This window comes from Thiomicrorhabdus hydrogeniphila (assembly GCF_054656895.1).
This window is the reverse complement of the sequence record NZ_BAAHXL010000001.1, coordinates 1,211,102-1,268,772: the sequence shown is the minus strand read 5'-3', so window position 1 is coordinate 1,268,772 and position 57,671 is coordinate 1,211,102. Positions and strand designations below refer to the sequence as shown.

53 protein-coding genes (1 of these 53 cut by a window edge) are annotated in these 57,671 nt (G+C 36.9%); 33 read left to right on the top strand and 20 right to left on the bottom strand.

The features are described from left to right. From ribBA to glyA, 5 genes are all read right to left on the bottom strand, one after another. A protein-coding gene (gene ribBA / locus ACYQ0E_RS05675) for a bifunctional 3,4-dihydroxy-2-butanone-4-phosphate synthase/GTP cyclohydrolase II (protein ID WP_460187276.1) crosses the window boundary here: on the bottom strand, positions 1 to 1,056 show its 5' portion. 60 nt of this gene lie to the left of the window's left edge; the window shows 1,056 of its 1,116 coding nt (coding positions 1-1,056); the start codon lies at positions 1,054 to 1,056; its stop codon lies off the left edge, out of view. Between the two features lies 1 nt (position 1,057). Beyond that, complete coding sequence (locus ACYQ0E_RS05670; RefSeq protein WP_460187275.1) at positions 1,058 to 1,708, bottom strand: riboflavin synthase; 651 nt, start codon at positions 1,706 to 1,708, stop codon at positions 1,058 to 1,060. Between the two features lie 2 nt (positions 1,709 to 1,710). Then, positions 1,711 to 2,865: a bifunctional diaminohydroxyphosphoribosylaminopyrimidine deaminase/5-amino-6-(5-phosphoribosylamino)uracil reductase RibD gene (gene ribD, locus ACYQ0E_RS05665; RefSeq protein WP_460187274.1), complete on the bottom strand. Its 1,155-nt coding sequence runs from the start codon at positions 2,863 to 2,865 to the stop codon at positions 1,711 to 1,713. Positions 2,866 to 2,895: 30 nt separating this feature from the next. Then, positions 2,896 to 3,360, bottom strand: coding sequence for a transcriptional regulator NrdR (gene nrdR, locus ACYQ0E_RS05660; RefSeq protein WP_460187273.1), 465 nt, complete (start codon positions 3,358 to 3,360; stop codon positions 2,896 to 2,898). A gap of 184 nt (positions 3,361 to 3,544) precedes the next feature. Beyond that, the gene (gene glyA, locus ACYQ0E_RS05655; RefSeq protein ID WP_460187272.1) at positions 3,545 to 4,816 is read right to left on the bottom strand and encodes a serine hydroxymethyltransferase; all 1,272 of its coding nucleotides are present in this window, start codon (positions 4,814 to 4,816) and stop codon (positions 3,545 to 3,547) included. A gap of 402 nt (positions 4,817 to 5,218) precedes the next feature. On the opposite strand from glyA, the gene ettA reads away from it, so the two are divergent. From ettA to ACYQ0E_RS05600, 11 genes are all read left to right on the top strand, one after another. Further along, positions 5,219 to 6,889 (top strand): energy-dependent translational throttle protein EttA, encoded by a 1,671-nt coding sequence (gene ettA, locus ACYQ0E_RS05650; RefSeq protein WP_460187271.1) that lies wholly within the window; start codon positions 5,219 to 5,221, stop codon positions 6,887 to 6,889. Positions 6,890 to 6,910: 21 nt separating this feature from the next. Next, positions 6,911 to 7,822, top strand: coding sequence for a sensor domain-containing diguanylate cyclase (locus ACYQ0E_RS05645; protein ID WP_460187270.1), 912 nt, complete (start codon positions 6,911 to 6,913; stop codon positions 7,820 to 7,822). A gap of 51 nt (positions 7,823 to 7,873) precedes the next feature. Continuing rightward, a complete protein-coding gene (locus ACYQ0E_RS05640; RefSeq protein WP_460187269.1) occupies positions 7,874 to 8,365 on the top strand; it encodes a DsrE family protein in 492 nt (163 codons plus the stop codon). 192 nt (positions 8,366 to 8,557) lie between these two features. Next, complete coding sequence (locus ACYQ0E_RS05635) at positions 8,558 to 8,962, top strand: hypothetical protein (RefSeq protein WP_460187268.1); 405 nt, start codon at positions 8,558 to 8,560, stop codon at positions 8,960 to 8,962. A 37-nt stretch (positions 8,963 to 8,999) separates the two neighbouring features. Next, positions 9,000 to 9,434 (top strand): hypothetical protein, encoded by a 435-nt coding sequence (locus ACYQ0E_RS05630; RefSeq protein WP_460187267.1) that lies wholly within the window; start codon positions 9,000 to 9,002, stop codon positions 9,432 to 9,434. 258 nt (positions 9,435 to 9,692) lie between these two features. Continuing rightward, positions 9,693 to 10,064, top strand: a complete 372-nt coding sequence (locus ACYQ0E_RS05625; RefSeq protein WP_460187266.1) for a hypothetical protein — start codon at positions 9,693 to 9,695, stop codon at positions 10,062 to 10,064. A 154-nt stretch (positions 10,065 to 10,218) separates the two neighbouring features. Beyond that, entirely contained in the window at positions 10,219 to 10,590 is a 372-nt protein-coding gene (locus ACYQ0E_RS05620; protein ID WP_460187265.1) for a hypothetical protein, read from the top strand. A 23-nt stretch (positions 10,591 to 10,613) separates the two neighbouring features. Next, a complete protein-coding gene (locus ACYQ0E_RS05615) occupies positions 10,614 to 11,015 on the top strand; it encodes a hypothetical protein (RefSeq protein WP_460187264.1) in 402 nt (133 codons plus the stop codon). A gap of 834 nt (positions 11,016 to 11,849) precedes the next feature. Continuing rightward, entirely contained in the window at positions 11,850 to 12,284 is a 435-nt protein-coding gene (locus ACYQ0E_RS05610; protein ID WP_460187263.1) for a hypothetical protein, read from the top strand. Positions 12,285 to 12,296: 12 nt separating this feature from the next. Further along, the gene (locus tag ACYQ0E_RS05605; RefSeq protein WP_460187262.1) at positions 12,297 to 13,694 is read left to right on the top strand and encodes a VapE domain-containing protein; all 1,398 of its coding nucleotides are present in this window, start codon (positions 12,297 to 12,299) and stop codon (positions 13,692 to 13,694) included. A 229-nt stretch (positions 13,695 to 13,923) separates the two neighbouring features. After that, positions 13,924 to 15,090: a site-specific integrase gene (locus ACYQ0E_RS05600; RefSeq protein WP_460187261.1), complete on the top strand. Its 1,167-nt coding sequence runs from the start codon at positions 13,924 to 13,926 to the stop codon at positions 15,088 to 15,090. A 76-nt stretch (positions 15,091 to 15,166) separates the two neighbouring features. Here the strand turns inward: ACYQ0E_RS05600 and ACYQ0E_RS05595 are convergent, their stop codons facing one another. After that, positions 15,167 to 15,484: a hypothetical protein gene (locus tag ACYQ0E_RS05595; RefSeq protein ID WP_460187260.1), complete on the bottom strand. Its 318-nt coding sequence runs from the start codon at positions 15,482 to 15,484 to the stop codon at positions 15,167 to 15,169. A 330-nt stretch (positions 15,485 to 15,814) separates the two neighbouring features. On the opposite strand from ACYQ0E_RS05595, the gene ACYQ0E_RS05590 reads away from it, so the two are divergent. The 4 genes from ACYQ0E_RS05590 (at position 15,815) to ACYQ0E_RS05575 (ending at position 18,425) form a co-directional block, all read left to right on the top strand. Further along, on the top strand, positions 15,815 to 16,693 hold the full coding sequence (locus ACYQ0E_RS05590; protein ID WP_460187259.1) for a GGDEF domain-containing protein: 879 nt from the start codon (positions 15,815 to 15,817) through the stop codon (positions 16,691 to 16,693). Between the two features lie 49 nt (positions 16,694 to 16,742). Then, positions 16,743 to 17,234, top strand: a complete 492-nt coding sequence (locus ACYQ0E_RS05585) for a DsrE family protein (RefSeq protein ID WP_460187258.1) — start codon at positions 16,743 to 16,745, stop codon at positions 17,232 to 17,234. Positions 17,235 to 17,426: 192 nt separating this feature from the next. Further along, entirely contained in the window at positions 17,427 to 17,879 is a 453-nt protein-coding gene (locus ACYQ0E_RS05580; protein ID WP_460187257.1) for a hypothetical protein, read from the top strand. A 141-nt stretch (positions 17,880 to 18,020) separates the two neighbouring features. After that, entirely contained in the window at positions 18,021 to 18,425 is a 405-nt protein-coding gene (locus tag ACYQ0E_RS05575) for a hypothetical protein (protein WP_460187256.1), read from the top strand. A gap of 173 nt (positions 18,426 to 18,598) precedes the next feature. Here ACYQ0E_RS05575 and ACYQ0E_RS05570 read toward each other — a convergent pair whose 3' ends face one another. From ACYQ0E_RS05570 to dapA, 4 genes are all read right to left on the bottom strand, one after another. After that, a complete protein-coding gene (locus tag ACYQ0E_RS05570) occupies positions 18,599 to 20,512 on the bottom strand; it encodes a 5'-nucleotidase C-terminal domain-containing protein (RefSeq protein WP_460187255.1) in 1,914 nt (637 codons plus the stop codon). A 200-nt stretch (positions 20,513 to 20,712) separates the two neighbouring features. Further along, positions 20,713 to 24,582 (bottom strand): phosphoribosylformylglycinamidine synthase, encoded by a 3,870-nt coding sequence (gene purL / locus ACYQ0E_RS05565; protein ID WP_460187254.1) that lies wholly within the window; start codon positions 24,580 to 24,582, stop codon positions 20,713 to 20,715. A 61-nt stretch (positions 24,583 to 24,643) separates the two neighbouring features. Next, a complete protein-coding gene (locus ACYQ0E_RS05560) occupies positions 24,644 to 25,762 on the bottom strand; it encodes an NlpB/DapX family lipoprotein (RefSeq protein ID WP_460187253.1) in 1,119 nt (372 codons plus the stop codon). 37 nt (positions 25,763 to 25,799) lie between these two features. Beyond that, positions 25,800 to 26,681, bottom strand: coding sequence for a 4-hydroxy-tetrahydrodipicolinate synthase (dapA, locus tag ACYQ0E_RS05555; RefSeq protein ID WP_460187252.1), 882 nt, complete (start codon positions 26,679 to 26,681; stop codon positions 25,800 to 25,802). Between the two features lie 228 nt (positions 26,682 to 26,909). Here dapA and ACYQ0E_RS05550 point away from each other — a divergent pair, with 228 nt between their 5' ends. Continuing rightward, positions 26,910 to 27,395: a peroxiredoxin gene (locus tag ACYQ0E_RS05550; RefSeq protein WP_460187251.1), complete on the top strand. Its 486-nt coding sequence runs from the start codon at positions 26,910 to 26,912 to the stop codon at positions 27,393 to 27,395. A gap of 52 nt (positions 27,396 to 27,447) precedes the next feature. Continuing rightward, the gene (locus tag ACYQ0E_RS05545; RefSeq protein WP_460187250.1) at positions 27,448 to 28,854 is read left to right on the top strand and encodes a PhoH family protein; all 1,407 of its coding nucleotides are present in this window, start codon (positions 27,448 to 27,450) and stop codon (positions 28,852 to 28,854) included. A gap of 72 nt (positions 28,855 to 28,926) precedes the next feature. Here ACYQ0E_RS05545 and ACYQ0E_RS05540 read toward each other — a convergent pair whose 3' ends face one another. From ACYQ0E_RS05540 to ACYQ0E_RS05515, 6 genes are all read right to left on the bottom strand, one after another. After that, positions 28,927 to 29,883 (bottom strand): LysR family transcriptional regulator, encoded by a 957-nt coding sequence (locus ACYQ0E_RS05540; RefSeq protein ID WP_460187249.1) that lies wholly within the window; start codon positions 29,881 to 29,883, stop codon positions 28,927 to 28,929. Positions 29,884 to 30,105: 222 nt separating this feature from the next. Then, the gene (locus ACYQ0E_RS05535) at positions 30,106 to 30,948 is read right to left on the bottom strand and encodes a potassium channel family protein (protein ID WP_460187248.1); all 843 of its coding nucleotides are present in this window, start codon (positions 30,946 to 30,948) and stop codon (positions 30,106 to 30,108) included. Between the two features lie 15 nt (positions 30,949 to 30,963). Continuing rightward, positions 30,964 to 32,250: a UbiH/UbiF/VisC/COQ6 family ubiquinone biosynthesis hydroxylase gene (locus ACYQ0E_RS05530; protein ID WP_460187247.1), complete on the bottom strand. Its 1,287-nt coding sequence runs from the start codon at positions 32,248 to 32,250 to the stop codon at positions 30,964 to 30,966. Next, positions 32,247 to 33,524 carry an FAD-dependent monooxygenase gene (locus ACYQ0E_RS05525; RefSeq protein ID WP_460187246.1) on the bottom strand — a complete coding sequence of 426 codons (1,278 nt, stop codon included), beginning with the start codon at positions 33,522 to 33,524 and terminating at the stop codon, positions 32,247 to 32,249. Before ACYQ0E_RS05525 ends, ACYQ0E_RS05530 begins: the two co-directional genes overlap by 4 nt. 80 nt (positions 33,525 to 33,604) lie before the next feature. Continuing rightward, complete coding sequence (gene pepP, locus ACYQ0E_RS05520; protein WP_460187245.1) at positions 33,605 to 34,924, bottom strand: Xaa-Pro aminopeptidase; 1,320 nt, start codon at positions 34,922 to 34,924, stop codon at positions 33,605 to 33,607. A gap of 149 nt (positions 34,925 to 35,073) precedes the next feature. Further along, positions 35,074 to 35,661 (bottom strand): UPF0149 family protein, encoded by a 588-nt coding sequence (locus ACYQ0E_RS05515; RefSeq protein WP_460187244.1) that lies wholly within the window; start codon positions 35,659 to 35,661, stop codon positions 35,074 to 35,076. 176 nt (positions 35,662 to 35,837) lie between these two features. On the opposite strand from ACYQ0E_RS05515, the gene ACYQ0E_RS05510 reads away from it, so the two are divergent. Both ACYQ0E_RS05510 and ACYQ0E_RS05505 read left to right on the top strand, forming a co-directional pair. Then, positions 35,838 to 36,122, top strand: coding sequence for a cell division protein ZapA (locus tag ACYQ0E_RS05510; RefSeq protein ID WP_460187243.1), 285 nt, complete (start codon positions 35,838 to 35,840; stop codon positions 36,120 to 36,122). 325 nt (positions 36,123 to 36,447) lie between these two features. Next, positions 36,448 to 37,053, top strand: a complete 606-nt coding sequence (locus tag ACYQ0E_RS05505) for a 5-formyltetrahydrofolate cyclo-ligase (RefSeq protein WP_460187242.1) — start codon at positions 36,448 to 36,450, stop codon at positions 37,051 to 37,053. A gap of 154 nt (positions 37,054 to 37,207) precedes the next feature. Here the strand turns inward: ACYQ0E_RS05505 and ACYQ0E_RS05500 are convergent, their stop codons facing one another. Together ACYQ0E_RS05500 and tsaE are read right to left on the bottom strand one after the other, a co-directional pair. Then, positions 37,208 to 38,923 (bottom strand): N-acetylmuramoyl-L-alanine amidase, encoded by a 1,716-nt coding sequence (locus ACYQ0E_RS05500; RefSeq protein ID WP_460187241.1) that lies wholly within the window; start codon positions 38,921 to 38,923, stop codon positions 37,208 to 37,210. Positions 38,924 to 39,001: 78 nt separating this feature from the next. Next, complete coding sequence (gene tsaE / locus ACYQ0E_RS05495) at positions 39,002 to 39,481, bottom strand: tRNA (adenosine(37)-N6)-threonylcarbamoyltransferase complex ATPase subunit type 1 TsaE (protein ID WP_460187240.1); 480 nt, start codon at positions 39,479 to 39,481, stop codon at positions 39,002 to 39,004. Positions 39,482 to 39,582: 101 nt separating this feature from the next. On the opposite strand from tsaE, the gene queG reads away from it, so the two are divergent. Beyond that, the gene (queG, locus tag ACYQ0E_RS05490; RefSeq protein WP_460187239.1) at positions 39,583 to 40,857 is read left to right on the top strand and encodes a tRNA epoxyqueuosine(34) reductase QueG; all 1,275 of its coding nucleotides are present in this window, start codon (positions 39,583 to 39,585) and stop codon (positions 40,855 to 40,857) included. Positions 40,858 to 40,936: 79 nt separating this feature from the next. On the opposite strand, the gene ACYQ0E_RS05485 is transcribed toward queG, so the two are convergent. Then, positions 40,937 to 42,364 (bottom strand): anti-phage deoxyguanosine triphosphatase, encoded by a 1,428-nt coding sequence (locus tag ACYQ0E_RS05485; RefSeq protein ID WP_460187238.1) that lies wholly within the window; start codon positions 42,362 to 42,364, stop codon positions 40,937 to 40,939. 140 nt (positions 42,365 to 42,504) lie between these two features. Between ACYQ0E_RS05485 and ACYQ0E_RS05480 the strand changes: the two genes are divergently transcribed. The 11 genes from ACYQ0E_RS05480 (at position 42,505) to ACYQ0E_RS05430 (ending at position 55,057) form a co-directional block, all read left to right on the top strand. Then, a complete protein-coding gene (locus tag ACYQ0E_RS05480) occupies positions 42,505 to 42,717 on the top strand; it encodes a hypothetical protein (RefSeq protein WP_460187237.1) in 213 nt (70 codons plus the stop codon). Positions 42,718 to 42,723: 6 nt separating this feature from the next. Continuing rightward, positions 42,724 to 45,732 (top strand): intermembrane phospholipid transport protein YdbH family protein, encoded by a 3,009-nt coding sequence (locus ACYQ0E_RS05475; protein WP_460187236.1) that lies wholly within the window; start codon positions 42,724 to 42,726, stop codon positions 45,730 to 45,732. A gap of 110 nt (positions 45,733 to 45,842) precedes the next feature. After that, complete coding sequence (locus ACYQ0E_RS05470; protein ID WP_460187235.1) at positions 45,843 to 46,082, top strand: YnbE family lipoprotein; 240 nt, start codon at positions 45,843 to 45,845, stop codon at positions 46,080 to 46,082. 10 nt (positions 46,083 to 46,092) lie between these two features. Beyond that, positions 46,093 to 46,446, top strand: coding sequence for a YdbL family probable chaperone protein (locus ACYQ0E_RS05465; RefSeq protein ID WP_460187234.1), 354 nt, complete (start codon positions 46,093 to 46,095; stop codon positions 46,444 to 46,446). Positions 46,447 to 46,616: 170 nt separating this feature from the next. Continuing rightward, on the top strand, positions 46,617 to 48,953 hold the full coding sequence (locus ACYQ0E_RS05460) for an AsmA family protein (RefSeq protein WP_460187233.1): 2,337 nt from the start codon (positions 46,617 to 46,619) through the stop codon (positions 48,951 to 48,953). 637 nt (positions 48,954 to 49,590) lie between these two features. Then, positions 49,591 to 50,805 (top strand): APC family permease, encoded by a 1,215-nt coding sequence (locus tag ACYQ0E_RS05455; RefSeq protein ID WP_460187232.1) that lies wholly within the window; start codon positions 49,591 to 49,593, stop codon positions 50,803 to 50,805. Between the two features lie 96 nt (positions 50,806 to 50,901). After that, positions 50,902 to 51,666, top strand: a complete 765-nt coding sequence (locus ACYQ0E_RS05450; protein WP_460187231.1) for an SDR family NAD(P)-dependent oxidoreductase — start codon at positions 50,902 to 50,904, stop codon at positions 51,664 to 51,666. Positions 51,667 to 51,756: 90 nt separating this feature from the next. Further along, positions 51,757 to 52,260: a DUF2062 domain-containing protein gene (locus tag ACYQ0E_RS05445; RefSeq protein ID WP_460187230.1), complete on the top strand. Its 504-nt coding sequence runs from the start codon at positions 51,757 to 51,759 to the stop codon at positions 52,258 to 52,260. A gap of 10 nt (positions 52,261 to 52,270) precedes the next feature. Beyond that, positions 52,271 to 52,822, top strand: coding sequence for a DUF924 family protein (locus ACYQ0E_RS05440; protein ID WP_460187229.1), 552 nt, complete (start codon positions 52,271 to 52,273; stop codon positions 52,820 to 52,822). 243 nt (positions 52,823 to 53,065) lie between these two features. After that, a complete protein-coding gene (locus ACYQ0E_RS05435; RefSeq protein ID WP_460187228.1) occupies positions 53,066 to 54,781 on the top strand; it encodes a proline--tRNA ligase in 1,716 nt (571 codons plus the stop codon). Between the two features lie 36 nt (positions 54,782 to 54,817). Further along, positions 54,818 to 55,057, top strand: coding sequence for a hypothetical protein (locus tag ACYQ0E_RS05430; protein WP_460187227.1), 240 nt, complete (start codon positions 54,818 to 54,820; stop codon positions 55,055 to 55,057). Positions 55,058 to 55,146: 89 nt separating this feature from the next. Here the strand turns inward: ACYQ0E_RS05430 and ACYQ0E_RS05425 are convergent, their stop codons facing one another. After that, positions 55,147 to 55,491 (bottom strand): hypothetical protein, encoded by a 345-nt coding sequence (locus ACYQ0E_RS05425; RefSeq protein WP_460187226.1) that lies wholly within the window; start codon positions 55,489 to 55,491, stop codon positions 55,147 to 55,149. 292 nt (positions 55,492 to 55,783) lie between these two features. Here ACYQ0E_RS05425 and ylqF point away from each other — a divergent pair, with 292 nt between their 5' ends. Both ylqF and ACYQ0E_RS05415 read left to right on the top strand, forming a co-directional pair. Continuing rightward, complete coding sequence (gene ylqF / locus ACYQ0E_RS05420; protein ID WP_460187225.1) at positions 55,784 to 56,728, top strand: ribosome biogenesis GTPase YlqF; 945 nt, start codon at positions 55,784 to 55,786, stop codon at positions 56,726 to 56,728. A 39-nt stretch (positions 56,729 to 56,767) separates the two neighbouring features. Next, complete coding sequence (locus ACYQ0E_RS05415; protein WP_460187224.1) at positions 56,768 to 57,619, top strand: 23S rRNA (adenine(2030)-N(6))-methyltransferase RlmJ; 852 nt, start codon at positions 56,768 to 56,770, stop codon at positions 57,617 to 57,619. Positions 57,620 to 57,671 lie beyond the last annotated feature (52 nt).

Genomic DNA, 57,671 nt, shown 5'->3' with positions numbered 1-57,671 from the left:
TGGCCAAGCTGAACCTATAATTTTAAGTTTTTTAATCCCTAAATCTGAAATGATTTGAGCACCTAAACCATAAGTTTTTGCATCATCATCTGAAATACGTTCGGGAGAATTTATTCCTAAATCTTTCATTTGATATTGCTGAATTTTATCCAATAATTCAGTCGCGTCTTCATGCTTACGCAAGACCACAATTGCACCAGCACCTTCTTCTGTAATTTGCTTCATTGCTTTATCTAAAGACCAACCACACTCTTGGCGTTGTGAGCCAAATACATCACATAGTGTATCTAACATATGCACACGTACTGGAACCGGCTCTTTAGTATCAACCTTACCGTAAACTAAGGCAAAGTGCGCCTTTTGTTCAAGAACATCCTGATAACCAATTAATTTAAAATCGCCAAATTGGGTAGGTAATTTACATTCTGAAACGCGTTCAATCGTCTTTTCATTTTGTAGACGATATTCAATTAGGTCTGCAATAGTGCCAACCTTTATGTTGTGTTCTGCCGCATAAGATTCTAGGTCTTCTCTACGCGCCATTGAACCGTCTTCATTCATAACTTCAACAATAACAGAGGCGGGCTCCATACCGGCAAGACGGGCTAAATCACAACCTGCTTCCGTATGCCCTGCACGTGTTAATACACCGCCTGGTTGTGCCATTAATGGAAAAATATGACCTGGAGTCACAATATCACCTGGCCCAGCATCCTTTGCTACGGCGGCTTGCACTGTAATGGCTCTATCTGCAGCAGATATACCTGTGGTAACACCTTCAGATGCCTCAATAGAAACTGTAAAATTGGTTCCATTTTTATCTGTATTATTTGTCACCATTAAAGGTAAATGTAATTGATTACAACGCTCTTTGGTTAGAGTTAAACAGATTAAACCACGACCATACTTGGCCATAAAATTAATATCATCTGCACTGCATGTACTTGCTGGAACTAATAAATCACCCTCGTTTTCACGATCTTCGTCATCCATAAGGATAACCATTTTGCCTTGTCTAAAATCTGCAATCAGTTCTTCTATTGTATTTAATGCCATTTTATTTAAATCCGTTTTGTGCTAAAAATTCTGGGGTTATTTTACTTTCTGTAGGGGCTTGAGGTGCCGTCATCATTCGCTCTAAATATCGAGCGAGAAGATCGACTTCTAAATTGACACTTGAACCGACTTCTAAATGTTTGATCGTGGTTTCTTGACGTGTATGCGGAACAATATTCACACCAAAGACACAATCATTCACCTGATTAACGGTAAGACTTATGCCATTAATACAAATAGATCCTTTTACTGCAATATATTTACAAATTTCAATAGGTACTTCAACTTCGTAACGCCAAGAGCGTGCATCTTGTACAATTGAAATAACACGCCCTACACCATCAACGTGCCCACTTACTAAATGGCCACCTAAACGATCTTGTAAAGTCAACGCTTTTTCTAAATTAACTGGGGTGCCAATAGACCAATCACCCGCATTAGTCACCTGCAATGTTTCACCAGAAACATCGGCAACATATTGACTGTTATCAAATTCAATTGCCGTCAAACAGATACCATTTGCAGCAATACTATCACCAATATTGACGTCGCTCATATCTAACTTACCTACTTGAATAGTGACTTTCCAATCACCATCTTTCGGTTCAATATTTGCAATAGTTCCTTCTGCTTGAATAATGCCAGTAAACATATTTAAACGATTTCCTTAGAGACTAAAATTAAACGAACATCTTCACCAAAACGATCTATTTGTTTAATTTTAAAATTCATTTTTTGATCCATTGATTCAATACCCGGCAACATAAACATAGGTTTAGCTGTGTTTCCCATTAAAGAAGGGGCAATAAAACTATGTAACTCATTTACCAATCCCGATTGAATAAAGGCCCCCGCAACAATAGCGCCAGATTCAACCATAACATCATTAATACTTTCTTCCTGCGCCAGGTAACGCAATATAGACTCTATATCTAAACGATCATTCTGAGCGGATACGGCGACAATTTCAACACCTTGATTGTGAAAAAGTTCAATTAACTCAGGGCTTCTTTCAACGGTTTCTTTGGATGTCATTAAAACAGTACGGCCAGGTAATGAAAGCATTTTTGCATCTATTGGCATACTTAAATTGGGATCAAGCACAACACGTATTGGGTGACAATTTTCTTGAGTTAAATTCAATTTTGCGAGTTCTTCATCGCTTAAACGTACTGTTAAACTTGGATTATCGGCTAAAACTGTACCAATCCCCGTAATTAAAGCACCACTTAAAGCCCGCATTTTGTGAACTTCTTGACGAGATTCTTCACCAGTAATCCAGTAACTTTCTCCATTACTCATGGCAGTACGACCATCTAAACTACTTGCCATTTTTAATCGTACAAATGGCAGTTGCTTTTCCATATTTTGAATAAACCCTAAGTTAATTTCTTTGGCCTCAGCTTCTAAAACACCCACAATAACTTCAATGCCTGCATTTTTAATTCTTAGAATTCCTTGGCCAGAAACTAATGGATTAGGATCTTGCATAGCCACAACAACTCTAGCTACCTTAGCTTCAATTAATGCATCGGCACATGGTGGTGTTTTACCATAATGCGAACAAGGTTCTAAGGTAACGTAAGCCGTTGAACCTTCTGCTTTATCCCCTGCATTAGCCAATGCCACTCGTTCAGCATGTGGCTGCCCTGCTTTTTGGTGCCAGCCATCAGCTATAATCAAACCATCTTTTACTAAGACACAGCCTACAGCAGGATTAGGCTTAGTTGAATATAGACCTTTTTTTGCCAAATCAATGGCTTGTTGCATATAGAAAGCATCAGTTTTCATTGTTTCTAGATTAGACAAGGCGGTGTCCTTAATAATCGGTTTTAGAAATTATTTAGCGGTAGTCACTTGAACCAGACGTTCAATCTCTTCCCTAAAGGCATTTACATCTTGAAAAGAGCGATAAACTGAAGCAAAACGTACATAAGCCACCTGATCTAGATCGCGCAAAGCATCCATGACCCACTCACCTAATTGTGAAGATGGAATTTCTCGTACGCCTTCAGACATTAACCGTTTAGTCATTTGACTTGCTACTTGATCAATTGCATCACTAGATACAGGACGTTTTTCTAAGGCTTTAATTAAACCGCGACGAATCTTAGACTCATCGAATTTTTCACGGTTACCGTCACTTTTAATAACTCTAGGCAAGGATAGCTCTGCAGATTCATAAGTCGTAAATCGTTCAGAACACTGAATACATTCTCTACGACGACGTACCTGCACACCTTCTGTTGCTAAACGTGAGTCAATAACCTTTGTGTCTGACGCATTACAGAATGGACAATGCATAGAAAACTCCTTTGCTTGTTTCTAGGCTTAAAAAAGGCAAATACATTTTAAAAAACGCCCAAACCCGTTGGATTTTTTCTAAATTTCAAAAACCAAAAAACCACCAGGCCTGGTGGTTTTTAAAACGAGCTTACTTTTAAATCATTTTAATTCACTGAAAAACCAATGAATTTAAACAACTTTATTACTTATAAACAGGTTTTGCTGCGCATAATGCTGAAACTTTATTACGAACATCTGCAACAACCGCTTCGTCCCAAGTTTCATTGGCTTGATCACACGCATCAATCACATCACACATCCATGTCGCAAGATTAATACAATCTTCTTTATTAAAGTCACGAGTAGTTGCTGCCGCTGTACCGACACGAATACCACTGGTTACAAACGGCGACATGGGGTCATTTGGTACTGAGTTTTTATTGACCGTAATATGCGCTTCATCCAGTGCTTTATCAACCAATTTACCTGTTAAACCTTTTTCAATTAGGCTCACTAAGAATAAATGATTTTCTGTACCACCAGAAACAACATCACAACCACGAGACATAAATACTTTGGCCATTGCTTGTGCATTGCTAATTACGTTTTCACAGTATGTTTTCCATGAAGGCTCTAAACATTCTTTAAACGCAACCGCTTTGGCAGCCATTACGTGAACCAAAGGACCACCTTGTCCACCTGGGAAAATGGCTGAATTTAATTTTTTCTCTAACTCAGGATGTCCTTTAGATAAAATTAAACCACCACGAGGACCGCGTAACGTTTTGTGCGTTGTCGTAGTAACAACGTGAGCATGAGGTACAGGGTTAGGATAAAGACCAGCGGCAATTAAGCCTGCAACGTGAGCCATATCAACAAATAAATATGCACCTACAGAATCTGCGATTTCACGGAACTTAGCCCAATCAATGACTTGAGAGTAAGCAGAAAAACCTGCAATAATCATCTTAGGTTTATGTTCATTAGCTAAAGCTTGAACTTCATCATAGTCAATTTGACCTGAAACCGGATCAATACCGTACTGAACAGCATTGTAAAGTTTACCTGAAAAACTAACGTGAGAACCGTGAGTTAAATGCCCACCGTGTGCAAGACTCATACCTAAAACAGTATCGCCAGCTTCAAGCAAAGCTAAATAAACCGCTGCGTTAGCTTGAGAACCTGAATGAGGTTGCACGTTTGCATAGTCAGCACCAAATAATTCTTTAGCACGATCAATTGCCGCTTGTTCTACAATATCAGCAAATTCGCAACCGCCATAGTAACGTTTACCAGGGTAACCTTCGGCGTATTTATTAGTGAAATAAGAGCCTTGAGCCTCCATTACACGTGGGCTAGTGTAGTTTTCAGATGCAATTAACTCAATGTGAGATTCTTGACGATTTTCTTCGTTTTTAATCGCATCAGCGATTAAATCATCGTAACCTGCGATAGTCATTGATTTTGTGAACATGTTTACGGCTCTCCGTTTCAAAAAAATGTGATATTTTTAAAGATGGCAATTTTACCTGTTTTGCGCGAAATAACCAAATCTATTCTTATTAAAAACACTATATATTGTGTTTTATTAAAATAGACTTTGATTTATTGCTTTATATCATGACCATTTTTAGGTAAAGTTTCTTAAATAAAATTTATACTTACTATTAACAAAAATAAATTAATTAAACATAAAGTGGCCTTTACACGATTCAAGGCACGATAAAAATAGCCTAAAATTCACCTGTTTTTTGTTGAACCATTTGCTAATAGCCTGCTATCAGCAAAGTTTTTCGCGTAAATCAGACAAGTTTTATGGTATTTTTTTCACCCCCTCATTCGTACAAAGTTCTCTTGAAAACAGTTAGGAAAATACATGGCTCAGTTTGTTTATACCATGAACCGCGTTGGCAAAGTTGTCCCGCCAAATCGTCATATTTTAAAAGACATATCTCTATCTTTTTTTCCAGGCGCCAAAATTGGCGTTTTAGGTTTAAACGGGTCTGGTAAATCAACATTGTTAAAAATAATGGCAGGTATTGATACCGATATTATTGGAGAAGCTCGACCACAACCAGGTATTAAAATTGGCTATTTAGCACAAGAACCCCAATTAGATGAAAACAAAACAGTTCGTGGCAATATAGAAGAAGCTGTATCTGAAGTAAAAGATGCTTTAGCCGAGTTAGATGCTGTTTATGCTGCTTACGCTGAACCCGATGCTGACTTTGATGCCTTAGCAAAAAAACAAGCTGAAATCGAAGACATTATACAAGCTAAAGACGGTCACAATATTGAACGCGTACTTGAGATTGCGGCCGATGCTTTACGCCTACCTGACTGGGATGCAGACGTCTCAAAATTATCCGGTGGAGAAAAACGCCGCGTTGCCCTTTGTAAACTCTTGCTAGAAAAACCTGACATGCTTCTTTTAGATGAGCCTACTAACCATTTAGATGCTGAATCTATTGCTTGGTTAGAGCGCTTTTTACTCGATTTCCCAGGAACAGTTGTGGCGATTACTCATGATAGATACTTCTTGGATAATGCCGCTCAATGGATTTTGGAACTTGATCGTGGTGAAGGAATTCCTTATGAAGGCAACTATTCTTCTTGGCTAGAACAAAAAGAAAAACGCCTTGAGCAAGAGTCTAAATCAGAAGCGGCTCGTATGAAAACCATTAAAAACGAACTTGAGTGGGTTCGTTCTAATGCCAAAGGTCGCCATGCTAAATCAAAAGCGCGTATGTCACGTTTTGAAGAGTTAAGCAGTCAAGAAACCCAAAAACGTAATGAAACCAGTGAAATCTTTATCCCCGTTGCAGAACGCTTAGGTGAAAAAGTCATTGAAGTGAATCATATATCTAAAGGCTTTGGTGATCGGTTATTAATTGATGACCTTAACTTTCGCTTACCGCAAGGTGGAATTGTAGGCATTATTGGCGCCAACGGCGCTGGTAAATCAACCCTCTTTAAAATGCTAACAGGTCAAGAACAACCTGACTCTGGTAGCATTGACTTTGGTGAAACTGTACAGCTATCTTACGTTGACCAAAGCCGTGATGCCTTATCAGATGACAAAACCGTTTGGGAAGAAATCTCAGAGGGTGATGAGGTCTTTATGGTTGGAAATACAGAAGTTAACTCACGAGCTTACTGCGGTCGTTTTAACTTTAGAGGCGGAGATCAACAAAAGAAAATTGGCCAGTTATCCGGCGGTGAGCGTAACCGTGTACACTTAGCTAAGACACTACGCAGTGGCGGCAACCTATTGCTATTAGATGAACCAACTAACGATTTAGATGTAGAAACATTACGTGCACTGGAAGAAGCCTTGCTTGAATTTGCAGGTTGTGCGGTAGTTATATCGCATGACCGCTGGTTCTTAGACAGAATTGCAACACACATGCTCGCCTTTGAAGGTGATTCACACGTAGAATGGTTTGAAGGAAACTTCTCTGATTATGAAGAAGACCTAAAACGTCGTAAAGGTGCTGATGCCACACAACCACATCGAATTAAATACAAGCCAATCACAAAAAGCTAAACTGCATTAAAAGGAAAAACCATGCCAGAAACTCAAACGACAGCATCGCACTTAGAAGCGATAGCCAATGCCATGCCTGACCCTATTTTTGTGATGGGACAAGACGGCACTTATTTAGATATCGTTGGCGGTCAAGCTCGTAATCTTTACGCAGACGGTTCGAGTCTTATTGGTAAAAAATACCAGGATGTATTGCCTGAACAAATGGCTAATCGTTTTTTAAAAGTCGTTCAACGAGCAGTTTCTTCTGGTCAACTTCAGGAAATAGAATACCAATTAGCTAATAATGAAGTTGAAGGTGTTGAAGAAGGCCCTTTAGGTGGTCAATGGTATGAGGCTCGTGTTTACCCAGTTACAAACGGAACTTATGACCAGCCCGCCGTTATCTGGCTTGCCATTAATATTACCAGCCGAAAATATATGGAAGAACAAATTGAACATTTATCCTCTACTGATGCTTTAACAGGCCTGTACAATCGTGACTTCTTTCTTGGCTTAGTAGATGAAGAATTAAACAAAGCAAGATTAAATAATCAACCCTTATCTTTATTTAAAATCAATTTGGACTGCTTTAAACGCATTACTGATGGTTATGGTCATGAAATGGGTGATAAAGCCATTTTAAAAGCGGCTCATGCCATTCAAAACGTGGTGAAAGAACTTGGTTATGTTGGTCGTCTAAGCTGCGATCAATTTATGGTGGTTCTACCTGAAATAAAAGCCGTAGATAGCTTTAGAATAGCCAAGCTAGCACAAGAAACCATTCAGGCTCAAACCATCAAATTAGAAGATGGCCAAAAAACATGTCTTACCAGTCACGCTGGCGTAACGGAATTACGTAACCATAATGAAGACAGCCAGGTTTTATTCAAACGTGTAAATGAAGCCATACAGGCGGCTGAAGGTACTCGTGACATTACTAGAATTATGTAAGGGTATAATTATTTTAAAAGAAACAACAATCCCAACAAAAGGATAATAAGAATGAAGAACATTATTAAAAACACATTAGGCGCCTTATTTATCGCATCGTTGACACTATTATCACTTAATAGCCAAGCCGCTGATGATGGAGCCAAAGTGGTTTACCACGTTGATTTTAAAGACCCCACCCGTTATTCAGCAACATTAACGTCAATCAATAACATTATGAATTTTTATGAATCTGAACTAATGGAAGCTGACGTGCACCTAGTATTTGTTGGTTACGGCTTAAGATTTGCGACGGATGACAATTTAAAAGGCACTCCTTACGAGGCCGATAAAGCACTTTTAGACCGACGTGCTGAACTTAAAGGTCGTCTAGAGTCTTTAATTAAAGTACGTGGTGTTAAAGTTGATTTATGCGATAAAACTCGTGATGAAATAGCTTTGCCTAAAGATAAAATCTATAAAGGAATTGATTTCACTCCTTCCGGAGTTGCTAAAATCGCTATTCTACAAAGTGAAGGTTACTCGTATTTAAAGGTACAATAATAAGTAATTTAGTGTTGTGTACATAATGATGTTATGTATAATTATTTTTACTTATAAAGTAATAAGGACTTTAGTTCCTATAGGAATATTATCTATTTTTAGTTTTATTAGTTATTACCAATAAAACACTCACCAATATACCTTTTAAAATCAACTATGCTCATGCTTTTACAACTATAAATAAGGAATCCAATGCCTACTCTAAAAATATTTTTTCTATTTTTCATTCTCTCTTTAACGGGTTGCTCTAATACAATATCGCAACCACCTTCTCCAAATGCTATCCCTCCTAACACCATTAAAGAAGTGTATATCCAACCTGGAACTATGAGAGTTCTTGGTCCAATTAAAGAAGTTTTCAGAAAAAAAGGTTGGAAAGTTGATGAAGTCAATAAAGATACACAACGTTATTTTGTCCACTTGAATACAAAAAAAATCCAAATGCTTTGCTGGAATGAAAACAGTGAGATTGAAGTAGAGCTTGTTCTAATGGACCGAGAAACGGGGTCAAGCGTCTTCTCTGTTTTCGCACAAACCTGCGATCAATACTCTAACCTGAGAGAAGAATTGTCTAAAGTACTTTCACAGTTAAAATAAATCAACTGCAACACATAATATCCTAGGTATTTATCTAATGAAATTATCTGCCACAATAATCTTGATGAGCACCATTCTAAGCGGGTGCTCTACTTTTACACAAAGCAGCAATCAATACATTACAGTAGATACCTATACTGAGAATAACAATAAAATTACAGGGGCAGAGTGTGAACTCGAAAATGACAAGGGTAATTGGGCTCTAAATACCCCGGGATCAGTAATGATCAAAAGGTCCTATGAAGACCTTTTCATTAAATGCATTCTGAATGGTTACCCTAATGGATATGGCCAAATTAGTTCAAATGTGCAATCAGGAGTTTTGGGTAATGCTGTATTTGGAGGTGCAGTTGGTGCCGTGGTAGATCATGGTTTTGGTACTGCATATTTGTACCCTTCATTTTTAAAAATCATTATGGGTCAGGCTTATACGCAACCGGAGCAATTGCACAAACCCCAACCAGTAAAATGATATTGTTATGAGTTGAAAGATGGCTTAGGTGCTAGGTCTTTTTCCATGATATTGACCTACATTATTAGAGCATTCTCTATTAACAAGATTTGACCCTGATTAAGCCGGAGAAGAAAGTTCTTATGAGTTTTTCTCTGAACTTAATACAGGCAAGGATGGAGACGTATCAACGATAAAATCTTTGTAGAAACAGAATCTGACAGTGACGTTTTATCAGAACTATTTTGTAAACAGCTTCCCCCTGTAAGGCTACTAACTATGAATAAGAAAATTGGAATTTATACATCAATTGAGTCAAACAGGTACATTCCTTCAAGCGAAATAACCTCAATTTTATACTACGAACTACTTGTACATCCAGATGGAAACTATGCTTTTCGTATTACAGATACTAAAAATCCACAAGGCGATGGACGTGAACGAATAACCCCTGGAACGTATTCAAAACAAATTTTTCACTTTGATGATTATAAGATTGATGAAATTAGTGATTCTGCCATACTCTTACGTAAAGCATATGACATGAATGGAAACGTCGAACAACCCAAATATATAAACAATACCAAAGGGTTTATCAAACCGATCTTAATTGATATTCAAAAATATATAGATTCCGTCAAAAAGCATTAGCAAAACCATCCACCTTATATGAAATAGGCCTAAACGCCTAATCTCAGTACTTTCAAGTTACTGATCACAAAGTGTTAATCACTCTTTTAATAGCCCCCTTTGGACGTAAATCCATTGGGGGTTTTTTATTGCCTAAATATAAGGAGGTGTAAAGATGATTTCTTTACAGAACTGGAATAACTTCGTGCCTGATGATAGTGAACTGGCAGAACTATTATCTATACGAAAACAACAAATCCAATACACCGATGATATTAAGCTCATCATCTTCAAACAGAGCGATTCACTCGAATCACTCAACCAAACCTTAGATTTCGACATCCTAACCAATCATTGGACCGGAGAAAGATTCGACGAACCTAGGTTCTATCCTTCATGGGAGTACTTAGAAATTCATCCCAACTGGCTAGAAGTGGCTTATCTCTATAACGACAACAATGGTGTACTTTTATTTATAGAGCAACCACTTTCAGAACCTCTGAAAACACTCTTCCGATTTAATTTAACGACTTCAGAAAACTCATAATTTTTTTATTATAGGGGAACATCATGTCAACACATAACATTCTAAAAACAGCCATATGCGAATCCATCTCTGGACGTTCTACACTCACTTATCAACTGTCACAAGATACAGAACTAAAAACATTCCATATTAGGCTAGTTGAAAACACTGGTAATGGTTACTTTAGTGATAACTGGTTAGCATTGGATGATTTGATAAAGGAGACTGAAAGCAATAATTACATCACCTCAATGACAATCAATCAGCTATTTAATGGCAAGTCAGTCAACACAGGTGCCTTTTTATTATCTGCTTTAAAACAAGAGGGATTTATTAAAGTAAGTCCTAACAGTAAACGAGCATTTTTATTAAATGACCAAAGCTCTCTGCTTGATGATTTAAACAAACTTGCCAGCAAACCAAAACGTAAAGGAGTGAACAAATGAGTATCGGTCTAATTGTAGTAATAGTAGCGATAATCGCTATCTTCTTTGAAAGCACAAGATGGATAGCTATAGCTTGTTTTGGAATTACATTGTTCTCAGGTAGCTTAGTCTTTCCTATTTTGATTATCATAGGTTGGCTTGGGGGCTACAAAGTTAAGTTGAGATATTTTGACCCTAAATCCAATCGGTAAAACCACACGTTTCTTTAATTTATCAGCTACCGCCTACCCCATCTTCTACTACCTCACACATTTTGCAACCTCCAGAAATCAAATCATGTCGAAACACAGTTTGAAACGCATCCGAGTGCCACCATCTGCCACCCGTGTCGCGACGATTTTGAGTGTGCCATGACTGGGGCCATCCGGCATGGCTTGCACATGTAGAGTAAAGGATTTTGGAGAGGACTTGAACTTAGGGTGGGAGGTGGTGGCAATCTATCGAAACTAAAACCTAACAGCTTAAATTTATCGCATATTGTTGAAACCACAAAAAAATAATTATTAATACCTATTCATAGATATATTTAATCAACACCATAAATATTTTCTATATGGGATTTTTAATCTGAATTGACCAAACTTATTGAGTTAAGGATCTCTAATCATAGGAAAAATACTTTACTGATGATTTAAGCGCCTTCAGAACAGAAAAATTATTTCCCATTGATTAAAGCTCTTTCAGCATAAGAAACCATTCTTTATTTTTAAATTTCAATAAGTTACACGATTTTTAACGATTTGACAAATCTGTTTCTCTCTCTAAAATCGCAATTGGGATCGATTTCAAAGCCCTGGCCAGGCACATTTTCAACTTTCAAAAGGAATATAAAAAATGAGAACAAACCATTTGTTTAATCCACGTTTTAGAATGAAACTGGATGATACTCGCTTAATGCTAGTTTCAAATTTTGATCACAATAGAACCTTTAACAAAAATAACATTAAGTACAGAGAATGCACTTCATGGCTTATAAAAATTGGAGAGTCAGGAATAGAAGATGTATCACCCTGCCCTAATGCTTTTTTAACACATTTGAATGTACATGTACCGTGTTGCATCCTTTATTCAGATAATAACCATGTGGAACAAATCGTTAATACGACATCGATTTACACAAACGAACAAACAGACTCTGAAATAACAATAGGTTACGTAATTGGTTTTCGCAAATACATGACTAAAAATTCACCATTCTCTACATTAATACACTCCCAAACCATTCGATTCAAAAATAAAGATTTCGAATTAGAAAACCATTTCGAATAACGGTTATGGGATATGTCAGAGTCAAAAAAAGTTGAACCAATGCCAAAACCAATGAACGTTACCGATAACAATAATAAGGAGAATAAATCAAATACAGAAATCAATGTTATAGATAACTCAAACAAATCGGAGGTTAAAACAGGAGAATTGATGCCGGAAATAAAGTCCTTTCCCAATGCTTCAATCGAAGATTCAAATACTATTCCAATGACTTTGGAGAACTTTAGATACTTGATAGATTCTCATGACATAAAGGTAGGATATGACTTAACTAAAAAGGCAATAGACATACAAATACCTAAACTTGAAGCATCATTAGATAACCATGAAGAGGTAAAGTTTAATTGCATTGTTAGCTTATGTCGAAATCACAACATGAGTACAACACCTATAAAAGGATACCTCTTAACCATAGCCGATAGTTGTCGATTTAATCCAGTTAAAGAATGGATAAATAGTCGGCAATGGGATGGTCAAGATCGCTTAACAGATTTTTACGATACCGTCATAGAGCAGGAGGAATTTCCAGAAGAATTGAAAAAGATTTTGATGAGAAAATGGTTAGTTTCAGCTGTAGCAGCCGCACATGAAGAACCTGGTTTTAAAGCGAGAGGAGTACTCACTTTTCAAGGTAAACAAGGTATCGGTAAAACAACTTGGGTACGCAACTTAATGCCAATCAAACTGAGTTTGGAGTATATCAAAGTTGATCATCATCTTGATCCATCAAATAAGGATAGTGTAACAACAGCGATAAGCCATTGGATTGTTGAAATTGGTGAAGTAGACAGTAGTTTTAAAAAGGATATGTCACGCTTAAAGGGTTTCTTAACTAGTGATTACGACAAGCTAAGATTGCCCTATGCTGCAACTATCTCTAAGTTCCCGAGAAGGACGGTATTCTTTGCCTCGGTAAACCAGCATGATTTTCTAGTAGACAACACTGGCAACTCAAGATGGTGGACCATTCCAGTTAAGTATATTAATTTTAATCATGAAATAGATATGCAACAGGTATTTGCACAAGTTGCAGTTATACGCAACCAAGGTGAGAAATGGTGGTTAACGCCTGATGAGGAGGCAATGCTAGGTGAAACAAATAAATCTCACCAAGTAACAAATCTCATTCGAGATACTCTAATTGAACAATTGGATTTAGATAGAGTGAATGAACCTAAAAATCAGGCTATGACAGCATCACAAGTATTAAAAGAGGTTGTTAAATTAGAACGACCTACTAATGCTCAAGCACGCGAATGTGGAAGTGTCTTGAGAGAACTCTTAGGAGAACCAAGGAAGATTCAAGGATTAATGAAATGGCGTATACCAATAAGGATTAGACATCCTGATCCAAATCATGACAAACGCAATGTTAGTCATATAAATGATGTGGATGAGGATGGATATTAACAATAACTTTTAACTTCACAAAGGCTCCTATTCTGGGGCCTTTTTTGTACCTAGAAAAGCATCGCAATCTGACTTTAATCTTCACCACATTAGACGTTATCAAAACCATGTCTCTTAAATTCAAGTCTAACTCAACTGCTACCACGTACCCCCACTAATTTGGTGGAGGGAGGGGTGGCAATTTCTTTTAATTCAATTTAATCAACTTTACCAAACCAAGGAGGAAGTCATGCCTAAAATGACCTTAGATGGACAGTTTGTAAGATCCGTACAATGTCCAACCGATAAAAACAAGATTGACTACTATGATACGGCCATTATTGGCTTTATTTTAGAGGTTCGTAAAACAGGAGGTAAAACCTATTACCTACGTTATCGTGATATTCATGGCAAGCAGAAGCAATACAAAATAGGTGATGCCAATGCGATTAGCTTTGATAAAGCTAGGAATCATGCTCAAACGCTAAAAGCCAAAGTTGTTTTGGGTGAAAGCCCAAGTGAACAAAGACAAAAGAAACGTAACATACCTACCCTTGCTCAATTCTCTCAAGAACGTTACATGCCTTTTGCTAAAGGGTATAAGCGCTCCTGGGCAACGGATGAAAGTTTTTTGCGTCTGCACATATTACCTAAGTTTGGCCACTTTCCTATAGATCAAATTCAACAGGAGAAAGTTATTGAGTTTCTTTATGAAATAAGAGATCAAGGATATGCCCTATCAACGGCTAATCATATCGTTGCTTTGTTACGCTACATTTTTAACCTTGCTAAAAAATGGAAAGTTCCAGGAGGTGAAACCAGTCCATTAGAGGGCATGAAATTGTTTGAAATTAATAATGGACGAGAACGTTTCTTAACACCTGATGAAACAAAACGCCTTTACGCGACAATTCATAAAAGTGTAAATACACAACTTAAATACATAGTGCCTTTATTACTATTACTAGGATTTCGAAGAGGTGAATTATTTAATGCTCGATGGGAGGATGTGAATATTGATAAAAGAACTTGGCGAGTTCCTATGTCTAAAACAGGAAAGTCTCGTCATGTCCCTTTATCAAAAGCTGCTATAGATGTCTTAGAGCATGTTCCAAGATTTGAAGGATGTCCTTATGTCGTTCCAAACCCTAAAACACTAAAGCCTTTCAATGATATCTTTCAAAGTTGGGATACAGCTAGAAAGCGAGCTGGATTACCTGACGTTAGAATGCATGATTTAAGGCATTCAATGGCAAGTAATTTAGTTAACTCAGGTCGTTCAATTTATGAGGTGGCTAAGATTCTTGGTCATAGTCAAATTCAAACTAGCCAGCGATACGCCCACTTATCCCAAGACACTCTCTTAGCCGCAGTTGATGCAGCAGCGGAGGCGACGGGAACAAAATGGGAGAATTAGATTTAACCTAAAGTGTGACCCCCTCCCACCACCTGATTCGATGGCATACCGCTGTTGGATTGGGTGGTGGGAGGGTTTATTTTTGACTATTTATAAGATCTAAACACGAATGCATAGGAATTCCCCTATCAGTTACCGCAGACCATCCTTTATTATTAAGATTAGTGAAAGGTATAGCACTTCTGCCTGAGTAACCACCCATCTTATTTTTAGCGTTAAATTCAACACAAGCCAGTTTTCCAACTTTAGTTTCAATAATCTCTATATCTCCCCATATTACTGATTGGGGGTCAAACAACGACTTTTTCACATAACTTTTGATTTCAGACTCATCGTCCATACAACCAGCAAGAAAGATAAACGGAACTAGAAATATTATGTACATTTTTCTCATTTAAATAATCCACCAATTAATTAAGTAGTTTTAATAAAAGTATTAGTATTGACACCAGAATACACTAAGAAAAGTTTTAATAAAACATTAAACGCCTCTAGAGCAAGTGTAAACCAACGGGTTTTAAGACTCAAATTTACTAAATTAGTACATTTTGTAATTGCAATTCCAAGCTTAATTTACAATTCACTAATAAATAAAATGGGTTATTAATGGGTTAAGCTTTAATCACTTTAATACAAAAGTTAACAACTTTGCTATGCATAGATATTCAAGCTAGGTATAGAGTGGGCAATCTCAAATTAAGCAGATTAAAACAACACTAACTAATTGAAAATTATAAAGATTTTAGAAACCTCTGTAAAAATGATGGGAGAAGACGGTACTTATTTAGATATCGTTGGAGGCCAAGCTCGTAATCTTTACGCAGATGGCTCTAGTCTTATTGGTAAAAAATACCAGGATGTATTGCCTGAACAAATGGCTAACCGTTTTTTAAAAGTCGTTCAACGAGCCGTTGCCTCTGGTCAACTTCAGGAAATTGAATACCAACTAGCCAACAATGAAGTTGAAGGTGTTGAAGAAGGCCCTTTAGGCGGCCAATGGTATGAAGCTCGTGTTTACCCTGTTTCAAATGGAACTTATGACCAACCTGCCGTTATTTGGCTTGCCATTAACATTACTAGCCGAAAGTACATGGAAGAACAAATTGAACATTTATCTTCTACAGATGCTTTAACAGGCCTGTACAATCGTGATTTCTTTTTAGGTTTAGTTGATGAAGAATTAAACAAGGCAAGATTAAATAACCAACCTTTATCTCTATTTAAAATCAATTTGGATTGCTTTAAACGCATTACCGATGGTTATGGGCATGAAATGGGCGATAAAGCCATTTTAAAAGCGGCTAATGCCATTCAAAGCGTGGTAAAAGAGCTTGGCTATATTGGTCGTCTAAGCTGCGATCAATTTATGGTGGTTTTACCTGAAATCAAAGCGGTAGATAGCTTTAGAATAGCCAAACTAGCACAAGAAACCATTCAAGCCCAAACTATCAAATTAGAAGATGGGCAAAAAACATGTCTTACCAGTCACGCTGGTGTAACCGAACTACGTAACCATAATGAAGACAGCCAAGTTTTATTCAAACGTGTAAACGAAGCGATACAAGCGGCTGAAGGTACACGTGACATTACCAGAATTATGTAAGGGTATAATTATTTTAAAAAACAACAATCCCAACAAAAGGATAATAAGAATGAAGAACATTATTAAAAACACATTAGGCGCCTTATTTATCGCATCGTTGACACTATTATCATTTAATAGCCAAGCCGCTGATGAGGGAGCCAAAGTGGTTTACCACGTTGACTTTAAAGACCCAACCCGTTATTCAGCAACACTAACATCAATTAATAATATTATGAATTTTTATGAATCTGAACTAATGGAAGCTGATGTACACCTAGTATTTGTTGGTTATGGCTTGCGTTTTGCAACGGATGATAATTTAAAAGGCACGCCTTACGAGGCTGATAAAGCACTTTTAGATCGACGTGCAGAACTTAAAGGTCGCCTAGAATCGTTAATTAAAGTGCGTGGCGTTAAAGTTGATTTATGCGATAAAACCCGTGATGAAGTCGGCTTACCAAAAGATAAAGTGTATAAAGGAATTGATTTTGCACCATCGGGTGTTGCTAAAATTGCGATTTTACAAAGTGAAGGCTATGCTTATTTAAAAATTCAATAGAATCCAAGAACTTTTATACAAATAGACTCTTCCTAAAGAGTCAAACAAAACACTTACAAACAACAAAGCCCCGATATTATTAATATTCGGGGCTTTTTTGATTATGAATATTACATTAAGAAACCTAATAAAATCTTTTAGTCACCTTCTTAAGCATTATAATTTAGCCTTATTCATTCGGTTTTTATGTCAATGAAATCAAATTTAAGCGTATTATGTTTATCTATCTTTCTATTTGCGCCATTTAACTTACAGGCAAATGACTCTAACGATGATTATGCTTTAATCAATAGCCTTAATAAAACATTAAAATCACAACTGCATCTCAAAAGTAAACCCGGCATAAGCCACATTTCAACCTTTCAAAAAAACAATCAAATTATTATAAAAGTGAATTACGATCCATTGATTTGCTATAGCAATTTAATTCATAAGATTGCTCAATCAGCCAGTCGAGTAAATGGCGTGAATTTTCAAGATAGCTTTACTCTAGATATTATAAATAACTACTGCAAAAATGACCTGTTCTATACCATTCAAAGTGAAGGTTTAAACAAAGAGGTAATTGTTCAATATGAAGATTTAAAAGGCAATGGTGTAGCGCAACATAGAATTAATAAAACACTCTGTCGACTTACAAATTAAATTTACCAGGCCTGGTAAATTAAACTTTTCAAAAGCATAAGCTCATTTTTGTTTTACCAATACCAATCAAAAAAACCAACCACCATTAATATAATTACGTATAATCAATAACGCGTAATTACTTGGATTGAGTACTTAAATATGGGGTTACTAGGATTTTTAACTCGTTTCTTATTTTATTTTTTATTCGTTTATATAACCCTTATAGCTTATATACTTTCTCCTCTCGACTTTAAGCTACCAGGCAGTATTGATGGTATTGCTTTATTTGCTATAGTCTTTACCTTAACGGTTAAGTTTGGTGAAAAAAATGGACGTTACTTCACCACAAACGAACTGATAGTATCCATTCTTACTCTATTTTTCATAGATATATTGTTCCAGTTCTTTTTTTCTGGCTCGATGAGTTATATGATGAAAATTGAAATAAATAAGATAATTAACGCCTTAATTATCTCCAGCTTCTTTCATTTGGCGATAATATTCTTTGCATTATTTCTTGCTAAAAAAAGGCTTTATAAGTTAAAACTCATTGAAAGCAAATAATATTGGTACTTTAAATTACTCTTAATTAATCCTTATTTGTTAATCTAAACAAATTATCAATTAAATTTAAATTATCTAACAAACTACCTGAAACCACCTTTCAATCAGGCACAAAAAAACCGGCATAAGCCGGTTTTTTATTAAGTGTTAAATTTAAACTAATTGAATTAGAATTAAACCATTTCACCTTCGTATGCTTCGATACCAGGGTTGTTTTTAACACCTTTAAGCTTAGGATGGTTAACTTTTTTAAGCTTAGTTGAACCTTTGTTGTTACGAAGGTAATCCGCTGCAACATCCCACATCAAACGACCTGAACCAACAGAATCAACCTGAGCCCAACCAGCAACAGTATAGGTTTTGTTTGCTTCTAATGGAGTACCATCATCTAAACGCATTTCAGTAATACGGCTTCCGAATTTACCATTTGGCTCACAAGCGTAATCCATACCACCAAGACGAACCATATCACCACCAGATTGTAGGTATGGGTCTTTTTGGAATAGGTTTTCACAGATACCTTCTAAGATATCTTTCATTTGAGCACCAGTCACTTCTGACTTATATGTTTCACCGTAAGTCATAGACGTTTCATCCATAACACGTTCCATAGTAATCATTTCACCAGCAAGCACTGAAGTACCCCAACGAACACCAGCAGACATTGCAATTTGAGTGTCATGCTCTTCACGTAAAGAGTTTACGATGATCTGATCCCATGTACCCATGAAGTTACCACGACGGTATAGAGTATCTTCTGCTACAGCAAGTTCTTCATTTAAGATTTCACCGTAAGTTTTACCTAGACGATCTTTGTTTACAGCACGATCTGGGTTACGTGATTCAATTACGTTGTCATCATATTTTTTAGTGTATAGGTGCTCAAGGAATGTTTGAACTTCTGGATCAGCAGCAAGAACATTTGAGAATACTGGTAGTAATTTATAATCAACACCACGTAATTTACCATTTTGGATATCTAAATCCATAACACCAACAAACTTACCGTTAGAACCCGCGTTTGTTACGTGACATACACCACCTTCTGGAGTTTTAACAGGTGTCGTTTTAGGAACACCATCATGTGTATGACCACCAAAAATAGCATCAATACCACTTACACGTGATGCCATCTTAATATCAACGTCCATACCATTGTGAGAAATCATAACAATTGCTGCTACTTTTTCTTTTTCACGAATCTTATTTACTGTTTCTTGAAGAGCACCTTCACGAAGGCCAAATGACCAATCAGGGAAGTTAGATTGTGGGTTAGCGTTTGCAGTACGTGGGAATGCTTGTCCAACTACAGCAATACGCTCACCATTGATAATTTTGATTGTATAAGGCTTAAATGCACGCGCTTCGTCTTCATCATAAAGACCTGCGCCATTGTGTGCATCAACCATATCACGGTAGTCATCACCAAACAGTGAATCTTCTTTAATACGTACGTTTTGTGCTAAGAACTCACCTTTAAAGGTATTAAGGTTTTTAAGAACCTCTTCTTCTTTATAAGTAAATTCCCAGTGACCAGTCATAATATCAATACCTAAGATATTTGACGCTTCAACCATGTCCATACCACGTGTGAATAACGCTGTACCTGAACCGTGCCATAAATCACCACCGTCCATAGTCAATGTATTATCTTTACCACCAGCTTGTTCACGTAACTTATCTAAAAGCGTTTTAATATGTGCAAAACCACCAATTTTTCCGTATTGCTCAGAAGCATCTTTGAAATTTAGGTAAGTAAATGCATTGGCTAAAGGCGTATTTTCTTTGTAGCCAACTTCTTTTAGAAAGTTATGACCCACTACGTGCGGAAGCTTACCAAAAGCAGGACCTGTACCTAAGTTTACATTAGGCTCACGGAAATAGATTGGCTTTAACTGCGCATGTGTATCCGTGATATGTAAAAGACGAACCTTACCTTTCATAGGTTGGTTATATATCTCTTCTGAAGCTTTAGCGGCAGCTGCTTTATCAGCACCACCAGACATTGCATTTGCAGAACCAGGTAACATTCCAGCAGCCGCTGCCATAGACATTACATGAAGAAATTCGCGACGATTTAAAGACATAGGTCTCTCCGTTTTTATGAAAATAACGCCCCTGTTTTATACACCGTAAAAACAGGGGCTTTTAAATTAGTCAGAACAATTTAAGGGGTAGTTCCATTAATGTCAAATAAATGAAAGTTATCAACTAGAAGAAAAAACTTATTAGAGATTACTAATAAGTTTTTTCTTATTTATTTTCATCTAGTTAGACAGAATTTTTATTACCCCACCCATTTACGAGCATTTCTAAATAAACGCATCCAAGGAGCGTCTTCTTGCCAATCATCTGGATGCCAAGAATTTTGCACAGTTCTAAATACACGTTCAGGATGAGGCATCATAATAGTAACACGCCCATCTGGCGTGGTTAAGCCTGTCATCCCTGCTTCAGTTCCATTTGGATTAAAAGGATAGGCTTCTGTAGCTTGCCCTTGTGCATCAACATAACGCACACCAACTAACCCTGCAACATCTGCCGAAGAACCCTTACCAAAATCCATGAGCCCTTCACCGTGTGCAACCGCAACAGGGATTCGTGTACCTTCCATTCCTTTTAATAGAATAGAGGGTGATTCTTGAATCTGTACCTGGGCAAAACGTGCTTCAAACTGCTCTGATTCATTGCGAACAAATGCTGGCCAATTTTGAGCACCCGGAATAATTTCTTTTAGATTAGATAACATTTGACAACCGTTACAAACACCTAGAGTAAAAGTGTCTTGACGGTTAAAAAATCCTTCAAACTCTGAACGTGCTGTGTCATTAAATAAAATTGAGTTTGCCCAACCACGTCCAGCACCTAATACATCACCGTAAGAAAAACCACCACAGGCGACCAGGCCTTTGAATTCTGCAAATTTTACAGAACCGGACAAGACATCTGTCATATGTACATCAATAGCATCAAAACCTGCTTTGTCAAATGCAGCAGCCATCTCTTGCTGACCATTTACACCTTGTTCTCGTAAAATAGCAACCTTAGGACGAGGTTGGTTTTTAAATTCGGCCGTAATATCCTCATTTGCATCAAAAGTAACCACTGGATTAATTTGGGTATTTACATCATTTTCGATTGCATCAAATTCTTGTTGGGCACAATTTTCGTTATCACGTAACGCTTGCATACGATAAGAGGTTTCAGCCCACCAGGCCTGGAGTTTTTTGCGTGGCATATCAAATAAAGTATTATCATGCGCTTTAATGACGACTTGATCATTACTTGCTATTGAACCAATCCAATGAGACATTGACGTTAAATTAAATTTTTCAAGAACAGCATTTACTGCTGATTTATTAGCAACCGCAACTTGAATAACAACACCAACCTCTTCAGCACATAAAGCAGCAATTGGTTCAGAACCTAATTTAGAGATATCTATTTTTAAGCCACAATGACCAGCAAAAGACATTTCAAGTAATGTTACTAATAAACCACCATCGGCACGATCGTGATAAGCAAGCATTAAATCATTTGCCAACATTGCTTGCGTGGCATCAAATAGATTTAACAAATCTTTAGAATTATCTAGGTCTGCAGAAACATCACCAATTTGATTATAAACCTGCGCTAAACAACTCGCACCAACACGGTTTTGCCCTTTACCTAAATCAATAACCAGTAACTCAGTATCACCCAAATCGGTTCTTAATTGTGGTGTTACGGTTTTACGTACATCTTCAACAGGGGCAAATGTCGTTATATTTAAGGAAACTGGAGAAATAACGGCTTTTGATTCATCACCATCTTCCCAGACGGTTTTCATAGACATGGAATCCTTACCAACGGGTACCGCAATTCCCAATTCTGGACACAATTCTAAGCCAACAGCTTCAACAGCATCGTATAAAGCAGAATCTTCACCTGGATGCCCTGCCGCAGCCATCCAGTTAGCCGATATTTTAATATCACTCATTTTCTGAATTTTGGCACAAGCAATATTGGTAATCGCTTCAGCAATAGATAAACGTGCTGAAGCTTTTGGATTAATTAATGCAACAGGTGGACGTTCACCAGAAGCCATTGCTTCACCTGTGTAACCAACATAGTCAGCACAAGTCACAGCCGCATTGGCAACAGGAACTTGCCAAGGCCCTACCATTTGGTCACGCGTAACCATACCTGTAATGCTTCTATCACCAATGGTAATTAAAAAGTTCTTACTGGCAATGGTTGGCAACTTTAATAGACGCTCTGTTACATCATATAAATCTAAAACGGCTGTTTCAAAAGCTGCTTGAGGAATAACACGCGTATCACCAGTACGATGCATTTTAGGTGGTTTACCCAAAAGAACGTTTAAAGGCATATCAACAGGATTATTTTCAAAAACGGTGTCATTAACAATTAATTCTTGTTCTTTAGTGGCTTCACCCACAATGGCATACAAACAACGCTCACGTTTACAAATCGCTTCAAACTGCTCTAATTTATCCGCATGAATTGCTATTACATAACGCTCTTGAGATTCATTACTCCAAATTTCCATTGGAGACATACCAGGCTCATCATTCAGGACAGAACGTAAATCGATTTTTCCACCCCTACCAGCATCATTAACTAATTCTGGAAAAGCATTAGAAATACCGCCTGCCCCTACATCATGAATGGATGCAATTGGCGTGTCTTCACCTAAATAAGTACAACGGTCGATAACCTCTTGGGCACGACGTTCCATTTCTGGATTTTCACGTTGTACAGAAGCAAAATCAAGTGCTTCAGAACCCGAGCCCGTATCAACGGAAGAAGCCGCACCACCACCTAAACCAATCAACATAGCCGGCCCACCAAGAACAACTAACTTTGAGCCAACGGGAATGTCACCTTTTTGAATATGCTCTTCACGAATACTGCCTAAACCACCTGCTAGCATAATAGGTTTATGGTAACCACGTACTTCTTCACCATCATTTGTAGTAAAGGTATTTTCATAGGTACGGAAATAACCGTTAATAGCCGGGCGACCAAATTCATTGTTAAAACCAGCAGCTCCAAGTGGCCCTTCCATCATAATTTCAAAAGGGGTTACTATTCGCGCTGGCTTACCATAGTCACGCTCCCAAGGTTGTTTGAACCCAGGAATATTTAAGTTAGAAACGGTAAAACCAGTTAAACCAACCTTAGGCTTAGACCCTTTACCGGTTGCGCCTTCATCACGAATTTCACCACCAGAACCTGTAGCGGCACCTGGCCAAGGAGAAATAGCGGTTGGATGGTTATGCGTTTCAACTTTAATTTGAAAATGCACTTTTTCTTTATTTGTTTGGTACTGGTGAGTTTGTGGATTTGGAAAAAATCTTGTCGCAGCGTAGCCTTCGACTACCGCAGCATTATCACTATAAGCCGATAAAACACCTTCAGGATTTTTTTGATACGTATTACGAATCATGCCAAATAACGAATTTGGCTTATCTTCGCCATCAATAGTCCAATCTGCATTGAATATTTTATGACGGCAGTGCTCTGAGTTTGCTTGTGCAAACATCATCAATTCAGCATCAACAGGATTACGTCCTAATTCAATAAAAGCATTCACTAAATACTCTATTTCATCACTACTTAATGCCAAACCCATCTCAACGTTAGCTGTCTCAAGAGCTTGACAACCACCACCTAAAATATCAACAACTGAATACGGTTTTGGTGTTTGGTGTGAAAACAAGTTTTCTAATGAATCAAACTCATGAAAAACCTGCTCCATCATACGATCATGAACCGCCGCTTCCATAGCAGGCTTATCCGCACTAGAGACACCAGTAAAATGATAAACAATACCACGTTCAATTCTATGAACATGCTCTATACCGCAAGTATGCGTAATATCCGTCGCTTTTGAAGACCAAGGTGAAATAGTACCTAAACGAGGTGTCACAACACAACTATCTGCAGTTAGTTGCGTTGTTTGGTCTTCTTCAGAATTGTTTAGTAGAACGTTCAAATGCGTCAATTCAGTTGATGTTAATTCACCTTCCAAATCTACAAAATAGACAAACTGAGATTGAACCTGTTGAATGTTTCCAATAGATTGTAATTTAGTAAGTAATTGATTTAAACGATAAGCTGAATGAGCTGGATTTCCCCAGATAATTTGCATACTTTTTGACCCTTATACAAAAGCGAAGCCCTCAATCGTTGAGGGCTATATTGATATTTGATTATTTAGCTAACAATCCAAGACTTTCAAAGATGTAACGTCTTTGTTTAGGCTTTAATGGAGAAGCATCTTCTGGCGCTCTTGCCGTAAGAATGACTTTTTCAGAATCGGACTCTGATGGTGTGAGTTTTAGGCGAATTAACTCAGGTATATCTTTTTCATCTGAATCTCGCCAAAAAGCAAGACTTGATAAAAATGATTCTTCTTTTGCTGACTTAGGTGCTTTAACCCATAACTCATGCTGTGATGTATTAACGTTATCAATAGACCAACCTGCACGATATATCATTGCTTGTAAATAACTCCAGCTTGAATCCATATCGCTACGGAAAGCTAAACCATCTAACTCTTCACCATCAATCACTTCAACCATCTGTTCTGTAACTTTAAGTTGAGCCAAGGCTTTTTCACTACTTGAACCAAAGAACACCATGGCTTCATATAACGCTTGCGCTTCTAAAATTGCGTTATAAGGCTTAATACGCCATTGCTGGTCAATATCTCGTGCTTCATTAGCATCAGGTGAATATAATTCGCTATTATTAATATAAACCTTAACAACCCCGGCTGTAGGATCCGTTTTCACGCGAATGGTATATTTTTCATAAACGCCGTCTGCCAACTCTGGACGCCAGCTATTAAGCATTCTCGTAATCGGCCCTACTTCATCAAGTGGTACCAATTCTTTTTGAGCAACAAAGTCTGTTTTCATAATCCCAATATCTTTACGTTCTTCGGCAATAGCAAAGCCTTTAGAAATAAAGAAACGTTTTAAACTAGACCAAACTTGTTCACTATTAGTTGAATCTATTTCTAACCAACGTTCAGAAAGATTGCTTTTAATCGCCAACCCTTTTGCTTTAAAGTTAGGAATATAGTCATTTTTATCTTTTTCAGCCAAAGCATCTTGCTCAGCTTTTTGAAGTGCTAATGACATTTCTGTTTTTGGTTTAGCTGGATTAAATAAATTAGGTGGCATTTCAAGTGATTTAACTAATTTGGCCTCGTTATCCCTATAACTACCGTCAGTACCAAACAAGTTAGAAATAGTAGAACAACCTGACAAACTCAATGTTGCGATTGATGTTGATAATACAAATGTTTTTGCATAAAGACGCATAAAACTTTTTACCTTTTAATTAGTAAACAAAACACACTTATTTAAGTGCCACGCCAGCATTCAAAAGTGCTTTACGCACAATAGGCTGACACGATTTGGATAGCGGGGTTAATGGCAAACGAATTGCTTCCCCCATTAATCCCATTTGAGCAACCGCCCATTTAACAGGAATAGGATTTGATTCAATAAAAATATCGCGATGAATAGCACGCAATGGCGCATCGTACTCACGGGCTTTAGCTTCATCACCTGCCAGTGCAGCAGCATAAGCATCACGTAACTGTTTAGGTGCAACATTGGCTGTAACTGAAATACTACCGTGACCACCAGCAAGAATAAAATCAATGGCTGTAGCATCATCACCGGTATATAGGTCAAAATCAGGACTCACACCAGCCAAAATTGTTGCCACACGGCTTATATCACCAGTAGCTTCTTTAATACCAATAATATTTTTTATTTTAGAAAGTCTAATAACCGTTTCAGGCAATAAATCACACGCTGTACGACCTGGAACATTATAAAGAATCTGTGGAATATCAACCGTTTCAGCTATTTTTTTATAATGCAGATAAAGCCCCTCTTGCGTAGGCTTATTATAATACGGCGTCACTAATAAACAGGCATCTGCACCTGCATCTTTAGCACACTGAGTAAGCGTTATCGCTTCGCTTGTAGAATTCGCTCCCGTACCAGCAATAACGGGTATGCGTCCATTTACTTTTTCAACAACAAAACGAACCACTTCACAATGTTCATCCATATCTAAAGTTGCCGATTCGCCGGTTGTACCCATTGCGACAATGGCATCCGTTTCAGATGCTATGTGAAATTCCACCAGCTTTTCTAGGGCGTTAAAATCGACTGATTCATCTTCTAACATTGGTGTGACTAGCGCCACCATACTGCCTCTAAACACGGTGAACTTCTCCATTCATTTTACAGTAATATAAAAAGTGTAATATTACCCTTTCCACCCCCACACTTCAACCAATTAATAACCCATTTAATCCCCTAAATATATTCAAGTACTCTCCCCCGTTTCCTAATGAGTAAAAATGTGTAAAAAGAGGCATCAATTACAGTTGAATTGACTCTAAAACTTGGGCATACTGAAAGCGTTAATTATTTAACCTGGAAAAGATAAATGCACATCAAAATAGGCGACAAACTCCCACCCTTCTCAGTTAATGCAACATCTAACCGAGTTATTACAAACTCAGATCTTAACAATCAATTTACCGTTATTTACTTTTACCCCAAAGACAGCACTCCCGGCTGTACAACCGAAGGACGAGATTTTTCCAGCCTTCAAGCTGAATTTGACCAGCTCAACACGCAAATACTTGGGGCTTCATTAGACAGCCTAAAGCGACATGATAACTTTATAGCTAAACAAAACTTTACCTTTGATCTCATCTCAGACCCAGAAGCCGAATTTTGTAATTTATTTGGTGTATACCAAATGAAAAAGAACTTTGGAAAAGAATATATGGGAATAGTTCGCAGTACATTTTTATTTGATAATACTGGCACCCTTGTACATCAGTGGTTAAAAGTAAAAGTTAAGGGACATGCACAAGACGTTCTAAAAACGATTCAATCTATACAAAAATCAGAACAAAACATCTAAATCACTTTAAAGACTACAACACCGATAAAACAAAACCACTTAAGGATCCATCATGACCAATGAACCTAAAAGGTTATTTATTCTCGACACCAATGTATTAATGCACGATCCAATGGCGCTTTTTAATTTTGAAGAGCACGACATTTTCATCCCCATGACCGTATTAGAAGAGCTTGATGCGGGTAAAAAAGGTATGTCAGAAGTTTCACGAAACGTGCGTGAAACCAATAGATTAATTGATGAAATAATTAGCGATGCAACGTTTGAAGATATTAAATCTGGCCTATCCCTTGAACGTATTCACCCCAATCCTTCACAAGAAGAACTTCATTTAGGTAAACTTTTTTTCGAAACTGAACCACTTATGTTCGACTTACCGACCTCTCTACCCAGTCACAAAGCAGATAACCACATCCTAAAAACAGGTCTCGCCCTTAAAGATAAATACAGTGAACGAAATGTCACTTTAGTCACTAAAGACATTAACATGCGAATTAAGTCTTCAACAGTGGGGTTACACTCTGAAGATTACTATAACGACCGAGTACTAGAGGATGCAGACCTCCTTTACACTGGTTGGGAATTACTAGAACCTAATTTCTTTGAAACACACGGCCATTCAATGAAGTCATGGCAAGAAGGCAGCCGAACTTTTTATGAACTCACTATCGATGAAGATTGCAAATGGTTCCCAAATCAATGCCTTATTAGTCAAAATGATGCTGGTTTTAACGTAATAGTGAGAGAAATCACTCACAATAAAGCCATTCTTGAATATCTTGATGATTATGAAAATCCCAACCACTCTATCTGGGGGATTACAGCACGTAATTCAGAACAAAACATTGCCTTAAACTACCTAATGGATCCAGATATTGATTTTGTATCTTTATTAGGAACTGCCGGAACAGGTAAAACATTACTTGCCTTGGCTGCAGCATTAGAACAAACATTAGACTTAAATATTTATAATGAAATTATAATGACAAGAGCTACAATTCCTGTCGGCGAAGACATCGGTTTTTTACCAGGAACAGAAGAAGAAAAAATGACTCCTTGGATGGGCGCTTTAATGGATAACCTTGAAGTTTTAACCGACTCAGAAGGTTACACCGATTGGGAAAAAGAGAGTACTCAACAACTGCTCAGCAAGCGCATTAAAATCAAATCCATGAACTTTATGCGAGGACGTACTTTTCAGAAAAAATTTATTATTTTAGATGAGGCTCAAAACCTAACGCCAAAACAAATGAAAACGTTAGTTACTCGTGCGGGTGAAGGAACCAAAGTCGTTTGTTTAGGTAATATCGGACAAATTGATTCACCTTATTTAACGGAGACAACAACAGGGTTAACTTACATTGTCGACCGTTTTAAAAAATGGCAGCACAGCGCCCACATTACCTTACAACAAGGTGAGCGTTCTAGACTGGCTGAATTTGCTTCTGGCAATCTATAACAAATTAAAAAATATCCGCATACAAAAAAAGGCCCTCTCGGGCCTTTTTTATTCATTCAAATCAATCTATGTTTATTTTGTTCTACCCAAAGATTGTTCTTCGTCAGTAGGCACTCTAAAGCCGAGTTCAGTGGCTCTATCACGACAATACTCAACAGCAAATTCAAGTAATTCACCTACTGCTCTATGGCGGAACTTGTGTTTTTGTCTTACATGAGAAAACGGACGTAAAATAGGTGGATCTAATGGAATTGCTTTTAATGTGCCTAAACGCATTTCCTTAGAAAGAGTTGTACGTGATACAACAGCTAAACCAACATCAGATTCAACCGCCATCTTAACGGCTTCAGGGCTTCCTAATTCCATAGCAACGCTTAAATCACTATAACTAAAGCCTTGCTCACGAATATAAGTATCAATAACCGAGCGTGAACCAGAACCTTCTTCACGAGAAATATAGTCATACTTACGGAAATCTTCAACAGTAACCTTATCACGTTTAGCTAAAGGATGATCTAATGGGCAAATCAACTGCATTTCATCAATACGACAAACATCAACTTCAAGGTTTTTGTTATGCACAGGAGCTTCAACTAGGCCTAAATCAATCATATTGTTTTCTACCATTGCAACAATGGCATCGGTATTTCCAACTTGTAAACGAATATTTACATCTTGAAATTGCTTTTTAAAAGCACCTAACAAACTAGGTAACATATATTCGGCAATGGTAGTACTTGCTCCAATAACCAATGTACCTGTTACTTCGCCCGTTAACTCACGTACTTCACTATTCATCTTCTCGTAATGTTCAAGAATTTGATCCGCGTAGTCATAGACCACTTTTCCAGCTTCTGTCAAAGTAATTTTATTGTGGGTTCGATCAAAAAGACGAGTATTAAAAAAATCCTCTAGCTGTTTAACCTGAAATGTGACCGCAGGCTGCGTCATATGCAGTGTTTCTGCCGCTTTTGTAAAACTCATAACCTTTGCAACAGTGTGAAAAACCTGAAGACGTCTATCTGCCATCCGTAATTTCCTTTATGCTCTATAAACTAAATTTGGGTTAAATGAATATAGGCGTTTACTTATTAAATGTCAACGTTCTTAATAAGACTGTAAAGCTTTTCTTATCTTATTAGCAAAATAGACACAAACGCGGCTATAAAATATGTAAATTGACTACATTTTTAAAGTTAAATTCTATTAGTTTTACATTTAAATACTTTGTTGATATCCTTGTCGTAAAATTTACAATTCTTTTTCATTTTTCATTTTTCGAATTTCAACTTTAAGTTCGTTAATCTCTGTACTCATATGATCAATAATTCTTTCTACATGCTTATCATTCATTAACTGCTGATTTGCCAATCTTTTTTCTGTGGCTTTCATGTAATCTAAAATATCATTTTCTAATTGTCGTTGCTCTGAACCTATTAAAAAAGCCGCTATATTTGCCGTTACCAATGAAAAGAATACAACGCCAAAGAGTATTAAAATTACACCAAACACTCTTCCATATTCAGTATGAGGAACAACATCTCCATATCCAACCGTCGTAATAGTAACTAATGCATACCAAATACCATCCCAAAGGCTTCTATTTTCAATGTAGGAAAACAATGCTCCCGCACCTATAATAATAAAACCAGAGGCAACCAGTATTTGACCAAATCGGTTTCTGGTTAATATCGCTTTTAAGCCTTTAATAAAGCCATTAAAGTAACGAATAAATAATACCAATCGCAAAGAACGTACAATAAGGGCCCAGTCGCTTCCCCAATCACCACCCCAGTTATACCACGGGAAAGCAAGTACAACGATAACCACATTTAACCAATTCTCTTTAAGGTAACGTTTCTTGTTCTCTACATTAAACAAGTTAACAGCGACTTCCATAAAAAAAACAAACCAAATAAGGTTTGTAACCCAGCGTGCTCCAACCATTTCAGCATTTAGAAGCAGAAATACCTGAGCAAAAACAGCAAACAAGGCAATTAAAACTAAAATCTCAAATACGCGGCCAATTTTTAATGCTCTTTCAGATTCTAGATGATTAACACCTGCAATCCCTAATATGGAATTTAACTTCATAAATCTTATTGGCCTTTAAGTATTGGGATATTTTTTAGAAGTTTTTTTAGCCAAAATGGGCAAAGCACCTCTGCCATTTAGAGCCTGATCCATTAGCCAATTTTTAACTAAAGTAAATTTATTCGCTACAGGTAATAAAGGTTTTCTTACTGCTACTTTTAATGACGCATCTTGCCTAAACAACCAATCAAAAGCTTCCATAGATCGTTGTACAATGGCATTATCTCCTCTACGCCATCTCTCATATTTTCGTAAAACAGAAAAACTTCCCCAAGACTTTGAAGCCGCTTTAGCATCTAAGATAACTTCAATTAATGCGGCGGCATCCAATAAGCCTAAATTAACACCTTGCCCCGCTTGTGGATGAATAGTATGAGCCGCATCGCCGACCAAAGCTAAATTTGGTTTTACATAATGTTCTACGTGTCTTCTAACTAATGGAAATGCACCTCGTTCTGCCACCTCAATAACTTGCCCCAATTTATAATCAGAGGCTTGAGATATCTCTTTGGCAAACTCATCATCAGGCAAGTTCAATGCCCATTCCATTTTATCCGTTGGTAAATACCAAGCAATGGAGCTCACATTATTGCCCATAGATAAATATGCAAATGGTCCATTTTGGGTATATCTTTGCCAGCAAGTGTCTTGGTGAGATAATTCTGTTTTTACACAGCCCACAACTGCACACTGTTCATAATCATGTGTATCTAAACCAATATTAGCTAATTGTCGTACTTTAGAAAAAGCCCCGTCTGCGCCAATAATTAACTGGGTTTTTAAAACACCAATATCTTTTACATTTACCCAGGCCTGGTAATTTTGAAATTCTAATTTTTCAATATCCGCTTTTAGCAATACTTTTATTGCCTTACACTGCTCTATTTGTTCCCATAAGCTGATTTGAATAACGTCATTTTCGACGGTATAACCCAAATTAGGTTCACCCATATCTTGAGCAGAAAAATGTACTTCACCCGGTGTAATTTCATCCCAAACATGCATCGCCGTGAACGGATGATAACGTCTTTTTTCAATGCCTTGCCACGCCCCTAAGTTTTTAAGAATTTTTTCAGAAGCTCGTGTTAAGGCACTTACTCGCATTTGATAAGGTTTATCATCACTCCACTGCATATCAACCGCATTACTTTCAAGTAATAAAACGCTCATACCTTGCTGACCTAAACCTAAAGCCGTTGCCGCGCCAACCATTCCACCGCCAACAACAATAGCATCCCAAACAGTTTGGGTAAGTTCAGCGTCATTAATCACTTTCTCATTCACAGCAGATACGTTACTCATGCTTGACGCCCTCTCATTGCAAATTTTGAAAAACGTCGTTTTAAACCTGGCATAGCTTGCATCGCCATCAAACCAAGGCCTCTTAAATGCCCTACCATAGGGGATGAGTGTTCAAAAATCTGAATTAAGCCATCCGTTAATCCCATTACTTTTTTATGATCTTGCTCTCTACTTGAGGCATATTGTTTTAACCAGGCCTGGTCACCTAAATCAGCATTGTTTTCTGTTTGTTTTTTTACACCAATCAAAAAGGTCTCAATATCTCTAATCCCTAGATTTAAACCCTGTGCCGCAACGGGGTGTTGAGTATGCGAAGCATTGCCCATTAATATGGCTCGACCTTTGGTCATTTGCGGAACGTAAGTTTCTTTTAAAGGGTAAGCAATTCGTGGCGTTACTTTTGTAAAACGGCCTAAACGTTCACCCATTTTTGAAGCGAATAAAGCCAGATACTCATTATCTGATAAGGCTTTAATTTCACTCACTTTATCTTCTGGACAGACCATGACGGCCTTATGAGCATGGCCGTGCATCGGTAAAAGCGCTACAGGACCTTCTTCAGTAAATCGTTCATACGCCCAACCGTGCGGATGTTGCTCTGTTTCTATTTGCGCCAAAATACCAAAAGCATTGTAGGATTTTTCTTCAATATCCAAACCTAAGATTTCTCTTACTTTTGATTGCGTGCCATCTGCGCCAACAATAACTTGAGCGCTAATCACTTGCTTTGTTTGTTTACCGATATCAAAAGTGGCGGCCATGTCACTTTCTAAGCCTGGTTGCAAGCCTTTTAAAACAGTAATCTCCACGCAACTTTCAGTTTCTTTAAAACCTTGTAATACCGCAGGACAAAGTAGCTCTATGTTTTTTGATTGTTTGGCTAAACCCCATAAAACCGCACCTAAATCACTAGATTGCACACTAAAACCGAGTGCATCAACATCCGCATCTTCTGCGTGCAGCGTGGTTATACCTAAATAACCTTTTTGTGACACATGAACATGTTCAATCGGTGTGGTATATTTTTGCAATTCAGTCCAAACACCAATCTGTTGTAAAAAGGTTTGTGAACCTTTAGATAGAGCCAAAACACGACCATCAAAAGACGTTTTACCTGTATCTACTGCATTATTCTTAGGCATAAACTGTTCTGCTAACACCACTTTTTTATCTTGCAATGATAAACCAATGGCAAGCATTAATCCGACAGGCCCACCTCCGGCAATAAAAATATCAGCGTGATTAGTTTCAGATTGATTTATATTATTTGTCATAGCGTTTGATACCAAAGTCTATCTTAAGGGATACGGAGACTCATGAGTCGTCGTTAATTTTGAAAGCAAAGCAATTAAAGTCATTCGTTTGTTTGAGCAAGCATCCAATGTTCAATTTCTTCTACTGTTCTTGGTAAACCTTGTGTTAACACCTCATTACCAGAATCAGTGACTAAAACATCGTCTTCGATACGAATACCAATATTATGCCATTTTGAATCTACATTTTTATGTTCTGATGAAATATACAGGCCTGGCTCAACGGTAACCACCATACCTGGCTCCAAGTTTCGCCACTGTTGGTTAATTTTGTAATCACCTACATCGTGTACATCCATACCTAACCAATGCCCAGTGCCATGCATAAAAAAGGCTTTATAGGCTTCTGTTTCTATCAAGTCGTCAATATCACCTTGTAAAATACCTAAATTTACCAGGCCTGTTGTTAATACTTTTACAGATGCTTGATGAATTTGATCGTAACGAACATTAGGTTTAATTGCATTAATAGCCACTTGCTGTGCATTTAAAACCAACTCATACAATTGGGCTTGCGCTTCAGAAAACTTACCACTGGCTGGAAATGTTGTGGTGATATCACCCGCGTAACCTTGCCATTCGGCACCTGCATCAATTAATAACAGGGCTTCTTTATCAATTTTTGAACGATTTTCAGTGTAATGCAAAATACAGGCATTGTCTGCAGAAGCGACAATAGAACTAAAAGCCACACGAGCTGAACCTTGTTTTACAAATTCGGCTTCTAGTGCTGCTTGAACTTGGTATTCATATTCGCTAAACATAGCCGCTTTCATTGCGGCTAAATGCCCTTGAACAGATATTTGTGCTGCTTTGCGCATACATTTAATTTCATCTGTCGATTTAAACAAACGCATTTCATGTAATATTTTATCTAAATCACAAATATTTGAAGGGGCAACGACGCCCTTACGAACCTTTTGTTTTAACAAGCCTATCCAATCATTAAGGGATTCACTCCATTGAGAAAGTTGCCCAAAACTTACGTAAATACTTTCTATATTTTCAAGTAAATTAACAGCTTGTTCATCCAACTCTTCAATTGAGTAGGCCTGGTCAATTAATAAATACTTAGCCGCGGCATCTACGCCTAATCGTCGACCTTGCCAGGTTTCTTGCTCAGGATCTTTAGGACGTAAAAATAACGCGCTATGACGTTCATCTTTTTTAATTAAAAAAAGAACGGAATCTGGTTCAACAAACCCTGTTAAATAAAAAAAGTCACTTTCAGCTCTAAAAGGAAACTCAACATCTCGGTTGCGAACTTGTTCTTCACCTGAAGCAATGATTGCTACGCTATTAGCGGGCATTTTTTCTAACAAAGACGCACGATTTGTATGATAAAAAAGCTTGTTATCCATTTATTTACTCTTTGATTGCATTCATGCACAACGATCTACATAAAAAATAAAAAAAATATAAAAATTAATCACTTGGATTAGAACCAAAAAACGATATTCAATGGCCTAGTTTAAAAAACTAAATCATTAACAACTATTTTAATTAGTCGTTAATGAAGTGTATCCGAATCAGGCATCGCATCCATAATAGGTGGTGCTTGAGTTGGGTTTAACTCTTCATTTATCGTTAATATACCAATTCGTACAAATTCAACTAACTCCATAAATTCGGACTCTTCTGCATCTGAAATTTCTTTGCTTTCATTCAACGCTGCAACATCTATTCGTGAGATTTGACCAAAATCGTCTACCAGCTCACGTACTTCATTAGGTATTTCGTTTTCAGAATCATTAAGTGCACCAATTAAACCTAAGCCATACAACACACCTTCACACAGCTGACCAAGCATTGCTGCTCTATAAACCAAAGACTCATTATCATCTGGAAGGCATAAATTCAATTCAAACCCTGAGCCATTCATGCCTTTATTGGTTTCTTGAAAAACCTCATCCAGCACCTTTAAAAATGACTCTTTTACTGATTTGATTTGCGCTTCTTCAATCAACTTTTTTATCCAAACAGCTTCTTGGATGTCACTATCACCACATAACAACCCAATCAACATACCTTGTATAAAAGCAGGCGACTCTAATTCAGAAAAAGGTTCTATAACCTCGTTTACTTGTTCAAAATCCATGACAACTATCTCTTGTTAAACTTCAATGATTGGGGAATAATATCATAATTAAAATGGTTAACGTTTAATCTAGTCGTTAAACCAAATACAGAAAACCAATATAGAAACTTAAAGCGTTTAAATTCTCTTTTAGTTTCAATCGCTTTTCTCTTTAAACAATTATTAGGAGTGTCACCGTGCTAACGTTAACATTAATGAATCATACTTTTGAAATTCCGTGTGAAGCCCACGAGCGTGATAAATTAATAGAAGCCGCCACACTTCTAGAAGATAAATTAGACCAACTGCCTGGCTTAAAAGGTGAAAGTAAAGTGCTTATGGTTGCACTCAACCTCTGCTTTGATTATTTACAATTAAAAGAAGATACCACTCAATACAGTCTAAGATTAGAAAACCAATTAGATACAGTCATCAATCAAGTGGCTAATGAATCCTCTCAAAAAGTCACATCAAACTCTTAATCGCCCTTCTTATGCTAAGCAAGGCTACTTATTTATTAGCCATTTTCTCTAAAGAAACCAATAAAAACGTACAAAAAACACAATATCCTCAAGTATTTTAAGTAACCAATTTGTTATAATTACTTTACGGCACATGGTTACCAAGCATAAACCCCGTTCCGATAATTACAATTTTGGGGTCAGATACTTGAAATGGTGAGCATCTCGTTAGCATTGCTAACCCGAGAAGCCTAAATTTCTTGAGGAGACTGCCACCTGGACTATACGGTCTAGGGCTTTTAGCTTGGTGGCCATGTGCTTTTTCTTTTTTAGAGAATCTTAAAATATGATACCTCTTGATACAAAAAGCATTCGCAAGCAACTTAGAAAAACACGCCAATTACTCACCCTGCAGCAGCAAAAGCTTCATTCTGAACAAGCACTACAACACGTTAAAAATTTACTTGAATCTTCCGAACTGTTTGCCACCCCTCAAAAGATAGCAATCTTTCTGTCACAAGATGGTGAATTAGACACAAAACAGGTCATAGAATATCTTTGGCAGCACACAAATCACGAAGTTTATTTACCTATTTTAGAAACAGGTAAACATGGTCACATGGCGTTTGCACGCTATACCCCCGAAAGTAAACTGATTGTAAGTCAATTTGGAATTCCAGAACCTTCTGTTCCTCTTGAAGAACATCTAAATAGTGAACATATAAATCGTGTATTTATGCCTTTAGTTGGTTTTGATAAACAAGGTAACCGCATTGGAATGGGTGGTGGCTATTATGATCGTACTTTTGAATTTACTAAAAACTCAACAAACCATGACACCTATCTTATAGGCTGGGCACACAGTTGTCAGCAGGTTGAAAAACTCCCTAATGAACCTTGGGATGTACCTTTAAACGCTATTCTTACTGAACAAGGGTTTACTGCTTTTTAACGTTAATAAAACCTCTTAGAGAAATACAACGCAAAAATCGTTTGGTTTAACAGATATAAAAAAAGCACCTAATGGAGGTAATGTTCCATTTAGGTGCTTTTTTTGTATTTCTAAAAGGTAAAACCTTCTTAAATAATAACCAGGCCTGGTAAATTTAAAGACCTGCCACTAACTTATCAGACACCGGTATTTTAATTTTTTTACCAACATATAATGAATTTGCATTTTTAATGCCATTCAATTTCTTTAATGAATGTGTACTAACTTCATAATTAGCCGCAATTTCAGAAAGCGTATCGCCTTTTTGCACAACATAATGCACAAACAAACTATCGCCCCAATGTGGCTTACGAGTTTGCTGTTTTACGTATTTACTTAGCCCATCTGTAATGGCACTGGCCATTTTAACTCTAAAGCGATTACTCATTAAATTGCGCGCTTCTTGAGGGTTTGAAATAAAGGCCGTTTCAATCAGTAAAGAAGGCATATCAATTGATTTTAAAACCGCAAAACCAGCTGATTGCACAGAATGTTTATGCATTCTTACTTTTTTCTTCATTTCTTGCATAACCGTTGCCGCCAGTTTTCGGCTAGATTTAATATTGGCGTCTCTTGATAAATCACTTAATGCAAAAGCAACATCTTGATCCATTCCTTCTAAACTCACATCTTGCAATGATGCATTTTCACTTTTAGCCAATAACTTAGCCATAGTACTACTTGCACCGCGCTCTGACAGAACATATACAGAACCACCTTTTACAGAACGATCATGAAAGGCATCCGCATGAATAGAAACAAATAAATCTGCATTTTTTTCTTTAGCTATTTTTACACGTTGAGACAATGGAATAAATACATCTTTATTTCGGGTTAAAACAGCATGCATACCTGGCTTACGATCAATAAGTTTTTTTAACTCCTTAGCAATCATAAGTGTTACGTTTTTTTCATAAATATGATTTTGCCCTATTGCGCCAGTGTCTTTACCACCGTGCCCTGGATCAATTGCAATAATAAACTCATGATTTTGAGCTAAAACGGGACTTTCTTTATTTAATAAGATTTGAGTTTCTTTATTTGCTCCAGACTTGGAAATCTTTGGTGATTTATCAAGTTTAGCCATATTCACTAACGGTGTTGTTGGCTTATTAACTACTTTTACTGGTTTTACTGGTTTTACTGGTTTTACTGGTTTTACTGATTTTTGATTTGAATGCGCTGTTAATACCGCCTGCCTAGTCTGTGAACTAACAGAATTATCAAGTTTTGCTACTTTTTTAGGTTCTTCTTTAGAAGCAATTACTTTCTTTTTAGGTGTGTGAGTCGCTTTAGCTAATTTAGCCTTCTCTTTAACGGTTGGCTTAGTTGGTAGCTTTTCTTTTACTGTCGGTTTTGGGGCAAGCGTTTTTTGTTTGCTTTTAACGACGGTATTTTTTGCTACATGAGTAACAACAGGTTTAGCCTTATCGATTAAATCAACAACTAACCGTGAGTTTTTTGATTTACCGTCTAATAGAAAGGCTTTATATTCGGGTGTTTTATGCAAATCCAAAACAACTCTTACACGTTTTTTACTATCTGAAACACGTATTTTAAATAGACGACTGTCTGTAATAATTTTATTTTTAAATGAAAGTGAATTATCGGTATTAAAAAAATCAACCACCAAACGAGCAGGATTAGCGAGTTCGGTCACCAAGTAAGTTTGTGGTGACTTTAAATCAAATACAACACGCGTTTTGTCTTTTACTTGTCCAATACGCATGGACGACAAATCACCTGCCGCAATGACATTTTGCATCCATAACAGTAGAAAAGCTGCCAGAGTTACTTTTATTGTATTCTTAGTCAAATTGGGCGATTTCATTCTTAAAGCCTTTTAAATATCGTTACTTTCGCTTGCTCTGTAAAACACTTAACAAATAACATGCCATTAACTCTGTCATTAATTTGCCACTATTTGCTTTTGAAGCAACTTACCTATGTCAGACCCCCCTTTCACCAAAACCTTACGACCATTTTCTTGATATAAGAACTCAAGCTCTATATCTGCTTTTGGCAAAATTGGGGCTCCTTTTTGTGGCCATTCAATCAAAGCCACAAAATTTTTCTTCAGTAAATCCCTTATAGCTAAATATTCTAACTCCTCAGAATCGCAAAGTCTATATAAATCAAGATGATGTATCGTATTTGTAGAAAAATTGTAACTTTCAACAATCGTATAGGTCGGACTTTTAACTTTTTGTCCTGGTAAAAAGTACTGAACAAAAGCGCGCGAAAAAAATGACTTACCTGCACCTAAATCACCATATAAATAAACAATAAGTCCGTCATCAAAGGCATTATCTTGCTTAACCAATTCTGCCATTTTTCTTGCAAAATCAATACTTTCCGATTCATCCGCTAGCATTAGTGCGTTATTCATACATTTTTCTCAACTATCATTTAAAGGTGCCAAAATCACACCTTAATAAATATAAAAATTCAACCTAAAAACCTACTTTAGGCTTGTGACAAGTGTAATATGTGGTGTTATTACAACAGACTAAATTTGATACACTATTCCACATGAAACCTGCCTCTATTAGCGATAATTTATCCAAAATCACACCCAACGACCTCTCAAATCAAATTAAAATTTGGGGCAAAGAGCTGGGTTTTGCGGATATTGGTATCTCTGATATTCAGTTATCGGCTTATGAAGCCAAGTATTTTAACTGGATAGGTGAAAACTTTCATGGCCAAATGGACTATATGGAGCGTCATGGTACTAAACGTACTCGTCCAAATGAATTAGAGCCTGGTACAAGCACTATTATTAGTGTACGAATGAACTATTTTGATGCACATTCTAACCATGCCATACAGCAATTACATTCCACTGATAAGGCCTATGTATCACGTTATGCATTAGGTAAAGATTATCACAAACTCATGCGTAAACGCTTGCAAAGCCTTGCCAATAAAATTAATGAGGTGACAGATAACTTTCAATACCGTGCCTTTTCAGACAGCGCCCCCGTACTTGAACGCCCTATCGCAGAAAAAGCTGGTTTAGGATTTATTGGTAAAAACAGTTTAATTATTCATCCTCGAGCAGGTTCTTGGTTCTTTTTAGGTGAGATTTATACCAATTTAGAACTACCCGCAGATGCCCCTTTTGAAAAACAAGGATGCGGCCCTTGTACCGCTTGCATTCAAGAATGCCCAACGCAAGCCATTGTGGATAATGCAGTCATTGATTCTCGCCGTTGCATCTCTTATTTAACCATTGAATACAAAGGCTCTATACCTGTTGAATTACGCTCATTAATGGGTAACCGAATTTATGGCTGCGATGATTGCCAATTAGTTTGCCCATGGAATAAGTTTACGCAAGAGACTCAAGAAGTGGCGTTTAAAGCCAAAAATCAAATGGATTCTGCCACCCTTTTAGAACTGTGGGCATGGAATGAAAAAGAATTTTTACAACGTTTAGAAGGTTCGGCAATTCGTCGTATTGGTTATGAACAGTGGAACCGAAACCTTGCGGTTTCTATTGGCAATATGCAAAGCACTCAGAACATAACTCAGCAAGCAATAAAAGCATTACAAACAAAACTTGGGCAAATTAACCCGTTAGTGGACGAGCATATTGAATGGGCTATTGAACAATTAACGGGATTTGTAGCAAACAATTTGCAATTTACCAGGCCTGGTAAAACAAAAAAAACAATATCAAATGAACCGTTTGTAGAATCACAGTCAATTAAACCATTTATCGCTAAAAAATATTACCTACCTAAAAACAGAACCGATTAAACAGGTTTGCTCAGAGCTAATTACGCATTGTTTTAAATCGCTTTTTCATTTTACCAGGCCTGGTAAAGTGAATTGAAGACTATAATCTATCAAAAATTGAACCTTGCGTTGGTGTAAATAGCTTGGCATAAAGTCGCGAAGCATAAGTATTGGTCATACCCGCAATGTAATCTGAAATAACGCGTTGTTTGGCCTGGTCAGTTTCTGCTTTTTGATATTTATCAAATGCGTTAGAAGGCAATAAAGCATTTGGATTCGCTCTTAACGACTTAAACAATTCTAAAACAATTAACTGGCCTTTATATTCCATCTGTTTGACTTCTGGAATGGTAATGACATTTTTAAAGACAAATGTTTTTAGTAACTCTAAAACCGCCATTTCTCCATCTTGTAAACGAGCTTGATAACGTAATAATGGGTGTTCAAAATCGGTATTTTCATCCATGTAAATCGATTCAACCATAATACCCACCATTTTACTTACGGCATGTTTGCGCCCCTTAGATGATTCACTAAACAGCAAGTCAGTCATAGACTCATCCCATAAAGCATGTTCTTTAAACACAGGGTTTTCCATCACTTGGTTTTGCCATAAATCACGTGCCACCATTTTCATGGCCACAGCATCTTCTAAATCGTGAATTCCATAAGCAATATCATCTGCCAATTCCATTATTGTGGTATCTAGCGCTTTATATTGCGTTTGACGATGACACTCTTTGCAGTCTACCAACTGAGTAAATCGTAACTTATCTTCAGCTGAAAAAGGCGCTAAAACCCAATCAAACAACGACTTTTCTTCAAGATATAAACTTTTTGGTGGCGCCCAACGGTGCATTTGCAATGTTCTAAAGTCGTCCACTTGGGGCTCTTGAAGTTGTGCAAGATAGTTAGTATTTGAAGCAATAACATCATTATAAATGGCCGGATATTTCATAACACCTAATGCGGTTCTGCGAGATAAATCTAAACCATTTTTAGCTGTATATTCACCCAGTTGCGCTAAAATTCTTAATGTTTGAGCATTGCCTTCAAATCCGCCGTAATGGCGCATCATATAATTTAAAGCGACTTCACCACCATGACCAAAAGGCGGATGACCCAAGTCATGTGCCAAACAAATCGCTTCAATTAAATAAAATGACGGTAACCATTCCATATAATCGGCATCTTTACCGTTTTCATTCATACCTATGGTAATTAACTGTTCAACTAAGCCAGAACCAATTTGCGCAACTTCCATAGAATGCGTAAGACGAGTACGATAAAAATCAGATTCGCTTAACCCAAATATTTGAGTTTTAGCCTGCAAACGTCTAAATGAGGCGGAATGAATAACCCGAGCACGATCTCGTTGATAAACGATACGTGCGGGTCTTGACGGTAATGACTGTAAATAATCAGAATAGCGTTGTGTCCACTGTTGTGTTTCGATTGAATCCATAATGATATTTTTTACAACCTTTGTTTGTAATGGGGCTTTAGGGCTTATCATACTGAATAACAATTGGTTTTCCTATTCATAAAACACATGTTATTGTTAATGTGAGACCTTTTCTCTTTTTATCATTTTACTGATAATATGCTTAATAATAAGCTGATAATTCAAATTGCATTATTTTTTAAATTCAATTTTTAGGAAATGTTATGAACTTTTTATCTTCTCGTTATTTCTATAGCCGTAAAATCAAATGGTTGTTTATCCTTGTTGCGTCGCTATTCATCAGCGCTTGTAGCGAATCTGAAGAAAAAAAATGTATTGATAAACAAAGTCATCTTTGGGACAGTAAAACGAATGATAAAAATGCCAATAAAGCCTATTGGAAAGCGGTTGAAAAATGCAAAAAAGCGAATAACTAGCCACCAATGACAAAACCATTCTCACTTTCTAAACGTATACTGTTTGGTGCCTTTTTACCGCTAGCATTGATTGTTGTACTCTTTGTTGGCGCTTACTATGTGATTAACCAGCAACTTGCTGCACAAAAAATCAGTGATTATTCTTGGCAATTTGATGAACTTAAAAATGGTTCATTACGTTTTAAACACATTGATTTTAGTTTTAATAAGCAACTTCATGTTCATCTTGAAAACATACAAATTTCACCCAAAGACTCAACCACCAAAAATGATACCTTTGCTTTTTTATCTTTAAATAAAATTGAGATTGGACTAGTTAAAATAACGTTTTTAAATACCCATAATAATCAAACAGACAAGAATACAAAACTATCTATTAAAGAGACGATAGAAACCTTAAAAAATCAGTTAACGACCCTACAAAACCAACCAAACTGGCTTGCCTTTGTACCACAAAATATCAATATTGCTGCTTTTAACATTCAAGCACCTTGCTCACAAAACTCTTGTTCTGTAAACGGTTCGGCAAACTTAAATATTGTTCAAACTAATACTGACATTCAGGCCGATGGTCAAATTGTTATGCACGATAAAGACATGACAGAACCACAAATAAAAAGTCAATTTTCTCTCAAAATACCCGCCGCAACCAACCAATTGCAATACAAGATAGAGAGTGAAGTAAAGTCGTCTAAAAATAAAACAAATCTCATTCATTTTGTGCAAAACGGCCAGGTTATTAAACAACAAAATTTATCAGTATTTACGCAACTTTCTGGTCTATTGCCTGGTAAAAATAAAGAGATAGATAATGGCTGGCAAAACTTACAGAAAATTTACCAAAACTGGACGGGTTCTACTTTAGAGCTTGATGCTTTAAGTGATTATTTGCCTGATAATAAAACGATTGAAACAGCAAACAACTTAAATCAACAAACAAACCCATCCCCTTTAAAGAATGACTTTGATATAACGGCAAATTCATCCATTCAACTTAATTCGCTAAAAGACATTAACACTAATACTGATTTACCAGGCCTGGTAAATAGTCTAGCGTTTTCTAATGAAGTAAAAGCCCAATTTAATTCGCCTTTTCCAATCCCTTCTATTGGTTCTGTTCAAGGTTCTATTCATGCCTCCTTAGCAATGAATAAAGGGGTTATTCAATCTTATGATTTATATGCTAAAGGGCTATTTAATAGAAAATTAGCTATCGACTTACTTGATAACCCAAAATCTAATCAATTGAACCACTTTAGTTTTGAAGCAACATCATCTGAACATCAAAACATGACCTTGGATAAATTACCCACCCTACCTTTTACACTGGTTATAAATTCAGTAGATTCAAAATCTTTAAAGTCGCCTACAAATAAAGCCTCTGCCACTCTTAAAGCTGAAGGATTGTTTACACTACACAAAACGCCTGAACTTAACATAAACCAAGGCTCCCTAAAACTGTCTAACACTCACCTCATTTTGGCCAATCAAAAGTTTTTAAAACAGTTGTCTGCTGACATTCGTTTTTCTGGCAAATTGAATTCATCTCATATTCATTTAGCCGTACCTAAATTACAACTAAGCGGTAGCTATAACGATAAAGAGCAAAATTTAAACTTAAATTCCATACAGGTTAAAACCAATAGCCTTGCCCTAAATATAACTAAAAAAGATGGCATTTCAATCTCGGATCTTTTAGAAAAACTTCAGGTTTCAGCTCCCTCAATAAATATCAAAACAAATTTAAGTTTTAAACCTAAAAACAAAAATCCTATCTCAATTAAAAACATAGATTTAGCACTGTCTAATCTTAATTTAACCGCGAGTTCAAAAACAAACAATACCAAACCATTAACCGCTAAATATGTACTAAAAACAGACCGCTTTGAACAACATAATCTACAACCGCTCTCGTGGACATTAAGAGGTAAAATTCAATCTGATTTAGCCAATACCTTAGCGGCAGTTAAACAAGTAAATATACAAGGCAGTATTTCAAATAAAGCAGGCCTGGTAATTTTTCATAATGCCTTTTATAAACCCAATAATTTATATGTTGATTGGGAAGTCCCAAATAGTTATTTTTTGGCAGGCAATCCTTTTCAAAAAACCTTTAAAGACTGGCCTAAACTGCTCACAATCGGCAGTGGTCAATTTAAAGCGAAAGGTAATAGTCAGCTTAAATTTTCCACATTAAATGACAAAACCAATTTATTAAATGCTTTATTTACCAAAGCAGAAGTCATCGCGCAGGGTGTGAGTGGTATTTACAACGAAACTACTTTAAACCAAGTAGATAGCCAGTTTAACCTTAACCTAAAGCAAGGTATGTTAAAAGTTGATGCTCATCAGCTTAATGCATTGCAAATTAACCATGGGTTAATTGTGGGCCCAATAAAATCCTCTGGGAGTTATGAAGCTCACGTAAATAAATTACGACAAGGTAAACTTAAATTAACAGAATTTAACACCCAAATTTTTGATGGCCAAGCTTGGATAGATAAAAAAACATTCGATTTAGATCAACCTATTAAGAGCAATATTCACTTATCTAAAATTAATCTTAAAACCTTGCTTGAGCAATATCCATCTGCGGATATACATGGTTCAGGCAGCATAAATGGTGACTTGCCTTTTACTGTTAATTTACAAAAAGAACCTTTTTTCACGCTGGATAAAGGCCAAATAATAGCGCAGTCTCCTGGCGGGTTAATTCAATACAAAGCGGCTTCACCAATTAAACAAACTCATCAAAGTATGAAATTAGTATTTAGTGTTTTGGAAGATTTTCATTACTCTATTTTAGATAGCAAAGTGACTTATGATAAAAATAAAACCTTACATTTAACGCTGCAGTTACAAGGTAAAAATCCAAATGTAGAAAATGGCAGACAAGTTAATTTTAATATTCAATTAGAAGAAGACTTGCCTGCTCTTATAACCACCATGCAATTAAGTAATCAAGTTAGTGAAACCATTAAAAATCGTATTCAAAATAAGTTACAACAGCAATAAACCAAATCTAAACACAAATATGCATAACTCGACCATAACGGATATTTATTAATCTGCTAAACTAAATATAGTTTATTAAATGTCGTTATTTAACCTCTACGGAGTCAGTTATGCACTCACATACAAAACATAGACACGTACTTGCTTGCCTAAATAAAGGTTTATTGAGTACGTTTGTCATTACAACCCTTGCTTTTAGTTCGCTAACCGCCTGCACGCCTTCTGTGCAAGTGGCTTTACCCAATGAACCTATTAACATCAATTTAAACGTTAAGATTCAACATGAAATTTTAATTAAAATTGATAAACAACTCGACAACATGTTTAGCAGTTCTAGTGGCTTATTTTAGGAGAATAAAAATGACATTATTAAAATCAACCCAAATCTTATTTCTAAGTTTTCTACTGGCGCTTTCTAGCAATGCATGGTCAATGGATTTATCTACGGCAATGAAGCAATTAAGTTCTGCTAAATCTCAAGGCCTGGTGGGTGAACAACCTAATGGTTATTTAGGCGTTATTAAAAATCAAAATAATGCTCAAGACATTGTGCAATTAATTAATAAAGCGCGTAATCAACAATATCAAAAACTGGCACAAAGTCATAAAGTACCTCTTAGTGAAATTGAAGCTTTAGCCGGTAATAAAGCGATTCAAAAGACACCATCTGGATTGTATATACAAGTAAATGGTAAGTGGATTAAAAAACCTTAAAACATACACTGTACAAAGGCGTATTTAAAAACAGCTAAATACGCCCTATTACATCAAATATAGTGGCGCTTAATTTTCTTTAATTACTGCAACAAAAGATTGATTCATGCCACTCATCTGTTAAGATTCTATACCAATAAAAGTTCGTAAAATTACGATGGAGTAAATTCATGAAAGCATTAGGGTTAGTGGCAAAAATTATAGCCGGATTATTAGTTGTTCTTATTATTGCAATTGGCGTGATTGTTGCCACTGTTGATCCTAATGACTACCGTGATGATATTACCGAATTAGTTAAAAAAGAGACTGGAAGAGATTTTAAAGTCGAAACAATGAGCCTTTCTTTATTTCCGCATATTGGAATCAATTTAGAATCGGCCTCTCTAAGTAATGCCAAAGGTTTTAACGACACGCCTTTTATTAAAATAGATAAAGTTCAATTAGGCGCTGCTATTTTGCCACTGCTTAGTAAAAAGCTTGAAGTAGACACATTAACATTACATGGTCTATCTCTAAATCTAGAACGTAAAGCTGACGGTACAACAAACTGGGATGATTTAGTTAAACCTTCAACAGAAAAAACAGAAGAAAAAACAAGTGAGCCTGCTGAAAACCCAATGGATAAATTGGCATCACTAAACTTTGGCGGAATTGATGTTAAAGATGGTTTAATCAAATGGCAAGATGCTCAAAACCAACAAAACGTTACCTTAAAAAATCTTAATTTCACCAGTGGTGCCATTACCTTTGGTGAATACTTCTTTATTGCACTCTCTGCAGACACAGATGTAAGTAACCCTGAACTTTCTAGTAAACTCGCCATTAATGTAGAGGCAAAACTGGATAAAGATGGTCAGTACGCCATACGCAACCTAAATATTAATAATCAAGTTAGCGGCAAAGGAATCCCTGTTAAACAAGCAACCACTAAAATCAGCTTGCCTAACTTCTCGTTGGAAAACAATCTTCTTTCTATGCCAAACTTATCTATTGACTACGACGTTGATGGCGGAGAAGATTTTCCACTTGAAAAAATCAAAGGTCAACTAAACCTAACCGACCTAACGGGTGACATTACTAACCAATCTTTTAATGCCAAACAAATTGCTTTAAATGCGGACGTAAAAGGTGAACAAATCCCAAATGGTAGTGCAACGATTGCATTAAACACCTCTGCCAATATTGACTTAAAAAAACAAACAGCAGAACTGCCTAAGCTTTCTTTAAAACTATTAGACTTAACGGCGAGTGGTCAAGTTAAAGCCACACAAATTACTTCTGATGCGGTGGTAAATGCCAATATTGATATTGCACAAACTAACCTACGTGAACTTTTAAAACAGCTAAAAGTCACCTTGCCAGAAATGAGTGATAGTAAAACCTTAACCAAGTTTGCTACCTCTTTGGGTGTGCAATTTAATAGCAAAAACCAAGCACTTAAGGTTAATAATCTTAAACTTACATTAGATGATAGCCAATTAACCGGTAATGCTTCAGTCAGCCAATTTAGTGTTCCAAATATTAATTACGACTTAGCCCTAAATACAATTAATGTCAGTCGTTATTTACCACCTAAAACCGAACAAGCAACGCCAGTGGCTGAAACAAAAGATGCGCCAGAAACTAAAATTGAACTGCCGGTTGATTTACTGCGTAAGCTAACCATTAACGGAACGATTAAAGTAGGCAGCGCAACCTATGATAAACTCAACCCAAAAAACATTGTTATGACCACCAAAGCAGCTAAAGGTAATTTAACTATTAACCCTTTAAAAGCTGATATATTTAACACCCAAGCCGTGGTGATTGCTGGTTTAGATGTACGTGGTAAAACACCAAAATACAGTGTTAAAACTAATACCGATAATCTGCCAATTGGTGATGTATTACTTGCCGTTGCCGATACCGACAAACTTCAAGGAACAGGTAGTGTTAATGCAAACATTACCACCAGCGGTGAACTTATTTCCGAGTTTAAGAAAAACCTTAATGGTACTGCCAAAGTCAACTTAAAAGACGGTGCTGTAAAAGGCTTTAACTTAGCGCAAACCATCCGTGACGCTCAAGCTAAAATTAGCGGTAAAACGGCTACGGTTCAAGATGAAGAAGCCAAAACGGACTTTAGTTCTTTAATTGCTGATGTCACGATTAAAAATGGCGTTGTTAATACCAATACTTTATCCGCTCAAGCGCCATTTATGCGTATTAATGGTTCTGGTACTGCAGACATCGCCAATGAAAAACTCAATTATTTAGTGAACACTAAAATTGTTGCTTCAGACAAAGGACAAGGCGGTGAAGACCTTAAAGATTTAAATGGTCTTACCATTCCTGTAAGACTAAAAGGCAATTTAACCGACCCTTCTATTTCACTAGATTTAGCCTCTTTAATTGAAGGTAAAGCCAAAGCTGAACTTGAAAAGAAAAAAGATGAAGTCGTTAAAGATATCCAGAAAAAGGCAGAAGACAAACTAAAAGATTCTATTCTTAAAGGGTTTAAATTCTAATAAAACATTTAAAGCCTTATACGTAAGTTGCGTTGATCAACATGCCGATTTTAATTATGTAGACATAATATTGTAGAAAATTAGACTTAATCTGACAGTACAGGATAAATTAGTCGTTTTTATTAGAAGGATTCTTCTGTTGAAAACCTATAAGCCACAATTAAGCTTTCTTCTTAAGTAAGTGCTTGGGCAAATACCCAAACTCCCCTTGGAATAAATGGCGCAAAGTTCTTTGCGTAGAGAACGGTTAAACAATCTCGACTGTCCGAAGCTGAGCTTGCTCAGCAAGTTGCGAGATTGTCAGTGAACAGCTTAGAACTTGCCCATTTATGGAGCGGGGTTTGTTTTTTGGTTACTTTTTGCCAAATTGCAAAAAGTAACGGGAAGCCTGATAGGAAATATCAAGGCGAAGTTATTAGATTAAAAAGGCTTCTCAACTACTGTGTAATGTAAGATTAAGTTGAAATTTTTACACATATATACATAATTTTTATCGCATGTGAATTTACAGAGCTTTATCTGTGCCTGTATTTAATGCTTATATTTCAAAACATCTTTAAAACAAATTATGAACACTGTTTAAAGGTTTAAAAATGCATCTCCTTAAAAACAACATCACAAAATGTTAAAGGTATAAATGAAAACAGTATTAAAGCGAACCTTGTCATTACCTCAGCTTATTTTATATGGGCTTGGTACAACCATTGGTGCGGGTATTTATGCTCTAATTGGTGAACTGGCTGGTCTGGCTGGGTATTTATCGCCATTTGCTTTTTTAGCGGCTTCTATTCTTGCGGGCTTAACGGCTCTGTCTTTTGCTGAACTCTCTTGCCGTTATCCTTATACAGCAGGAGCAGCTTTATATACCCAAAAGGGTTTGCATTCTATTCGTCTTGCTCAGTTTATTGGTATTTTGGTCATTTTTGCAGGCCTGGTATCTGCCGCCGCACTTATTAATGCCTTTTCTGGCTATATTCAACAACTCATAGACATTGATACCCACGAAATCATTATTGTCGTTACTCTACTTTTAACAGCCATAGCCATTTATGGTATTGCCGAATCGGTTTTTTTGGCCACCTTAATTACTCTAATAGAAGTGGGCGGATTAATTTGGATGATTTATGTCAGTCAAGGCGCCCTTGTTCATCTACCTGAAATTGCGCCATTACTCATTCCTGATTTAAGTTTAGTCAGCTTTGGTATTATCTTTAGCGGTGCTCTACTCGCTTTCTACGCCTTTATTGGTTTTGAAGATATGGTTGATGTGGCCGAAGAAGTAAAAAATGTAAAACGCAATTTACCTTTGGCTATATTTAGCACTTTAACCATAACCACCCTGCTTTATATGATGATTATGCTATTGGCTGTATTATCTATTCCCCCTCAAGAACTAGCCAAAAGTCATGCGCCTCTTGCCATGTTATTTACGTTTCATACTGGAGAATCTGCTCAAGTTATTTCTATTATTAGTATGCTTGCTATTATTAATGGCGCTTTAATTCAACTTATTATGGCCTCGCGCGTGGTGTACGGTTTAAGCCAACGCCAACAATTACCTCAATTTTTAGGCATAATAAACCGTCGCACACAAACACCGATTGTGGCCACGGCACTATCAGGAATCATTATTTTAATATTGGCATTAATTGGCAATTTATCTTCTTTAGCTGAAACAACTTCATTGCTGATGTTGGTTGTATTTTCAATTGTTAACCTGTCCTTATGGCGCATAAAAGCACATCAACCTGTCATGGAAGGTTGTTTTAGAGTTCCGCGAGCTTTTTCTTTATTAGCCTTTATAAGCAGTAGCACATTTGTATTGATTGAACTCTATTCACGTCTGTTTTAAATTCTGATTTCACAATGATGTAAAAATTATTTAAACGCTTTTCCAAGTCATAAAAGCCCTTTACAATAAAACCATTACCTTACCTGAGAAAATCCAATGACAAACAAAATTGCCTTTATAACTGGTGCTTCTAGCGGAATCGGTAAAGCCACCGCCGAAGTTTTAGCCAAACAAGGTTACAAACTGATTCTTTTGGCACGTCGTGAACAACGTCTAAATGATCTAAAAACTCAGCTATCACCTCTAACCCCCTGTCATATTATTGCTTGTGATATTAATGATCACACTCAACTGCTAAAAGAACTAGAAAAACTGCCAGCTAACTTTAAAGAGATTGATGTTCTGATTAATAACGCAGGTTTAGCATTAGGGTTAAACCCAGCACATCAAACAGATTGGTTAGATTGGCAAACCATGATAAATACCAACTGTTTATCATTGGCATTTTTAAGTCGCCAAATTTTACCAGGCCTGGTAAAACGTAATTTTGGGCATATTATCAATATTGGTTCTATTGCAGGCAGTTATGCCTATAAAGGTGCCAATGTATATGGGGCAACCAAAGCATTTGTGGCACAGTTTTCAAGTAATTTACGCTCTGATTTGCTCGGCACCGCCGTACGTGTAACCAATATTGAACCAGGCATGTTAAATGAAAGCGAATTCTCTTTAGTACGTTTTAAAGGCAATGAAGAACAAGCCAATAATGTATATGCAGGACTTGAACCCTTAAGATCTGAAGATGTGGCCGAAACCATTCGTTGGGTGTTAGCTCAACCTGCACACGTTAATATCAACAACATTGAGCTTATGCCGGTACACCAAGCTTTAGCTGGCCCTACCACAATCAAAAAGCCGTAACACTTAGTCAAACTAACTTCATAATTAATCAGGTTAAAGATTAGACCTTTCTGATATACTCAAAATATGTTTCGATACCTTAAACTTAAAATGCATCAGATTGGCAGAGCCACCAAACGCTCCGTTTTCTTAAATAAGCATTTCCCCAAATTCCAAGACCGTATTTACTGGGCTGGTGACCGTAAGTCATTTGCTCGTGCAGGGTTTATTGGCTCGTTTGCGATGATGTTACCCATACCATTTCAAATGGTTTTAGGTTCTGTATTTGCCTATTTTTTTAAAGCCAATATTCCATTAGCCACCGCTCTTGCCTGGGTAACTAACCCGCTTACTATGTGGCCAATTTGGTATGGTGGCTATGAATTTGGTACTTGGATGTTAGGCACCCCGGATTTGTTCACCGCTTCTGCACATATTACCGTTGGCTCGCAACTTTGGTTTGATCAAGTTTTTCCTCTTATTTGGAAACCGTTTTACATTGGTAATATTGTTTTAGGTGTACTGATTGGTAGCTTTATGTATATCTCTATCGCCCATTTTCATTGGTCAGCGATTAGCCATCTTTTTAAACGCTTAGCGCCAAAACAACCTTAAGCGATTTTAGATGGCTAATATAACCCCTCAATCTCTACTTACATTTTGGTTTTCTGGTGAGATGCAACCTCGTTGGTTTAATTCAACACCCCAAATTGACGAAACCATTCGTAATCAGTATGAAGCCTTATGGAATAAAGCCAAACAAGGTGAACTCAATGAATGGAAAAACACACCTCAAGGTGCTTTAGCGCTTATTATTCTATTAGATCAATTCCCTTTAAATATGTTTAGGGGGCAAGCAAAAGCCTTTAGCACGGAAGCCCTTGCTATTGAAAATACCAAATACGCTATTGAACAAAAATTTGATCAACAAATTCCAAAATCACAACTCATGTTTATGTATATGCCGTTAATGCATAGTGAAGATTTAAATGACCAAACGCTCTCTCTTAAACTCTTTACCCAAGCAGCGTTAACAAACAATATACGTTTTGCCCAACACCACAAAAATTTAGTACAGCGTTTTGGACGTTTTCCACATAGAAACGCCATTCTTGGTCGTACAAGTACTCCTGAAGAATTAAGCTACCTTGCTTCTGATGAAGCTTTTACTGGATAGTTGCCAATATTGCTAGCAACCAACCTTTATGCAATACGGCTCATATATAAACCCTAAATAATTCAATCGTAATTTACCAGGCCTGGTATTTCTATAACCAACATTCTCTTACTGGCCTAGGATAAATTTAAAAACCCTCTCTTTATACTCATTCATTGCACAGATAATCATTTTTCAGAACCCTTTGGCATGCTAAAATACGCCCAATTTAATCGTTTTGAAAATTCAAGGTCATTTCCCATCATGAGAACTTCTAACTTACTTATCTCCACAACCCGTGAAACCCCTTCTGATGCGGTGGTTATTAGCCATCAGCTTATGCTTAGAGCGGGCATTATTCGTCCGTTAGCCGGTGGTTTATATAACTGGTTACCTTTAGGTGTACGTGTTTTAAGAAAAGTAGAAGCGATTGTTCGTGAAGAGATGAACCGCTCTGGCGCACAAGAAGTATTAATGCCGGTTGTTCAACCAATGGAACTTTGGGAAGAATCAGGACGTGCGCAAGATTACGGCCCAGAACTATTACGTTTTGTAGACCGTCATGGTCGTGACTTTGCCTTAGGGCCAACGCACGAAGAAATTATTACCGATTTAGTGCGTAAAGAGATTCGTAGTTACAAACAACTGCCAGCCAATTTTTACCAAATTCAAACCAAGTTTCGTGACGAAATTCGCCCACGTTTTGGGGTAATGCGTTCACGTGAATTTATTATGAAAGACGCCTACTCTTTTCATATGAACAAAGAAAGCCTGCAAGAAACTTACGATGTTATGTTTGCAGCCTATAACCGTATTTTTAGCCGTTTAGGTTTAGATTTCCGTCCAGTTCAAGCTGACACGGGTTCAATTGGTGGTGACGCATCTCATGAGTTTCATGTATTGGCAGAATCTGGTGAAGACGATATTGCTTTTTCAACCGGGTCAGACTTTGCCGCCAATGTTGAATTAGCTGAAGCATTAGCCCCACGTGGCGAACGTGCAGAAGCGACTGAAGCCTATACCGAAGTTGAAACACCAAATAAACACACTATTGAAGAAGTGTGCGATTTCTTACAACTTAAGAAAAAGAAAATCGTAAAAACCTTATTAGTTAAAGGCGCAACTGAACAAGCTCCAGTGGTGGCCTTGGTATTACGTGGCGACCATGATTTAAATGAAATTAAAGCTGAAAAATTAGAACTTGTTGCTGAACCATTTGAAATGGCAAGCGATGAAGAGATTTTTGCAGCCGTAGGATGTAATGCAGGCTCTATTGGCCCATGTGGTTTAACTATTCCAGTAATTATTGACCGTACAGCCGCCAATATGAGTGACTTTGTATGTGGCGCCAATAAAGATGGTTTTCACGCAACGGGTGCTAACTGGGATCGCGATGCAACAGCCACATTAGTTGCGGATATTCGTAATGTGGTTAAAGGTGACCCAAGCCCTTGTGGTAACGGAAAAATTGAAATTCGTCGAGGTATTGAAGTTGGTCATATTTTCCAACTGGGTAACAAATATTCAACCGCTTTAAACGCCACCGTTCAAAATGAAAACAGTCGCTCTCAAATCTTAGAGATGGGTTGTTACGGTATTGGTATAACACGTGTTGTAGCCGCAGCCATTGAACAAAACTACGACGACAAAGGTATTATTTGGCCAGAAAACATAGCCCCTTTTCAAGTCTGTATTGTGCCAATGCAAATGCATAAATCACCACGCGTAAAAGAAGCCGCTGAAGCCATGTATAAAGAGTTAGTGGCTCAAGGTATTGAAGTATTATTTGATGACCGTAGTGAACGCCCTGGCGTTATGTTCTCAGATATGGACTTAATTGGTATTCCACACCGCATTGTTATTGGCGAACGTGGTTTAGATAATGGTCAAATTGAATATAAATATCGCCGTGATGAAAAAGCACAAGACATTGCCGCTGATGGTTTTATGGAATTTTTAACCGAACAACTGGCTAAATAATTAAAGATACGTCAAGTCAATATTAAAGGATAGGTCATGGATATTTTTCAAAAAATCTTTTTGTATTTAGGTGCAATGATTGCGGCCTGTTTTTTAATTGTGGCCCTAATCGCTCTATCTAATTCAGAAAATGGTCAACTTACCGTTGAGGGGCTTTCGCATTTAGAGGGACAATTTACTTCTTTTTATGAGTTTGCACGTTGGTTTGTTTATGTATGGATGGCATCAGCCATTTTCTTATTTGTCCGTTTTTTAATAAGAATGTTCAGAAAATAGCCAATTAATAACAACTTTATTTACACAATAATGCATAGATATCTCTAAAGGATTTATCTATGCATCCCTCCTGTTTTAGCCATTTAGCCTTACCCTGACAAATAATCCATTAAATGAATATAAAGTTTTTCTAGCACTTTAATATTATAGAGCGTGGCTTCCTGATCACACTCTACGTAATCAAGTGCTTCTTTATTTAAATACCATAGCCTTTTACAGGTTTGTATCGTCACCCTAAGTTCATAAGGGGTTGGATTTCCTGCTTCAGCCCATTGACCTGGCATCATATCAACTTCGTTATCTCTGAATTGGCAAACTGAATGTTCTGCTTTTTGATTGTGCCTTGAACTAACCGCTGATTGAGTTTGTGCATACGTTTGAACATAATCTCGATCAGCCCCCATCTTAGGCATTAATGTTGCGACAGTAGCCATATTAGGACTCCTTAATAAAAACTAAAGATCCCGAAAGTTTAATTTTGTGTATTTAGATTTATTACCTCAATTCCAGTATAGAAACCTAGTTGCTAAGTAGGAAGTTACGATTATTAATAGTATGAATAAACCAAATTAATAATAAACATCAACAAAGAATGATAAGTATTCATGAAACTCGATAATCTTAGTATAAAAGTAGCTCTCCGTTATAATAGGCACATAATTATTTATCGCAGTATTCAACGCTTCGAGAATACATCATTATTTATATATAAAAATAGGCACTAAAATGGCAATTCAATGGTATCCAGGTCACATGCATAAAGCTCAAAAAGAGGTGCGTGAAATTTTTAACCAAGTGGATATATTTATTGAAGTTGTGGACGCTCGTATTCCTTACAGCAGTCAAAATCCATTAATCGAAGAAATTCGCCAAGATAAGCCGACAATTAAAATTTTAAGCAAAACCGATTTAGCTGACCCCCAAATTACTGAAGTTTGGCAACAATATATGGAGCAAGAAAGCACCATTAAAACCTTGGCGTTTAATACACAAAATGCAGACAAACGCCAACAACTATTAAGTCTTATAAAAAAAATGGTGCCTGAAAAAGCCAATAGCGTCAAAACCATTCATGCTTTGATTATTGGTATACCAAATGTCGGTAAATCAACCTTAATAAATAATATTACCGGTCGCATTATTGCTAAAACGGGTAATGAACCCGCTGTAACAAAAAATCAACAGCGAATTAAGCTTGAAGATAATATTACCCTAATCGACACGCCTGGAATGTTATGGCCAAATATTGAAAATGAACATAGTGGTTATCGTTTAGCCATTACAGGCGGCATTAAAGAAACCGCTTTTGAACTGCCCGACATTGCTTCTTATGCCGCTGAATACCTGCTGGAAGCCTATCCTGAAGAAATAAAACAACGTTTTAATCTTGAGCAGCTACCACATACCGATATGGAACTACTAGAGGCGATTGGTCGTCAACGTGGTTGTTTGCGTTCAGGTGGCATGGTCGATTTAGATAAGGTATCCCGAATTTTAATTATGGAATATCGCGATAACGCTATAGGCAATCTATCATTAGAAACCCCAGAAATGATAGAGCAAGAGTTAAAACAAGTCGCCATACAAAGGCTTTTAAAAGAAGAGAAAAAACAAGCTCGTGAGCAGTTAAAAAAAGAGCGCCGAGCTCGTCACAAAAAGAACAAACGTTAACGCTCAAAGCCCCCATTAAGATTAAATCAAGGTCAATTTATGCTGAGTTATTTACACTCATTTCATGCAGGCAACTTTGCTGATGTACTTAAACATAGCATTAGTGCTCACATACTTAACTACCTTACGGAAAAACCAAAACCCGTATTTTATTTAGACACACACTCTGGAACAGGCGCATTTTCTTTACAAGATAATGAAGCGCAAAAAACGCAAGAATACTTAAATGGTATTGCTAAATTGTGGGATTTATCAGAACAAGAAATAAGCAATTTACCAGGCCTGGTAAAAACGTATGTAGCATTAATTAAAGACTTTAATCTTAATGAATCATTAGAAACATACCCAGGCTCGCCCTGGTTTGCAACGCACTTATTACGAGAAGATGATCGTATTAGTTTATATGAATTACATCCACGAGAATTTAAAACTCTGCTTCAAAATATTCGTGGTGATCGCAGAATCAAAGCGTTTCAAAAAGATGGTTTTCATGCCTGTATTAGTCAACTGCCACCCAAAGAGCGTCGTGGCTATGTTTTGATGGACCAACCATACGAGGTTAAACAAGACTATAAAACGGCAACAGAAACGCTTATTCAAGCCTACAAAAAGTTTTCTACTGGTACTTATGCATTATGGTACCCAGTGGTTGATCGCTACCGTATTCATGAAATAGAGCAGGACTTTATAAAAAGCGGAATTAAAAACATTCAGTTGTTTGAATTAGGTATTGATAAAGACAAAGAAAAAGGCATGACTTCAAGCGGTATGATTGTGATTAATCCACCCTGGACACTCATGAAACAAGCAAAACAAGCCTTACCTTTTTTAGCAAAACAATTGGCAGGATCACGAGGTATTTATCGCTGTGAACAGTTAGTGCCTGAATAGTTATTTTTATAAACCCTAGTAAAACACACTCACTGACAAAAACTAACCACAA

What these genes read in the sequence shown, in the direction of transcription:
- ACYQ0E_RS05500 (WP_460187241.1), bottom strand. Translation starts at nt 38,923, where the DNA reads ATGAAATCGCCCAATTTGACTAAGAATACAATAAAAGTAACTCTGGCA.
- ACYQ0E_RS05595 (WP_460187260.1), bottom strand. Translation starts at nt 15,484, where the DNA reads ATGAGAAAAATGTACATAATATTTCTAGTTCCGTTTATCTTTCTTGCT.
- ACYQ0E_RS05600 (WP_460187261.1), top strand. Translation starts at nt 13,924, where the DNA reads ATGCCTAAAATGACCTTAGATGGACAGTTTGTAAGATCCGTACAATGT.
- ACYQ0E_RS05515 (WP_460187244.1), bottom strand. Translation starts at nt 35,661, where the DNA reads ATGGATTTTGAACAAGTAAACGAGGTTATAGAACCTTTTTCTGAATTA.
- purL (WP_460187254.1), bottom strand. Translation starts at nt 24,582, where the DNA reads ATGCAAATTATCTGGGGAAATCCAGCTCATTCAGCTTATCGTTTAAAT.
- ACYQ0E_RS05605 (WP_460187262.1), top strand. Translation starts at nt 12,297, where the DNA reads ATGTCAGAGTCAAAAAAAGTTGAACCAATGCCAAAACCAATGAACGTT.
- ACYQ0E_RS05535 (WP_460187248.1), bottom strand. Translation starts at nt 30,948, where the DNA reads ATGAAGTTAAATTCCATATTAGGGATTGCAGGTGTTAATCATCTAGAA.
- ACYQ0E_RS05435 (WP_460187228.1), top strand. Translation starts at nt 53,066, where the DNA reads ATGAGAACTTCTAACTTACTTATCTCCACAACCCGTGAAACCCCTTCT.
- ACYQ0E_RS05575 (WP_460187256.1), top strand. Translation starts at nt 18,021, where the DNA reads ATGGGGTTACTAGGATTTTTAACTCGTTTCTTATTTTATTTTTTATTC.
- ACYQ0E_RS05570 (WP_460187255.1), bottom strand. Translation starts at nt 20,512, where the DNA reads ATGTCTTTAAATCGTCGCGAATTTCTTCATGTAATGTCTATGGCAGCG.
- ACYQ0E_RS05645 (WP_460187270.1), top strand. Translation starts at nt 6,911, where the DNA reads ATGCCAGAAACTCAAACGACAGCATCGCACTTAGAAGCGATAGCCAAT.
- ACYQ0E_RS05480 (WP_460187237.1), top strand. Translation starts at nt 42,505, where the DNA reads ATGAACTTTTTATCTTCTCGTTATTTCTATAGCCGTAAAATCAAATGG.
- ACYQ0E_RS05455 (WP_460187232.1), top strand. Translation starts at nt 49,591, where the DNA reads ATGAAAACAGTATTAAAGCGAACCTTGTCATTACCTCAGCTTATTTTA.
- ACYQ0E_RS05610 (WP_460187263.1), top strand. Translation starts at nt 11,850, where the DNA reads ATGAGAACAAACCATTTGTTTAATCCACGTTTTAGAATGAAACTGGAT.
- ACYQ0E_RS05460 (WP_460187233.1), top strand. Translation starts at nt 46,617, where the DNA reads ATGAAAGCATTAGGGTTAGTGGCAAAAATTATAGCCGGATTATTAGTT.
- ACYQ0E_RS05450 (WP_460187231.1), top strand. Translation starts at nt 50,902, where the DNA reads ATGACAAACAAAATTGCCTTTATAACTGGTGCTTCTAGCGGAATCGGT.
- ACYQ0E_RS05540 (WP_460187249.1), bottom strand. Translation starts at nt 29,883, where the DNA reads ATGGCAGATAGACGTCTTCAGGTTTTTCACACTGTTGCAAAGGTTATG.
- ACYQ0E_RS05440 (WP_460187229.1), top strand. Translation starts at nt 52,271, where the DNA reads ATGGCTAATATAACCCCTCAATCTCTACTTACATTTTGGTTTTCTGGT.
- ACYQ0E_RS05550 (WP_460187251.1), top strand. Translation starts at nt 26,910, where the DNA reads ATGCACATCAAAATAGGCGACAAACTCCCACCCTTCTCAGTTAATGCA.
- ACYQ0E_RS05525 (WP_460187246.1), bottom strand. Translation starts at nt 33,524, where the DNA reads ATGACAAATAATATAAATCAATCTGAAACTAATCACGCTGATATTTTT.
- ACYQ0E_RS05670 (WP_460187275.1), bottom strand. Translation starts at nt 1,708, where the DNA reads ATGTTTACTGGCATTATTCAAGCAGAAGGAACTATTGCAAATATTGAA.
- ACYQ0E_RS05445 (WP_460187230.1), top strand. Translation starts at nt 51,757, where the DNA reads ATGCATCAGATTGGCAGAGCCACCAAACGCTCCGTTTTCTTAAATAAG.
- ACYQ0E_RS05470 (WP_460187235.1), top strand. Translation starts at nt 45,843, where the DNA reads ATGCACTCACATACAAAACATAGACACGTACTTGCTTGCCTAAATAAA.
- ACYQ0E_RS05615 (WP_460187264.1), top strand. Translation starts at nt 10,614, where the DNA reads ATGTCAACACATAACATTCTAAAAACAGCCATATGCGAATCCATCTCT.
- ACYQ0E_RS05415 (WP_460187224.1), top strand. Translation starts at nt 56,768, where the DNA reads ATGCTGAGTTATTTACACTCATTTCATGCAGGCAACTTTGCTGATGTA.
- glyA (WP_460187272.1), bottom strand. Translation starts at nt 4,816, where the DNA reads ATGTTCACAAAATCAATGACTATCGCAGGTTACGATGATTTAATCGCT.
- ACYQ0E_RS05465 (WP_460187234.1), top strand. Translation starts at nt 46,093, where the DNA reads ATGACATTATTAAAATCAACCCAAATCTTATTTCTAAGTTTTCTACTG.
- ACYQ0E_RS05475 (WP_460187236.1), top strand. Translation starts at nt 42,724, where the DNA reads ATGACAAAACCATTCTCACTTTCTAAACGTATACTGTTTGGTGCCTTT.
- ACYQ0E_RS05620 (WP_460187265.1), top strand. Translation starts at nt 10,219, where the DNA reads ATGATTTCTTTACAGAACTGGAATAACTTCGTGCCTGATGATAGTGAA.
- ACYQ0E_RS05580 (WP_460187257.1), top strand. Translation starts at nt 17,427, where the DNA reads ATGAAATCAAATTTAAGCGTATTATGTTTATCTATCTTTCTATTTGCG.
- ACYQ0E_RS05530 (WP_460187247.1), bottom strand. Translation starts at nt 32,250, where the DNA reads ATGAGTAACGTATCTGCTGTGAATGAGAAAGTGATTAATGACGCTGAA.
- ACYQ0E_RS05560 (WP_460187253.1), bottom strand. Translation starts at nt 25,762, where the DNA reads ATGCGTCTTTATGCAAAAACATTTGTATTATCAACATCAATCGCAACA.
- ylqF (WP_460187225.1), top strand. Translation starts at nt 55,784, where the DNA reads ATGGCAATTCAATGGTATCCAGGTCACATGCATAAAGCTCAAAAAGAG.
- ACYQ0E_RS05625 (WP_460187266.1), top strand. Translation starts at nt 9,693, where the DNA reads ATGAATAAGAAAATTGGAATTTATACATCAATTGAGTCAAACAGGTAC.
- ACYQ0E_RS05635 (WP_460187268.1), top strand. Translation starts at nt 8,558, where the DNA reads ATGCCTACTCTAAAAATATTTTTTCTATTTTTCATTCTCTCTTTAACG.
- ACYQ0E_RS05630 (WP_460187267.1), top strand. Translation starts at nt 9,000, where the DNA reads ATGAAATTATCTGCCACAATAATCTTGATGAGCACCATTCTAAGCGGG.
- nrdR (WP_460187273.1), bottom strand. Translation starts at nt 3,360, where the DNA reads ATGCATTGTCCATTCTGTAATGCGTCAGACACAAAGGTTATTGACTCA.
- tsaE (WP_460187240.1), bottom strand. Translation starts at nt 39,481, where the DNA reads ATGAATAACGCACTAATGCTAGCGGATGAATCGGAAAGTATTGATTTT.
- ACYQ0E_RS05545 (WP_460187250.1), top strand. Translation starts at nt 27,448, where the DNA reads ATGACCAATGAACCTAAAAGGTTATTTATTCTCGACACCAATGTATTA.
- ACYQ0E_RS05640 (WP_460187269.1), top strand. Translation starts at nt 7,874, where the DNA reads ATGAAGAACATTATTAAAAACACATTAGGCGCCTTATTTATCGCATCG.
- ACYQ0E_RS05425 (WP_460187226.1), bottom strand. Translation starts at nt 55,491, where the DNA reads ATGGCTACTGTCGCAACATTAATGCCTAAGATGGGGGCTGATCGAGAT.
- ettA (WP_460187271.1), top strand. Translation starts at nt 5,219, where the DNA reads ATGGCTCAGTTTGTTTATACCATGAACCGCGTTGGCAAAGTTGTCCCG.
- pepP (WP_460187245.1), bottom strand. Translation starts at nt 34,924, where the DNA reads ATGGATAACAAGCTTTTTTATCATACAAATCGTGCGTCTTTGTTAGAA.
- ACYQ0E_RS05585 (WP_460187258.1), top strand. Translation starts at nt 16,743, where the DNA reads ATGAAGAACATTATTAAAAACACATTAGGCGCCTTATTTATCGCATCG.
- ACYQ0E_RS05430 (WP_460187227.1), top strand. Translation starts at nt 54,818, where the DNA reads ATGGATATTTTTCAAAAAATCTTTTTGTATTTAGGTGCAATGATTGCG.
- ACYQ0E_RS05505 (WP_460187242.1), top strand. Translation starts at nt 36,448, where the DNA reads ATGATACCTCTTGATACAAAAAGCATTCGCAAGCAACTTAGAAAAACA.